This window comes from Arthrobacter sp. cf158 (genome assembly GCF_900106835.1).
GTDB lineage: Bacteria > Actinomycetota > Actinomycetes > Actinomycetales > Micrococcaceae > Arthrobacter.
The window spans coordinates 495,467-553,137 of sequence record NZ_FNNR01000001.1 but is presented as its reverse complement, the minus strand read 5'-3'; the positions used below and the strand labels follow the sequence as shown (position 1 = coordinate 553,137).

Sequence of the window (57,671 nt, the reverse complement as noted above, 5' to 3'; positions counted from 1 at the left end):
GTACCGTCGGCCACCAGGCACAGATCCAAAGCCGCCGAGCCCAGGCGCCGAACGTCAGCAAACCCGTCCATGAGCTCAGAGAGCCCGGCTGACTGATTGGCCCGGGTAGCGGGATCGTAGCTGAAGCCCGTGGCCAGAATGAGTCCTTTGCGCCCGGGAACCGGCCCGGCCAGCCGGGTTGTCTCTCCGGACGCCTCAAGCCACGCTCCATGTCCACGGGCCGCCGAATAGACGCGCCCCAGCGCCGGCGCGTGAACTACGCCGGCCAACCACACGCCGTCGGAATCCGCCACGGCCACCGAGGTGGCGTAATAGACGATGTTGCGGATGAAGTTGGTGGTCCCGTCCAGGGGATCAATGGACCAGCGGTATCCGGACGATTGTTCGGGACGGGTTGTCCCGTGTTCTTCCCCGGTGATGGCGTCGTGGGGGCGTTCGGCGATGATGGCTTCCCGGACGGCATTCTCCGCCGCGACATCGAAGGCCGTAACCCAGTCACCGGCCTCGCCCTTGTTGCTGGTTCCCAGGCCATCGCCTCCCGTGCCGTTGACGGACCGCTGCGCCAGGACGGCAGCACCCGCTGCGGCGGCCCGTTTGGCAACGGCAAGGAGCTCTTGGACGTCCGTCATTCGGAGGCTGCTTCCGCAGCTGCTTCTTCGGGCACCGCGTCAGATTCTGTGTCAGGCGTAGCCGGCCCATTGGCCAGGAGATCGCGGAATCCGTCCTCATCCAGAACGGGAACGCCCAGCTGCTCTGCCTTGTCCAGCTTGGTGCCTGCGCTCTCACCAGCCACCACGTAACTGGTGTTCTTGGAGACGGAGCCGGAGGCCTTGCCGCCACGGATGATGATGGCTTCCTTCGCTTCGTCACGGCTGAAGTTGGGCAGCGTACCGGTGACTACCACTGTGAGGCCTTCAAGGGTCCGTGGCACCGAGGTATCGCGTTCGTCCTCCATGCGCACGCCCGCCGCGGCCCAGCTGTCCACGATCTCGTTGTGCCAATCCACCGCGAACCATTCCTTCAGGGCCACCGCAATGGTGGGTCCCACGCCATCAACGTGGGCCATTTGCTCTTCCGTGGCGTTGCGGATGGCTTCCATGCTGCCAAACGCAGTGGCCAAGGCTCGCGAGGCAGTGGGGCCCACATGCCGGATGGAGAGAGCCACCAGCACGCGCCACAGCGGCTGCTTCTTGGCCTTCTCCAACTCCACGAAGAGTTTCTCCGTGGTTGCCGTGGGCTTGGACGGGGACTTGGCCGTTCCCTTGGTGTAGAAGTACGGAACAAGCTCGTACTCTCCCGTGCCCACACCCTTGGAACGCTTTTCCCGGCGGATCAGGACATCGGCCAGGTCCTCGCGCGTCAGGCTGAACAGGCGGGCCTCGCTGGTAAGTGGCGGCGTCTCCGGCTCTGCGGGCTGTGTGAGGGCAACAGCGGCTTCCCAGCCAAGGGCTTCGATATCGAAGGCGCCCCTGCTGGCCACATGGAAGACGCGCTCACGCAACTGCGACGGGCAGGACTTGGCGTTGGGGCAACGGATGTCTACGTCGCTTTCCTTCGCCGGTGCCAGCGGAGTGCCACAGGACGGGCATTCGGTGGGCATCACGAACTCGCGAACCGGCGGGTCCTGTTTGTCGCGCAGGGCCAGCACTGGGCCCACAATTTCCGGAATGACATCGCCGGCTTTACGGAGGATGACGATGTCGCCAATCATCACTCCCTTGGCCTTGACCACATCCTGGTTGTGGAGCGTAGCCATCCCCACCGTGGAACCGGCAACCTTCACGGGCTCCATCAATCCGAACGGCGTCACACGCCCGGTGCGGCCAACGTTGACAGCGATGTCCAGGAGCTTGGTGTGGACTTCCTCCGGCGGGTACTTGTAGGCGGCAGCCCACCTGGGCACGCGGGATGTGTACCCGAGCGCCCGCTGGGTAGCGAAGTCATCGATCTTGACCACGATGCCATCGATCTCGTGCAGGAGCTTATGGCGCCGCTCCCCGTAATCGGCTATGAACGCCAGGACGTCCTTGAACGAGTCCAGAACCTTGAGATACGGGCTGACAGGAAGCCCCCAGGCCTCAAGGAGCTTGTACGTTTCGGACTGGCTCTTGGCTTCCAGTCCCTCCCGGGCACCAATTCCGTGAACAAACATGCTGAGGGGCCGCTTTGCAGTTTCCGCGGGATCCTTCTGCCGCAGCGAACCGGCAGCAGCGTTGCGGGGATTCGCCAGCGGTGCTTTGCCGGCAGCCACCAGGGTTTCGTTGAACTCAAGGAAGGCCTTGGAAGGGATAAACACCTCGCCCCGGATCTCCACTTCGGAGGGGTAACCGGAGCCGCTGAGCTCCCGTGGGATCTCTTTGATGGTGAGGACGTTGTGGGTGATGTCTTCACCGGTGGTGCCGTCGCCGCGCGTCGCAGCACGGACCAGTTTGCCGTCACGGTAGAGCAGGTTCACGGCAAGGCCGTCAATCTTCAACTCGGTCAACCATGCGATGGGCGGAACGGAATCACCGAGCTTCGCCACCGAGGCTTCGGCCTTACGGACCCAGGCCTCGAGTTCATCCAGTGAGAAGACGTCGTCCAGGCTGTACATGCGCTGCAGGTGCTCCACTGCAGCAAACGCTGAGGAGACTTCCCCGCCGACTTCCTGCGTGGGTGAATCGTTGGAGACCAGTTCGGGGTGAAGTGCTTCCAGCTCCTCCAGGCGACGGTAAAGTTCATCGAACTCGGCGTCCGACACCGTGGGCGAGTCTTCCTGGTAATAGGCATACCGGTACTTACGGACGAGGTCGGCCAGCTGCTCGTATTCGTCCCGCAAAGACTCCGAGGGTGGGGTCCCCTCTGCCTCCACGATGGCGGCCGCCGTCTCTTCAGCCGTGGTTTCTACCGGATTCGCAGTTTCTGGTGTGCTCACAGGTCTATCTTGCCGCAAGCCACGGACATTAAAGGGTTGCTAGTGCGACGAGAGGCGGTTCTTGCTCCACAGTGCGAACGCCAGTCCGCCCAAGCCCACCAACAGCACGCCCCCCAGGATGCCGAACAAGCCGAGCATGTTGGGACCCGAAATGGAGTTGGACGCCAGCACGGCTGCCTGCGTTTCCTGTCCCTTGTCCACGGGAGTGTTCCAGTTGGAGGACTTGGAGGGACTTGGGCTGGCCGAGGTGGCGCTGGCGGTGGGAGAGGCCGACGGCGTTGCTGACGCCGATGTGGCTTCCGGGACAGGTTCGGACGGGCCCGACGTCGGAGCGGCGGGCTGGGGTGCCACGCTCACCGGGGCCTGGCTCACCACGGGTCGTGGCGCCTCGACCGTGGGCTGCGGCGCGGCCGGTGCCGGCGCTACCTGGGTCTCACGCGCCCGGGTTGGCTCCGGGTTGGGAGTTGGCTTCTTGTCCGCTTCAGGAGCAAGCGCAGGCTGCGTCGGCGTCGGGTCGTCGGCCCCCTCGCTGGGAGCACAGGAAAACTTGCCGTCGCACGGAGCAGCCTGGGCGGCGGCAGCCGGCGCCAGCAGTAAGCCGGCGGCCAACAGGACGGAGGGGACAACGGAGTGTCGCATGAAGGTAACCTCAGCTGGGCGTTGGGGCGTGCCCAGTAATCAGGAAGTTGGGGCGTTTCGTGAAATACTCCTACATCCCCCGCGCCGCCGCAAATCCTAGCTTCGGTTTTCCGGTGGCATCGCGATCTGCAGTTTGCGTACCTTTCCACGTCCCACGATGTATCCGCGGCCTGGGATGAAGTCCGTACTGATGCGGCCCAAGGAGGTGTTGAGCAGGCTGTCACCCTCCACGTCCCCGGGATTGAGCAACAGTCCACGGCGACCGGACTTGAAGGGCTGGGCAAGGGACCAGGCCTGGGACCACGTGGAGGTTTCAGACTCACCTACTACCCATTGATCTGCCTTGATGGCGGCCGTGACCAAGCGGCCCACGCCGGATTCAGCCAGTGTGTCGGTGAACTCGGTCAGTCCCTCGATGAAGATGGCCATGCTGCCGGGGTTGTCCGAGGCTTTGTCGATCAGGTCATCCACCACATCAGAGACTTCGTCCGGGCCCACCAGGGACCTGCTCCAGATATTCAGTGAGGCTACCGCTGAGCGCCTCGAACCGATGTAGATGAGGTCGGTCCGCGGGTTGGAGCGTCGCAAGGCATACGCCAAGGTGACCAGCGCCACCGTGCGGCCGGCACCCGGCGGACCTGCCAGGAGGAGGGAGCCTTTGGCAGCGATCGCCGCGGAACCCAGTGTCTCGTCGTCCACGCCAATCACGGGGTTGTCCGGAGCACCCGAGGGCAGGATGTCCAGGTCAACCAACTCCGGAAGGCGCTGGATCTGGGGTGCCTGCTCGAGCCCTTGCCGGACCATCGCCTGGCTGAGCTTGGCCACTTCGCGTGCTTGCAGGGCGAGGTTGGAGTTGCCACCCAGCACGGCGAGCTGCACTTCCAGCCCATCCAACAGCCCACGCCCGGGAGGCGACGCTGCGTTGAGCACATCCTTGGGAACGTCCAGGGTCATGTAGTCGTCCTCGGAGCTGAGTCGCAGGACCAGCCGCTTCTGGATGGAGGCCAGGAGCGACGCCGGAACGGAGTTGGTGCGGTCACCGCTCACTACCAGGTGGATGCCCAGGGGACGGCCGTCTGTGGCCAGCGTGAGGAAGATGTCCCACAACGCCGACAACTTGCTGTATTCGTAGCCCTCCCGGAACGAGGACATGCCGTCCACCAGGATGAAGATCCGCTTTTCGTCGGGCCTGTTGGCCAACTGGCGGTACTCGACGATGGTGGAGGCCCTGACCTCGGCAAACCGGGCGGCGCGATCGTCAGCCACTTCCTTGAGCCAGCGCAAAAGCCTGCCCACACGTTCGACGTCGTCGCCGTTAATGATCTCGCCAACGTGCGGAAGTCCGTCCAGCATCTTCAGCCCGGAGGAGCCGCAGTCGATGCCGTAAACATGCACGGGACCACCGCGGGGTGTGACAGCCGCGGCGATCGCGATGCTGCGCAACGCCGCCGACTTTCCTGATCCGCCCGTGCCATAGACGGCCATGTTGCCGTCCTTGTCCGGTTCGTAGAACACGGTGGGCTGGTCCTGGTGCGCGGGATCGTCCGCCACGCCCAGCAGGAGACGCTCATCCGTACGTGGGTTGGGGAGCTTGGAGAAGTCGTAGGTTGTGGCAAGTTCGTTGAGCCACGGCTTCCGGGGAGGGTCTATCGACAGAACGTCAGCGGCACGGATGATGTTTCCGGTCATCCTGGCAATGTCGTTGGGTCCGGCCGGTTCTTCCTCCACTTGGGCCACCAACGGCGGTTCCCATGTGGGACCGGAACCGAACGCCATCTCCACGATGTCGATCCGCGGACGCTGGGGCTTGTCCGTGGTCCAGCCGCCGGCATACCCGGTCTGGAAGCCCTGGATGCGTCCGGGGCCGGTTTTCGCGGCACCGCGTCCGGGGATTGACGGATCAAAGTAGGCAGCAGTGGGAACGCCAAGGATATCCACGGCGTCCACTTCATCAGCCATACGAAGGGCGACGCGCAGGTTCGTGTTGGCACGCAGGTTGTCCTTGATCACACCGGCGGGCCGCTGGGTGGCGAGGATCAGATGCAGGCCCAGCGAACGGCCACGGGCCGCCACATCCACCACGCCGTCGACGAACTCGGGAACCTCGGTAGCCAAGGCAGCGAACTCGTCCACGATGATGATGAGATAGGGCGGTGCTTCAGGATCGGCCTCGCGTTGCAGCGCCAACAGGTCCTTCGCTTTCTTGCGGTTCAGGAGCCGTTCCCGGTAGTGCAGTTCAGCGCGCAGGGAGGTCAGGGCCCTGCGGACCAGGTGCGGGGACAAGTCCGTCACCAGGCCCACGGTGTGGGGCAGGTGCAGGCAGTCCGCGAACGCAGCGCCGCCCTTGTAATCCACAAACAGGAAGCTGACCCGGTCCGGGCTGTAAGCCGCAGCCATACCCATGACCCAGGACTGCAGGAACTCAGACTTACCGGCTCCTGTTGTTCCCCCCACGAGTGCGTGCGGGCCTTCGTTCTTGAGGTCAAGGTAGAAGGGCTCCACGCCCTTGGAACCCACCAGGGCACGGAGGCTGCCGTTGTCCTTGCGGTTGGGCACCGCCGTTGCGTGGACAGAGTTGTTCTCCTGCCAGCGCTCGGCCACCGCTTGCGGGTTGTCCATGAGCTCCTTGCCAATCAACGTGGCATAGGAGACGGCCCGCGGGAGGTCGGAGTCGTCGTCGAGCGGGTTTCCGACGTCCACCAGCGGCGACATCATGCGCGCGAGTTGCGTCGCCAGATCCGCGTCCAGGCTTTCACAGCTCACCGGATAGGTGTGGCGGCCCAGGCGGACCTGACCTGTGGTGGTGCCGTGATCCCCGTCGACGGAAAGGAAATCGCGGCAGGCTGCCGGAAGGGACTGCACGTTGGCGGCCACCCACATGATGTGCACGCCGTAGTCGGGTCCGCGTTCCACCAAACGGGTGAGGCGTCCGCGGTCCACGGGAGCATCGTCCTCCACGATCACCAGGACAGCAGGCACTACCGGGCCGGGAAGTTCCTCATGCTCGTCCTTGAGCCCGGGCCGCGGCTGCGGACCCGGCTCCTTGGCCATTGATTCGCGTTCTTCCACCAGGCTTTCGAGGCGCGACAACAGTGCGGCCCCTGCTCCGGGTCCTGCTGCGAGGTGGTCACCGGACAGGGGGCTGTGGCCGGACCCAACGTGCGGGAGCCACTGGAGCCAGTCCCAGCGTTCACGGGATCGGGCCGAAGTCAGCGAGGTCAGGACAACCTCGGCGGGCGAATGGAGACCCACCAACTGGAGCACCATGCCCCGTGCCACGTCGTCCACCACAGCGCGGTCTCCCGCCACGCCGAACGAGCCCGAGGTACGCAGCTGCGACACAATCGGCACACCCTCGATGACACGGACCTGCTGAAGGCACTCCTGGATTTCCCTCATGTACTGGGGTTCGGTCTCGTTGGCGCCAGGCTCGTCGAAGGGAATTCGGGACGGCGCGGAACCCAGCCCAAAACGGACGCCCAGGAAGTGCTGGTGCTCGGGGCGGTTGGTCCACAAAAGCGGGCCCAGCTTGTAGATCGCGTCCACGGTATCGCTGACCGAGGGTGCTTCCTGGAGCCTGACTGCGCGCTCAATGTTCTGCTGCCGGTCGATGTCCTCACGGAAGGCCAGCATTGCGGCCTTGAACTGCTTGTGGCCTTCCTTCGCCGCCCGCTTGCTCTGCATTTTGTGGTCCACATAGTGGCCCACAATAAACAGCGGCATCATGGCCATAAACAGCACCGAGAGCAGGTTCTGGGTCACGGCAAAGAGCACGCCACCCATCAGCAGTGGCGCCACCAGCATGATGTACGGGAACGGCTGGTGTTCCGGACGCTTGGGACCGGCCGGCGGCACGCGCTTGGGCGACTCGAACCGCGGTAGCACGCGCGGCGAGCGGTTGAAGTCCACCAGCGGCGACGACGGACCACCGCTGTGGTTCCTGGACAGGGCAACAACGCCTACGGTGGTGTCACCCAGCGTGACAGTGTCCGACGATTCAAGCGTTGCCCTGGTGACTGGCAGACCATCCATGAGCAGGCCGTTGGCGGAGTTCGTGTCCACGATCTCCACGGTTTCGCCCACCGTGACGCGGGCGTGGCGCTTGGACGTCAACGGGTCCGAGAGGCGGATGTCGGCGTCCCGGTCCCGGCCGATGTAGCTGGTACCGAAAGGCAGCGAAAATTCGCGTCCGACGTCGGGCCCTGACATGACGCGCAACGTCGCCGCAGCCGGTCCCCTGTTGGAGCCGGAGGCGTGGCCATTCGACGCGAACTGCTCGCTCACCTGCGCGAGTGAAACTTTGGAACCGGGCCGCAGCCCGGACTCCAGCAGGTTCTCAGTGGGCCGCAGGACGTGGCCGGACAGACCGCCGCCAACGAACGCTTCATCCACGCTGATGGAAAGGTTCGACGGCGGTTCGGTCCCCTTGCGCGCGGGGTCGGCAACCCAGAGTTCGGTGGCAATGTCAGCCACGGTGGCGCGACCGTCTACGGTGACGGCGAGGTCCTTCGCGTCAGCGGGGTCACGCCGCAAGGTCAAGCGGAACTTCATGCGTCGTCGGCTCCAGTCATGGTGTCCAAAAGGTGCAGATCGGCCGGAGTCACCAGATGTGAGGTGACGGCGTGTTCCACCAGCCGCGCACGGCGGTTGGTGGCAAGTTTTCCGGCTCCGCCGCGCAGGCCAACGACGCCCACGCGATCAAGTTTGTCGCAGACGTTGTCCAGCTTGCGGTTGAAACGGGTCAGCGCCCACCCCAGCCGCTTGGCCGCCTCCGCCGATGATGGAATGGCGCTGAAGCCTGTTCCTTCGCGTCGCAGCATCGGCTCGGCCAAGGCAACGATCAGGGCCTTTTGCGAGTCCGTGAAGACTACGGGACCAATGGTGGTGTCCCCCGCTTGGTCCTCGTCGCGGGCCTCGTGACGGAACGACGGCGTCTTCAAATGAACAGCGAACTCATAAGTGGTGGGTCCGGCAGTGAAGATGACATTGGTGTGGCTGAACACCAGCGGGATCCTGGCCCCCGGCGCAAGCCAGGCCTGCATTCCGCCGGATCCATCCGCGATGGTGGCCGACAACATGGTGCCCACGTTGCTCAGCCACCACATTCCGTCGTAGCGGGCGATCTGAAGGAAACGCCGGTGCAGGTAGGGGTTGTCGTCCACCTCCAGATCACCTTCACGGCCAATGTCGAAGATGTCCTCGTCGGATGGTTCGTACCATTCCCCACAGAAATCTATTGCTAGATCCCCCATGATCTGTGCCTCCTCAGTCGGCGGTAAGAAACTGTCATATGCCGGCTACTCTTCCAGGCAGGCAATGGAATCCGGCCCGCCCGGTGAGGCGGAGCCGTCCGCGCGCACAATGATGACCTGCACGCAGACGGGCTTCTCCGTGGTGCTGGAAAGGAGCGCGAAGCTGGCAAGGGTCGACTCGTACGGCCCCTCGGACTTTGCAGACTTTGTTCGCCATTTGAAAGTGTCACCCGGCTTGAGCTCTACGTAGTCCCAGCGGAAAAAGATCAGGGGCGGACCAGTGCCCCCGGACTGTACCTCAGGGTGGAGCCCCTGCACGTCGGGGACGCTGCCGTCGCTCAGAGCGTCAGCGGGAGGCTTGCTGGCCGATTCGGTGGGAGCCACCTTCGGCTGTGCCTGGGCGCCCAGGACCACGCCCACCACGATGGCGACGACCAAAACTGCTGCGCCCGTTGCGGCGAGCCAGAGATTGCGCTTGCTGTGATCGGCAGGCGCGTCATCCTGAGTCCCGGTCGGCGCCCCCGCAGGAGAACTGCTTCGCCTGACGGTGGCGCTGGAGTCGTCCTGAGCCGTGGTGGATTGCCAACCGCGCAGGACGGTGGACTCCCCTGTTTCCTGTTCCGCCGGGGCTTGGCCAACGTGGCCCGGGTACAGTCCTTGCGCCGGTGCATGGAACAGTGGCGGGGCGGCCTGCGGTGGCTGGGTAGCCTGGGTGGCGTGCGTTGCCTGGGCAGGCGGCGCCGGTGTGGAGGCGCTGCCCGGCACGGTGGAAGGGAAAGTCCGGGCTGGAAACGTGGGCGCAGAACCCGTGGTGGCCGTACCCGACGCATCGGGGTCGATCGCCGCGATGCTCCGGACCCGGGTTTCCTCGAAGTTATCGTCCGGGTGCTGCTCGTCTCCGTGACCGGGTTCTTCGAGCACTTCGAAGGGCGTCACGGACAGGTTCAACTCGGTCTGGATCCGCTGCAAGGCCAGGGCAAAAGCGTGCGCGGACGAATAGCGCGAGTCCGGGGACTTCGCCATGGACGTGGCCAGCACCAGTTCCAGGGACTCCGGGACATCGGCCCGGCCAAGCCTGGGCAATGGGGAGTTGGTGATACGGGAAATCAGTTCCCGTTGCGAATTATCCTGCCCCGGCAGCACGAACGGTGACCGGCCGGCCAGCAGGGTATAAAGCGTAGCGCCCAGGGCCCAGATGTCCACAGGAACGCCGTCCACTGCACCGCCACGGAACTGTTCTGGCGGAGACCACGGGATGGACATTCCGGCGTCGTCCTCGGTATCCGCACCAATGGTGCCGGAGATGCCGAAGTCCGTCAGCGCGGGACGGTTGTAGTCGGTCACCAGAATGTTTGCCGGCTTGATATCACGGTGCACAATGCCGGCCCGGTGCGCGGTTTCGACGGCGGAAGCCACCTGGATGCCGACGGCCAGGACTTCGTCCACGCTGAACCGCTGACGGCGGTAGCGGACATCGAGGCTTGGCCTGGAGCAGTACTCCATGGCGAGATACGAGTGCCCGTTCTCGGTGATCTCGGCTTCGAAGATGGTCACGATGTACGGGTGCGAGGACAGCTGGGCCATCAGGTTGGCCTCGGACTCGAAGCGACGGCGGGCGCCCTCGGTCTTCAGGTCGGACAGCAGCACCTTGACCGCTACCTTTCGGCGCGGCCTGTCCTGTTCGTAAAGGTAAACATCCGAGAATCCACCCGAGCCGAGCAGACTGATGTACTTGAAACCCGGGATGGGTGGTGGCGGCGCGGGGGGCCTCTTGGAACTCAAAGAATCTCCTCGAAACGCAATGAAATATCGTCACCCAGTTCTGCGATATCGCCATCAAGCAAAATGGCCATTTCGTTTTGGGCGAGCCTGCGGGGTGCCTGGCCCTCCCGGATGAGCACGGTGCCGTTGGTTGCTTTCAGATCACACAGCATCACGTGCCACCCTTCCAGCCGGACTTCAACGTGGGAGCGGGAGATGTCTCCACCGGGACTCTCCACCTGGACCAGCCGTGGCATGGTGCCACCTTGGACCCGGGATACGGAGGGCTGCCGGCCGATGATGAGCGACTGATCGAGATCGATCAGCTCACCCGTGGAAAGCCGCATCCGGCCCAGCCGCGGACGCGGAACCTGCTCTGCATCGCCTGACAGGGCCGTGCCGCATACCGAGCACTGGGGGTAGGTGGGCGGGTTGGCGTGCCCTTGGGAACACACCCTCGCCAAAACGCTGGGTCCGTTGACTGCCGCAGATGGTGGCGCAGGAGTGTCGGCACCATGATCGTCCAAGGGAAGGACGCTTTTCATGATCGTCTGGCCGTCATGATCCGAATCCTCGTCCACAGCGTGGACCGGTGAAGGAGCCTGGGACAGTGATGGTGGCCAGGCGGAGGGCAGCTGGGGCGCCGGATCGGCTGCCGGCTTGAGCGGAGAACCAGCCGTGGAGTTCCCGGCTTCGGGTGCGGCTTGAGTGCTGCGCAGCCACGGAAGGGAGTCGATCAGGCCATCAGCCGGGGCCGACGCGGGAGCCGGTGCAGGAGGCGTCGCCGGGCTGGGTGCCGGTCCGGATTCCGGCACGGCATACGCCGGCGCCGACACAGGGGCGTCCGGCTCTTTGGATGGAGGGGCATCCGGCTCTTTGGGAGCGGGGCCCTCATGGTCCTCGGACTCGTCCTGCAGGCGGACGGCCGCATCTTCGATGGTGCGCATCACCGTTTTGTCCCACAAGTGGTCATAGTTGGTGGTGTTCTCCAGTGACGGAACCAGTGGATCGGTGGTGCTCGTGTGGACCGAAACCTCGGGCGTCTCCGATGTGTTTTCCACGACCGGCACCTCTAAAGCAGGAGGCTCAAGGGCGGCAAGATCCTCCGCGGCGCGTTCCCCCGCAGCGGATTCCACTGGAGCCTTCACCGCTGCACGTTCCCCGGGAGAATGCTCATCTGAGGCCGGCGCCTCCGGAGAGTACTCGCCTGAGGCAGGCTCCTCCGGAGAAGGCTCGTCTGAGGCGGGCTCCTCCGGGGCTGCTGACTCGTCGGCGGCGTAGCCCAGGTGGCCCGGCGCGATGGTCAGGCCCAGGTCTGCCTCCGCATAGCCGATCATGGTCTCGTCGGACACCCGCCCGGAAACCGGGCCGGGCACCGCCGGTTCCGGCTCCACGGTGGAAACACCCGCGGACTGGATGGCCGGAGTAGCGTCGTGGTGGTCGTGTCCGCGGGCGGCAGCGTCGAGCGATGCCAGCAAAACGACGCCTTCCACCAAGGGCAGGCTGTTCAACGGGAGTGTTTTCACAGGAGTCCCGGACGCAGTGGTGCCACCAATGCGGAGGCTGAACGATGCAGCACCGGCGAGCCGGCGTTCGGTCCACGTAGTGACGTCCCGACCCGTCAACTTTTCTTCGCCCGTCTCCGACTGGACCGCCAGGTCCAGATCGCCACGGAGGAATACCCGCAGTCCGTCCTTGGAATCGATGATGCCGAACGGAGGGATGCGGCTCAGCGAAACGCCGAAGGCATCCGTTACCTCGTGGAGAACCTCGTGCGCTTCAGGTGAGGATGCCAAAAGCTCCCAGACCGCATCGATCAGTGCATGTGGCGTGTCCGGGCCGAGGAGCACCACTGTTCCGTTGCGGATCACAGCAAACCACTCGCCCTGCTGGTAGCGGGTGCGCCACAGGGGGTTACTGCTTGCCATCGATGCCTTCCTCACGGCCGTTTTCCGACGCATCGTCCGTACCATTCACCCAGGCCCTGGGAAGCGTGTCCTCCTCAACCTCGGACCCAACTTCCGGGCGCGGCGCAGTGGTGGCGATACCGGCGTCGTTCAAGACGTTCTTGGCATCAACCACAATCACCGTGACGTTGTCGCGGCCGCCGCTGCGCAGGGCAGCCTGGATCAGCGCGTCCACGGCATCCTGGGGGTGAGCCACGGTGCTGAGGATCCGGAACATGTGGTCATCCCCCAGTTCGCCATTGAGGCCATCCGAGCAGACCATGATCCGGTCACCTTCCTGGATGGGAAGCAACCAGAAATCGGCTTCGGTCTCGTCGCCCGTGCCCAACGCACGGGTGACTACGTGGCGGCGGGGGTGGACGGCTGCTTGCTCGGCCGTGATGTCACCGGAATCAACCAGTTCCTGGACCTCGGAGTGGTCAACGCTGACTTGGGTGAACTCGCCCTGGCTGAGCCGGTACGTCCTGGAATCGCCAATATTCATGACCAGCCAGTACGGCAGGCCCATCTGCTCAACCACCACAACACCGGACAACGTGGTTCCCGCCCGTGCTCCCGTAGCCTTGCGGATACCCGCATCGGCCTTCAACAGGCATGCCTGCAAGTCCGCAGCGGATGCCGTCCGCACACCCGCCGAGAGTTCCGGGGCACTGCCCAAGGTCCGGACACACATCCCACTGGCAATCTCGCCGGCCTCGTGACCGCCCATGCCGTCAGCGACCGCAAAGACGGGGTCCGCGGCGATGAAGGAGTCTTCATTCAGTTCGCGTCGAAGGCCGCGGTCCGTCCCATACCCGTAACTGAGACGGAAGGAAGTTGCGCCCGCACCGGCTTCGGCGTTGGCAGGGCTGGCCGACTGTGAGTTCATGCTTGTCCTAGGTGGAAGGAACGGTCCCCAAAGTGAACGGTGGAACCGGGACGGACCAAAACAGCTTCGCCCGGATGGAGTCGCGTCTGGAGGCCGTCGGGCGTAGTGACGGCGCTGCCGTTGGTGGAGTTGCGGTCAGTGACCCAGACGCCGTCGCCCTCTACACGCAGGTGCAGGTGCGTTTTGGAGATGGACCTGCCCGGATCAGAGACGGGAAGTAACTGCTCTACTTGCTCCCCGGCCTGCGCTGAGGGGTTTCGGCCCAGAAGGACCGAGCCGCCCAATTGGACATCCTGGCCGTCGTCAATGCGGATTCGCAGGACAGCCTGGGCCCGTGCGGTGCCGGGACGCATCTGGGTGCGCTCAATATCGTCATCCGGGTGCGCCGGGATCACGGCAGCGGCCGGCGGTGGGATCACGGCAGCGGCCGGCGGGATCACAGGTGCCGGCTGTGGCGGGACCGACGCCCGGCGCGGTGCCGTTGGTGGGCGCCATTGGTTGGGGTCATGCGAAGGCTGCGGAGCCGGCGCGGCGGTGGCCACAGCTGCGGCCTGTGTGCGTATGGCCGGCGATGCGCCGTGTGCAGAAGCTGAGGGAACCGGAGAGGCGACGGGTTGCACCGGCGGGAGGTCCATCGGCGCAAAGCTGTAAGGACCTTGGATACCGCCGGTCGTCACGGGGTTGCGTCCGGCATTGACGTCAAACATCAGCGACTTGGCGGCTTTATCCTGCCAACCACGCAGTTTGCCGTTCTTGTCCCACGCGTTGGATACCACCACAAGGATGGCCCAGACGACTCCGAGGACCATCAGCGGCAGCCCGATGAACAACACCAGGCCAATCAAACCCAGCGCGGAAAGAATCACGGAAACAATCCCGCCGAGAAGCAGGAGGCCCCCGGTAACTATTCCGCGGACAAACACTGCCCCTGCTCCGGGCGCATAGCCATCGGCGTCTGAACTGCGGATCCCCATGAGCTTGTTGCCAACGGTAATTCCGGTCTTTGCTTCAAGTGCCAGGAGCACCACGGTGTACACCACTGTGACGCCAAGGCCGATGCTGCCCAAGAGGACCAACAGGCCTGTGTCGTAGACGATGAAGCCGTTCCGGCGGGTTTGCGTAATGCCGGCAATCCCAATGGCGAAGGTGGTGGCAAGGACGGCAACTGGACCCAGCCAGTCAAGGACGGCTGCGCCAAGGCGCTTCCCCGCAGTTGCGGGCACCAACTCGAGCTTGGTGGTCATAGTGGTCCCTCCCCCTGGCCCCTGCCTTCGGTCCGGCATTGTTGTTGTTCCCGGATGCGTCGGCTGTACCGGCGCCGACACTACCGCGATACTACCGGGATCGGGCAGTCCCTGCCGGGTTGCGAACTCCTGCGCGGCCCGCTGGGCGTGGTTGATATTGCCCTCCTTGCGGGCCCCGCGGTTGCTCAATGGAGACCCGCATTGGGTGCAGAACGCTGCCCCCGGACGGACCGCGTGCCGGCAGGCCGGGCAAAGTTCCGTCTCACTGTTCATCTGGTGTGTCCTTCTTGAACGGCAAGCGGAAGCCTCGTTTTCCAGGATCGGTGGGTGCCTGATCACGGCGGCGCAAGGCTGCCCTGCCGTCCGAAAGAAGTGATCGAGGAGAGAAGCGTGCTTGCTGCCGCTTCCAGAAACCAACGCTGCCAGTGATGTCTTCCAGCGAGGAGTCCACGATCTCCCAGTACTCCTTCACCTCGTCCTCGCTGGGCTGGCCAGCGCCGAATACTGCGGCGTCGGCCCGGTGCGCGAGCATCGTTGTGGTGGTGCCGGCAGTTGGGAAGGCATCGGCCAGGACCGTGGCGGATTCCCGCCGTGTGGACTTGGTGTCAATCGAGGCACCCATGTCGGTAGCGAGGCTGATCACTTCGTTCCAACCGCCGCCTACCCGCTGGGCGGGGTGTCCATCACGGAAACGCGACTTCCGGCGTCGTGCTTTCAACAGAATGATGAGCAGCAGCGGCAACGCCAGGATCCCCAACGGAATCAGCGCAACTCCAATGGCTGCCAGCAGCGGACCCCAGAAGAGCCAGGGGTTGTTCTTCTTCTCGTCAGCGTCCAAAGCGTCCGGTGTGGAGTCCGGCGGCAGGTCTGCGGGTTCCTGCGGCGGGGGCGGCGGCTGCAGGACCTGCGGCTTGGGCTTGGATTTGTTCTCCGGGTCCGGAGGAATGGGGACGTTGTCCTTGGGTGGGGTGGGATCGAAGGACACCCAGCCAACGCGGTCGAAAGCCACCTCGACCCAGGCGTGCACGTCCTTACCGGTGATCTTGATGTCCCCGGCACCGTTTTCAGGGCTCTTGGGATCCGGGTAGAAGCCCATAACCACACGGGACGGAATGCCCAAATGGCGCAGCATCAGGGACATGGACACGGCGTACTGCTCGTCGTCACCCAGCATCTGCTTGGCGGAGAGCATATTGCGGACGCGGGCCGCGCTGTGCCCGGGGAGGCTGGGAAGCTGCCCCTCGGTCACCAAGCCATTACTGAAAGCACCACTCTTCTGGAAATGCGCTTCAATCTGCCGTACACGGTCAATGGCCGTGGGTGCATCGGCCGAAAGCTCGTTGGCCTGCGAGGCGACGATCGGTGGCACTTCTTCTGCCTCCGGCAGCGTCAGCTTCGCGAAGTCGTACTGCGTCAGCTGGCCGTGTTCCAGCGTCCCGGGGTCGGAGACCTGGACCGTGTAATTGTCCCCCTTGGCCATGCCTTTGGTGGTGACTGCGGTGTCAGTTCCTGCGTTGAAATAGAGACCGGATGCCGCACCGGAGGTATCAGCGAAGCTCATCCCGGTGGTGTGCCGTCCGCCTGGGACAAAATAGCCCTGGTAGTCCTCGATGGTGATGTCCAGCGCGTAGTTGGTGCCCTTCAAGGGGCTCCCGGTGTCAGCCAACGTGTTCAGCGAGCGGGCATCGCCAACCTTGCTGAAGTTGCCGGAGCTGTTGGGGTCCATGGTGTAGTTCAGCCCGTTAAAGGCATCCAGCGCCGCCAGCCGGACACGGGCATCCTTGGGCAGGCCCTTGACCGTGAACAGCGTGCTGTCCTTCTCGTCCTTGACGAAGTTTCGGAAACTGGCCAGGGGCGTGATGTAGTCCCGCGGATCGAACGGCGGGACGATCGTGTTGCGCAGCACCTTCCGGTCGTCGCCGGCAGAGACCAGCGGAGATGCAATGGCGGTGACGCCGACTGCAACGGCGATCACGGCTGCAGCAGTCCCCAGGCGCCGGAGTTGGCCGCGGCGCGCAGCACCGGCGTCGGAATCCGGCCGGTTGGCAGAAACTGTCTTGGTGCTCCGTTGGCGGAGGACGTCCCGACGGAAGGTCGCCCAGACAATCGAGACGATGGTCAGTGAGACGCCGCGCTCTACGGTGAGGAAGCCTGCGTTGGTGCTGAACGCAATACCCGTCACGAAGAGAACCAGCACGGGAAGCAACGGCCAGTAAGGACTCTTCAGGCGCCATGTCAGCAGGCCGGCGGAAAGCGCCGTGAGCAATGAACTGAGGAACGGCACAATGAGCATGCCGTTGGCCGTGCCCACCGGCACCCCTACGGTCAGCATGTCCTTCCACGAGAACACCACACCCAGCAGAAGGGTCCGCAGCGAATCAAGGCTGGGCAGGAAGCCGAGGACGGCCGAGTCCGGCACCGCCAGGGCGGAACCGAACAGCATGTAGGCGCCGAAGGCCAGGGCGGCCGTGATCAGCAGTCCCAGGCGGAGGTGGGCGTTCAGGACGGCGATGCCCAGCCCCAGCAACACACCGCCCAGGCCGGCCACCAGATAGTGCGGGTCTCCCCCGAAACTCAGGCTGAAACCCAGAACACCCAGGAACAGCAGGACCACCAGCGCGCCGCAGTCGACGGCGAAGTGCCATAAGGGGCGTCCATCAGCGAACATTGATCCGCTGGTGGCGCGGCTGGCGGGCTTGGCGGCGCGGGGGCGTACGCGCAGGTTCGGCGCGGTACTCATGCTGCCGCCTTTCGAAGAACAATGGCAAGATCGTCCAGGTCACCAACCGTGAGGACCGTCAGGTCAGCGATGTTGGCCCTCGACGGCGCCGCTCCGGGTTGAACACGGACCGCGAGGCTCCGGACGCCGGGAGGGACGGACGCAGCCGCAGAGCGCAGCTGTGTGGCGGTCACGTGGCTGCCCACCACAAAGAACACCACGGAGGCGTTGGGGACGGTGTCCGACAACGTCCGGGCGAGGTCGACGGCGGTCTTCCGCATGGGTGCCCCGACAATCCTTGTGGTGTCGTCCAGGAGGTTACGGCCGGTTTCGCAGCGGAGCGGACCCTTCTGGGTCAGGACGTCCAACTCGCGCTGTTCGCGGATGGCTTGGCGGCCGATGGACGCGGCCACGGAGATTGCCATCTCGAATTCCGGCTCGGAGCTGTACTCGTCCGTATTGATGGACAGCGAAATGGCCAGGTGTGCCCGGCGGGTCTCTTCGAATTGGCGGACCATGAGCTTGTTGGTGCGTGCCGTCGTTTTCCAGTGGATGTGGCGCCGATCATCTCCGGGCACATAGTCCCGAAGGGCGTGGAAGGACACATCGGCGCTTGAAAGCTCTGTGGTGGGCATGCCTTCAAGGTCCCGGATGAAGCCTGCTGCCGAGCTACCCAACGACACCGTGCGGGGATGAACGTACAGGTCCACTGGCTCAGTCCACATCACGCGGCGGCGCAGCAGGTGGAGAGGATCTGCGCGAACGGAGCGGACCGGGCCCACCACGATCACGGCACGGCGTGCCGTCGGAATGGTGAAGAGGTCCTCATGCACCTGGGCCGGTTTCATGCGGGGCAGATGGAAAACGGCCGTATTGGCACCGACGGGGAGCTCCAGTGAAGCAGGAAGCAGCGGCCGGGTGGACACGTTGGAGACCGCAATGCTGCCCACGGCGTCATCACCCACCGCCACGCGGGTACGGGCGAGGTCCAGGACCACACCGTACGCCGAACGGCCCACGATGAATGCAATGGCCAGGACGAACAGAAGGAACGCCACCATGGCCGCCGACTTCGCCTCTTGCCAGCCCCAGGCCTGCCCTGCCCACCACAGCCCGATCGCCGCGGCAAGGACCACCCAGCCCAGCAGGCTCACCACGGACAGGACGGGCCAGACGAATTTCAGCCACGCGGCCCGGACTGTGCGCCATGCCGGCGAAAGGGCTTCCCGGGCTGTTCCAGCCGCTTCGGCCCAGACTGCGGCGGGGCGAAGGGTGCCGGATTTGCCTGGACTTCCGGGCTTTCCTGGGCGTGTGGAACGTTTGCCGGCGTCGCCGCCGGAGCCACGCAGGCTGCGCAGCGTGCCGCCAAGTGCGGACGCAGCGCGCTTGAGCGAATCAGCAGCCCTGTTCGGGGGTGTGCTGGAGGACATATGGGGACCTTTGTTAGGGCTGGGGTGCAGGTGCGGAGATGACGCGTTGCCGGGCTTGCCTAGGCGCTGGCGCGTTGCTGCGGGGCAGCGACGTCTGCCAGGACCCGGTTGAGGACAACGTCGGGGGTGGCTCCGGAGAATTCGGCTTCCGGATCCATCACCAAACGGTGCGTCCAGACCACCGGCGCCAGTTCCTTGATGTCGTCCGGGAGCACGAAGTTCCTGCCCTGACCCGCTGCCCACACCTTGGCGGCGCGAACCATGGCAAGTGCACCACGAACGGAGACACCAAGACGGGTTTCCGCCGCATTGCGGGTCTCCTCGCACAGGCGGGAAATGTACTCAAGCACGGCAGTGTCCACGTGGGTTGTGGCTGCGAGGTCCGCCATGTCCGCCACTGCCTGCGTGGTGATCAGCGGGGTGAGTTCCTTGGACCGGTCCTTGAGATTCGCTCCACCGAGCAGGCGAACTGTGGAGGCGTGGTCCGGGTAGCCAATGGACGTCTTGATCAGGAAGCGGTCCAGCTGCGCCTCGGGCAGGCGGTAGGTACCGGCTTGTTCGATCGGGTTCTGGGTTGCCAGCACCATGAACGGGCGGCCTGCCTCGTAGGTGGTCCCATCCACGGTCACCCTGGATTCCTCCATGACCTCCAACAAAGCTGACTGGGTCTTCGGGGAGGCACGGTTGATTTCATCGGCCAGGACGATGTTGTTGAACACCGGACCCTTGTGGAACTCAAACTTCTGGGTCTTTTGGTCGTAGATGGTGACACCCGTTACGTCGGACGGCAGGAGGTCAGGAGTGAACTGAATGCGGTTATGCGAACCCTGAACCGTTGCGGCCAACGCGCGGGCCAGCGAGGTCTTGCCCGTGCCCGGTGCATCCTCAAACAGGACGTGGCCCTCTGCCAGCATCGCGGTGAAGGTCAGCCGAATGACGTGTTCCTTGCCGAGGACAGCCTTGCCCACGTTGGCCACGAGCTTCTCGAACGTTTCTGCAAACCATACGGCTTGCTCGTTTGTCATGGTCATCGGTTGATCCTGTTCCTTGTGGTGGGGGTTTCGAATGAAGTTGTTGATGTCATGGCCTAGCAGCCGCCGGGACGGGCACCGTAAATGTCCACGGTGGTGGACTTGACGAACCAGCCCGGGTGGCTGCCCTCGGTGACGCGGTACCAGGGGGTGCCGTTGGTGTAGATGTCCTTGGTGCAGTCAATCTTCAACCTGCCCTCCGAACGGGACACCCAGCCAACGCCGCATGACGGGCCGCTCGGGTTGTATGTGTCCGGTTGTCCGGGCTTTCCAGGGCACGTGTTGTTGTGCGCCTGAATCTCGGTAGCCGGAGGTGGTGGCGGGGTGGGGTCAGCACCGCTGGTGGCAGCGACGTTTCCGCTTCCTGGCCCGGCCAGTACGGTCACAGCCCTGACCTTAAGCTGATGGGTCTTCTCCCAGCCGCCACCGGCCGCGTCAAAGCTGTTCGCCTTGCCCACGCCGGTCCAGCCACCGTTATCGAGGCTGACCTCGTAATGGTCCAAAGGACGTCCGTTCATGTTCGGGTTGTTCCACGTCCAGTGCACTTGGCCGTCGCCCTTGGCAGACTTCCCACCGCTCACGTTCGGGGCATTCGGCGGACCGTAAGGGTTCCCCGTACCGATCGCCTTGGCATCGCCGGCCATGCCGTTCTTCACAGAGGTTGCGATGATGTTGACCACCACGTTGGTGCCGTTCGGCTGGCCACCGATGTCGCCGCCGCCGCGGCCAATGGGACCCGAGCCGCTGGCGGTCTGCCAACGGTAAGTGATCTCGTTGTCCTGGGAGCCGTTCCGTTCTGCGGCCGTGAGCGGTGTGAAGGTGACCCTGAGTTGCCCGCTGGCCCCGGTGGCCACGACGGAGCCACTCCCCACGGTTCCGGGTTTGCCCGCTGCCCGGATGGCAGCGGACTGCTGGCTGACGCCACTGACGCCGGCCTTGTTGGTCGCCGAGACCGTAAACGTGTAGTCGGCTTCGGCATTCGCGACCGTGACGTTCTGCGAGGTTGCGGCCACCGATTGGGAAGCAACGACGGCGCCGCCCCGGTAGGTGGTCAAGGTGTAGGCAGAGACGGCATCACCGTTGTTGTTGGGCGCCTTCCAGCTGACCTGCAGCTGGCTTTGCGGGCCAACGGACCCGGCACCCGACACCGACGGTGCAGCCGGGGTGGCTGGCACTCCGGCAGGGGTTTCCGCAGCGGAATACGGGCTCCACTCGGAAGGTTCCTTGGCGTCGTTTCGGGCCAGAACCCGAACCTTGTACGCCACACCGTTGGTCAGTCCGGTCCAGACATGGCTGTTGCCCGTGAGGTTTTGGATCTGCGGATTTTGCCCTGCCGGTGCCGGGGAGATCTCGAGATCGTAGGACTTGATGGGCGAGCCCTTGCTGGCCGGGGGTACCCAGGCGACGGAGAGTTGCTTGTCGCCAAATTTCAGGGTCGGAGCAACCGGGGTGTCCGGCTTGACGTCGGGACGGACCTCCGCGGATACCGGAGAACGTTCGGATTCATTGATGGCGTTGGTGGCCGTGACTGCGAAGTGGTACTTCACGTTGTTGGTCAGGCCGGTCAACGTACACGTGTTGGCAGGGCAATCCTGCTTGAATCCGCCTTCGCCATACACGGTGTACTTGGTGATGGGTGATCCACGGTCGGCGGGGGCGTTCCAGGTCAGCAAGGCCGTCTGGTCCCCCACGCTCTGGGCGAGGGGCGTGGTGGGCGGTGCCGGCTTGTCTTTGACCGTCAGGCGTATTCGGGCTGTGGCGTAGCGCGAGAGCTCCCCGGTCTTGTCCTCTACTGTGTACGCAACAACCATGGTTCCGGTGAAGCCCGCTGATGGCGTGATGGTCACATTCCCACCGCTGGCCTCGGCCGTACCCTGGCCCGTTTCGGTGACCGCGGAGACTATCTTCAATGGCGTGTCAGGGAACGGATTGGAATCGTTGGCCAACGCGTTGACCGTGACAGGCTTCCCGGACTGGGCGTCCGGTTCGACATCATCATTGGCCACTGGCTTGGGCCTGTTGGAAGCCGACAGAGAAAGCTTGTACGTTGCCAGCGCTTCAAGCCCCCGCGGGTCCTTGGCTTTCACCTGGACCGTTCCGCCCTGGCCGATTTGCACCGAATCCTCGGCAGAGACCTTGAGGGTCTGGCCGTCGACGCTGACCCTGAAGCCACCGGGAGCAGCGCCCACCAGTTCATACTTCATGTTCTGGACGTCATCGGAGTCGGGATCGGACGTGAGCTTGCCCAAGTCCAGGCTGGCCGAGTCGCCCTTGGGCACCTCAACGTCACTGCCCAGGAGCACAGGCGGGTTGTTCTTGTTGGGGTCAGGCAGCACCTTGGTGCGGATGCTCAGTGTCGACTTCAATCCATTGGGATCGTCCGGACCAGTACCGTCCGTCACTTCAAAGCTGATGGAACCGGGCCCAACATACTCGGCCCCGGCGGTGTACTTGATGGAAGAACCGCCATTGGCCACGGGGTCGCTGCCGTCGGCACCGATGAGCTTGATGCGGTCGGTCTGGGTCAGGCGGGGTGAGCGGCCGTCACGGACCTTCACCCAATCCGCCAGATCCACGGTGACGGACTGGCCGGAGACGAGCTCCACCACCTCGTCCTTGGCGAGCGTCGGAACCTGCTGGCCGATGCCGGGGACCCAGATGATGGCCGTGGATTTCTGCCCATCCACGTCCTCCACGGTGTACGGAACAAGTTGCGGTTGTTCGGTGAGCTCAACAATGACGTTGCCTTCGGAACCCGGGCGGGCCGTTTCCGAGCCTGTGCTGACCTTGAGGTTCTCCCCCACGCCGTCAGGATCTTCGTCGTTCTTGAGGACTGGTACATCCACGGCGGTCTTGCCGAGCGTCTGTGCCGACGTCACTCGATCATCACGGGCAATGGGGGCCTGCAGGGGGATGTCGTTCTTGACGATCACGCGAATGCTGGCGTTGCCCACTGCGTCCCGGTCATCGGCTACGGAGTAGCGGACATTGACGGTCCCCTCGGCGGCAGGTGCCGTCACCAGGATGCGGCCGCTGGTCTTGCTGACTTGGGCATCCAGGCCGGCATCGGCTTCGATGCTGTCCGTCAGGATGCGGATGATGTCACCATCAGGATCGGTGTCGTTGGCTGTGGCGTCCACGGCGATCTGGCGCCCCGGGCGGACCTTGACCTCGTCATCCACGGGCGCAGGCTTCTGGTTGTCGTCGCCACGAGGAGCGACGCCCACCGTCACTGTTCCGGTGTTGACCGCACCTTGGCGATCGATCACCTTGTACCGGAACGTATCCGTACCGGCCCCGTCACCGGCGGCGACGAAGTCGATGAAGCTGCTGCCCGCCGTCGCAGTTCCCATGGTGGGTGTGCTGTCGATGCCGGTGAGTTGCACGGAATCGCCGTCGGGATCGATGCCGTCCAGCGGAACCGGAATCCGGACGCTGCCACCGGCCACCACGCGCGCCGTAAGGTTCTGCGGTTGCGGCCGGGAGTTTTGGGCACCTTCAAGCGGCAGGATGTGGATGGTCACCGCCGCGGCGCTCTTCTGGCCTTGCGGGTCCACCGCGTTGTAGATGGCACGCACGGTCTTGGGGGTGGGACCTGCAATGAACCGGAGGGTCTTCTCGGAAATAAACGCCTTGCCGTCTTCTTCCGGGATGCTCTGTGCCAGCACCGGATCGACGGACAGCTCTTCACCCTGCGGGTGCGAGTCATTGTCCAGGACCGGAATGGTCACGACGTCGTTGACGCGGACGTTGACCTCGTCGGGTTTTGGTTGGGGAGCTTCGACGACGGCGGGGGCCGGCACCGGGACGACGCCAACTGTTCCGGTGGCCGAGGCCCGGCCATTGGACATCGTGTAGCTGAACACGAACGGTTCCTTGGCGCCCAGCACGTCGGTGACGCGCAGGACGGAGTGGTCAATCACGCTGACCGAGGCTGACGAGCCATCCGGGACGGTGACGGACTGAAGCACCAGCACACCACCGGACGGATCGGAGTCGTTAGCCAGTGGATCAACGAGCACGCTGCCGCCGACCGGAAGGAGCGCCACGTCATGGACGGCGACAGGGGCTCCCGAGTCTTTGCCGGACTCCACGTCAACGCGGATCAGGCCTTGGCTGCTTTGGGGACCGTTGCTGGCGATGTAGGTGAGATACACAGGTCCGGGCGTGGTGCTGCGGAACGTGAAAGTGCCGCCGTCGGTCACGGGACCCAGCTCGGCTGGACCCGCGGCTTCAACGTGGGCCACACGCAAGGCACCGCCGTTGGGATCAACGTCGTTCTTCAAGGGTGCGATGACCAGGTCCTGGCCTACCACTGCAGTGACGTGATCGGCGTTAACCACCGGCGCCAGGGCGCCAGGTGGCTGGACGTTGACCACGACACGGCCTGTGGTGGTGGCCCGGCCGTCCCAGACGGTGATGGTGACGTTCTTCTTGCCCGGAGCTGCGCCGGAATCCTGATATGTGAGCAGGCCGTCGCGGCGAACCTTCACCTGGTCCTGGTCGTTGTCCGATTTCGCGTCGAGGAGGACGAGGTCGTCACCGTCGGGGTCCATCCAGTCGGTCAGGATGTTCTGGCTGACGGACTTGCCCTGTTCCACCAACATGGTGGTGGGCTCACCGCGTTTGAAGAAGGGAGGCTTGTTCTCCTCGGGAGCCACTACCCGCAGGGTCACCTTGCCGCCCGCTGACAAATTTCGACCATCAGCAGCGTTGTAGTCGAAGACTTCCGTGCCGGGCTTGGCATCTGCCGGAACCTTGATTTGGAACGCCGAGCCACCGTAGATGTTTTCCAGCGCTCCTGCCTTGGGTCCATTGGCTCCCACCGATGCGGTGAGGACATCGCCGTCGGGGTCTGAGTCATTGTCCAGGACGCTCAGGATGGAGGTCCGTCCGGGACGGACGCCGAACTCGTCAGGCTTGGTTTCCGGCGGACGGTTCGGCTTGGTCCGGTCAGGGAGGACGTTGATGGTGTTGTTGTCCGCAGACTCCTGGTCCTGGTCATCGGACTGGTTTTTGGGCGGGACAACGTCGTCCCAATTGTTGACGAGCTGCATGTTCTGGTTGACCAGCCATACGCTGCCCGAGTTCACGTCGTTCAGGACTACGAGGTCGCGGTTAACGCGGAACACGTAGCTTGGTGATGCACTGGCCTTGGGGACATCGTTCTTCTTGTCGTCGGCGTCGTTGTCGCAGTCGCGGACGTATTTGTTGGCTCCGGACCACGCGGAGTGGACACACTTGCTCACCTGCACGGGAGCGGCGGGAACGCCTTCGCCGTCTGCGTTGACTGTTGCTGCGGTGGAGCCATCCAAGGGCTGCTTCAGGAGTGCTTTACGCGTGGCGATGGCGACGTAGCTGCTGTCTTCGCTGCTCTGCTGGAGCTTGGCTTCGCGGGCGTCCTGCAACTGGAGCTTGCGTCCGCCGGGCAGGAACAGGTTTCCGGAAGCGGCGTCAAGGACAACGGGCTTGTCCCCTACGACTGCAATTTGGAGGTCGCCCGCACCCTTGAGGTCCTCCACTGACGTGACCTCGGAGTCGGTCCGCTCGCCGTTGGCATCAACGGTGGTGACCGTGATTTCGCCCTTGCCGGGATCGGCTGTGTAGATGCGGTTGTCCTGGCCCACTGCCGACACCAGGCCCTGGTTGCCCGTCAGGACGGGCTCGGTTCCTTCTTCGTCGAAGCCGTTCACGGTGGAGGGAGACAACGCCCACACCTTGCCGCGGGCGGGATCGGTCACCGAGAGGACTGTGGAACCGTAACTGACTTGGGACGACGACGGCAGTTGCTTATCGCCGCCCAGCTTCAGGTTCGCGGCCGATACCTGGTTGATGGTGGAGCCGGACTCGTCGTCAACGAACACGTTGCCGTCGTGCTGCAGGACGTCGAACGTTGTGGTGGCAGGAGTGACGGCACCGTCAAGCACGCGGGACGGGTAGTTCAACCGGCCCACGGCGTTCTTGGTTTTGCTCACTACCCACACACCGCCGTCGTTCAGGTCCACCTCGGTGGTCTTGAACCCCGGGTACAGCACAGCGCCTGCGACGAGGACGGCGCCTGCCGCAGTCACAGCTATGCCCGATACGAGTTTCTTGTTTTGACGCTTTTTCAGCCCCAGCTTGCCGAAGAAAGTTGTCACAGCCCCAGAATTCCCTTTGTGTTTAGCCGCCCCCCAGCGACTTCCGGGCCAACCGACATGTGCCGGCAGCCGTGCATTCCGCAGTACCCCCATACGGCGGCGGAATTTTCAGTCACTAAGAATATCCCACGCGCCCCACGGCCAGCCAAGGAAACCCGAGACCGGGCTATCCATTGGCTTTGACAGCCTACTTTCTTTGCAGGCGGATGCGCGATGGGGACAAGTGCCCGTTCGCATGGCGTCACGGTCAGCATGGGGGCGCTCCGATGCCAGCAGGATCCGGAAGATTGGTGTGACCTGCGATGATGTACCGGCCCACGTTGCGGTAGGACCCGGATTCGATGCGCCACCAGCGGAACATGCCAACGACATGATCTGACTGGTCGATGTAACACCGCACTACCAGCGGTCCCTGATCAGCGGAGTAGAACCACGGGGGCTGGTTACCGCCCTTGCCGTCACAGGTTCTGTCCGATTCCCGATAGCTCGCGCTGCCCAGAGCATAGCTGCAGGATCGAACCACCGCTCCGGGGTTCATGGTGGTGGTCCACTGGCCCTGCCGTCCGGAGGTGGCATTAGCAGTGGCAATGCCCCCGCCGGTGCCCAGGGAGTTGAAGGTCTGCACGCTGATGCTGTGCCCTTCTTCCCACCCGGCTGTGTTGATGGTTCGGCTGCCAGAAGCACCCACTGTCTCCCAACCACCGCCGTCGATCCGGATCTTCGTGGTCTTGACATCGTTGGTACCTGCACCGGGCGAGGACCAGTTGAAGGTCACCGATTTCTGATTCACAGCGCCATTGGAACCGGATGCCGACGGCGTACCCGGCGATCCGTAAGGCGTTGCCGTCGCGGGCGCGCTGGCGTCCGAGTTGGGTGCCACGGTGGAGTGCGCCGTCACGGTCACGTTGGTCGCCTGCCCGTTGGTGAAGCCACCCACTGTCTGTCCGGGCTGGATGGCACCGGAGCGTCCGCCTGCCGAGTAGGTGTAGCTAACTTCATTGGCTTTGGAGCCGTTGCGTTGAGCCGGGCCCAATGCGGTGAAGTTAATGGTGATCTGCCCGCCCGCAGCGCCTGTGTTGGCCGGCGTCGCGCTCACGTTGCCCACCGTGCCGAGCTTGCCGGTGGCCCGCCGGGGAGCTGACGCCGCACTGACTGCGCCCTTGCCGGCCTTGTTCTCAGCCTGCACCGTGAACGTGTAGGCGGCTTCTGAGTTGCCGGCGGTAAAGGTGGCCGTGCGGACGTTTCCGGGGATGGTCTGCGTTTGCGCCGCTCCGGTTCCACCGCTCATGGTGACGTAGTAATTCTTGATGGGGTCGCCGTTGATATCCGGCTCTGCCCAGTCCGCCCGGAGCTGGTTCTGAGAACCAACGGAGGATACGACGACGGTGCTCGGCGCCGCTGGGGCGCCGGGGATCCCGGCCGGGTGATCTTCGGCGGAATACAGACCCCAATCAGAGGGACCGAGTTCATTGACGGCCTGGGCACGGACCTTGTACTTCACGCCGTTACTCAGGCCCGGCCACGTGTAGCTCAGCCCGGTGACCTCATTCTTGACCGCGACGCCGTTGGCGGGTGGCGGCGAGATCTCCAGGTTGTAGTGCTTCACCGGGGAGCCCTCAGTCTTGGCGGGAGTCCAGGTAATAGCCATCTCCTTGTCGCCTGCCTTGACCGTGGGGACGCCCGGCGGTGACGGCTTCTCATCCGGAGTGATCTCGTTGGAGGCTACGGACGGCTGCGAATCGCCTACCTCATTGGTGGCAACCACGGTGAAAACGTACTTGACGTTGTTGGTCAGCCCGGTCAACGTGCAGGTAGTGGTGGGGCACTCCTGTTGGAAGCCGGCAGATTTCACCGTGTATTTAGTGATGGCTGCGCCATTGTCCGACGGCGGCGCCCACTTGAGCACGGCAGTCCGGCTGCGTACATCCGTAGCTGCCGGGGCAGAAGGAGCGTCAGGTTTGTCGCGGACCGTGATCCGTACGCGGCCAACGGACTGGCGGCTGGGATCGTCGGTTTTGTCCTTGATGGTGTACCTGGCCACCAGGACTCCCTTGAAGCCGTCAGCCGGTGTCACCGTGATCGAATCGCCGGAAATGGCCGGAGTGCCGGAGGCGCTTCCGGTCTCAACCACTGCGGACACGATCGTCAGAGGTTCGCTGAAGGGGTTGAAGTCGTTCCCCAGCACGTTGATGGTCTGGGTCTTGCCGGCGTCCGCTTTGTCCACAACGTCGTCGTTGGCTGCAGGCTTGGGCCGGTTGGAAGAAACCACTGTGACTGTGACAGCGGCTTTGACCGGCTCAGAGCGGCCGTCGGTCACCTGCAGGGGCAAAGTGCCGCGTGCCCCGGGGTTGAGCGAGCCACCGGGGGTGACTTTCAGCACGCTGCCTTCGATCCGAGCGTCGAATCCACCGGGCATTCCACCATCCAGGCTGAAGGTAAGTTTGCCTTGGTCTTTCTGATCGACGTCCGCAGCGAGGTTGGCAAGGTCCAACTCGACGGTGTCGCCCTTGGGGGCCTCGATGGCCGCGCCGCTAAACGTCGGCGGATGGTTGGCATCGGGGTCAGGGAGCACTTTGGTGAGAATGGTCAGCGTGGATTTCAGGCCTTCGGCGTCATCGGGCCCACTGCCGTCGGTCACTTCGAAAGTGATGGAGCCAGGACCCGCGTACTCGGCCTGGGCCGCATATCTCAGCGCTGTTCCATCGCCTGCGATGACGTTGGCTGAGTCGCCGCCCTGAACACGGATCTTGTCCGCGACTGTGATGCGCGGCTGGCGTCCTTCCCGGACCTTGACATAGTCCCGCAAGGCCAGGGTGATCTCCTCCCCCGCAGTGACCTCAACAACATCGGTCTTGGAGAGTGTCGGGTACTGGAGTCCTTGGCCTGGAATCCACATCACTGCGGTGGCGGTCTGGCCGTCAATGTCGGTCACCGTGTACGGAATCAACTGATCCTGAGGGACCAAAGTCACCACCACGTTGCCGGCGGCTCCCACCCTGGCATTCGGGTTTCCATCAGGCAAGGAGATCTTCAGGTCCTCTGCCACGCCGTCCGGGTCCGAGTCGTTTTTCAGCACCGGAACGTCCACCGCCGTTTTGCCCAGGGTTTCGGCGAGCGTGATCCTGTCATCCACGGCCACGGGGGCATGGAGCGGCGCTGTGGGACTGGCCTGGACGCGGATCACGGCCGAAGCCTCGGCCTTCTTGTCGTCCTGGATCCGATAGTTGATGCTTTCGGTGCCAGCTGCGCCGGGCGCGGTCAGCACCACTTTTCCGGCGGCCGCTTCCACGTGTAGCTCCGGCTTCGCCTCGAACGTCGGCACCAAACCGATGGGGTCGCCGTCGGGATCTGAGTCGTTCTTCAGTGCGTCTACGGCCACACGGCGTCCGGGACGGACGTCGATGACGTCATCCACGGCGATTGGTTTCTGGTTGTCGGCTTCGGCGGGCGCTATGCCCACGATCACCGTGCCCGTGTTCTCGGCACCTATGCGGTCCCGGACACGGTAGCTGAAAGTGTCCGTCCCTGCGGACTGGCCGCCGGCCGTGTATTCCAGGTAACCGTCGCGAAGGATGGCGGTTCCGAGTTCGGGAGCTTTGTCGATGCCGATGAGCTGGACGGAGTCGCCGTCGGCGTCAATGCCGTCCAAGGGGACCGGAACCTTCACGGTCATGCCCGCAACCACCCTGGCAGTCAGGTTGCGCGGCTCCGGCCTGGTGTTGGTTGCATCGTCGCGGCCACGGACGCGGATGGTGACTTGCTGGGAATCTGTCTGCCCGGAATCGTTGCTGACCTTGTAGATGGCATAGACAGTGGTGGGCTCCTCACCCGAAATGAACCGCAAGGTGTTCCCGGCAACGAACATTCGGCCCGCAGCCTCGTCCGGTTGCTGTGCCAACACTGGGTCCAGGGTGAGCTCTCCGCCATTGGGATCGGTATCGTTCTCCAACACTGGGATGGTCACGACGTCGCCGACGCGGACAGAGACTTCATCCGGTTTGGCTTGCGGGGCTTGAAGCTTGGTGGGCGCGGGGACCACCTGGACGGAGATATCCCCGGTGGCGGACGCTTTACCGTTGGAAATGGTGTATTTGAGCGAAAGCTGACCCTCGGCGCGAAGATCGGTGATCTTGATGACCGAGTGGTCCAGTACTGCCACGGAAACGGGAAGTCCGTCGGCGGCCGTCACGGACTGCACCACCAGGACGCCACCGCTTGGGTCTGAGTCATTGCCCAGCACGTCCACAACTACGCTTCCACCGCTGGGCAGGAGCGCAATATCGCGGACCGCCACGGGCGCGCCGTCGCTGTTCCCGGATACGACGTCCACCCTCACCAGTTGCTGCGCGCTGGCAGGTCCGTTGGTCACCATATAAGTGACGTAGTGGGCGCCCAACGCGGTGGAGTTGAAGGTAAACGTCTGCTGGTCCGGTCCTACCACTGCGGTCGATTGCTCGTCCGGTTGTGCCTGGGCAAGCCGAAGGGTTCCGCCCTGGGGGTCAGTGTCATTCTTGAGCGGTGCGATCACGGTGTCCTGGCCGGCGACAGCTACCACGTGGTCCGCGTTCGCAACGGGCGGGAGTGCCCCGGCACCACGGACGTCAACACTGATTTGTCCCTGCGTTGTCAGGGATCCGTCGGAGATGCTCACTGTCAGGGTTTTCCGGCCCGGGCCTGCGCCCGAGTCCTGGAACGTGAGCAAACCGTCGGGCCGGATCCGTACCTGGTCTGCAGGGTCGCTGCTGGAGACGGCGACGGCGAAGATGTCATCGCCGTCCGGGTCTATCCAATCCGTGAGGACATACTGGCTGGCGATCTTGCCGGATTGGACCACCAGCGCGTTATTCCGGTTGGGCTTTGGTTGAGGCGCGTTGTTTTCCTCGGAGGGAACTACGCGCAGGTCCACCTCGGCACTCGCGGTTCCGTCGCGGCCATCGTCAACGGTGTACTTGAAGCGCTCCGACCCCGTGGTTCCGGCGGGCACGGTGATCTGGAAGCCGGTGCCACCATAGACGGCGGACAGCGCACCCGATTTCAGTGGCTCGCTGTTGCTGACAGTCAGGACGTCGCCATCCGCGTCGGCATCGTTGTCCAGGACGGGCAGGATGGTGGTTTTGCCCGCCCGGACCCCAAAGGAATCGGGCTTGGCAACCGGCACCGTGTTCGGTTTGCTGCGGTCCGGGAGGACCGTCTGCTGGACTTCGTCCGCGGAGTCCTTCTCGGCGTCGTCAGACGTTTGCTGCGGAGGGATGACGTCGTCCCAGTTGTTGACCAACTGCATGTTCTGGTTAACCATCCAGACGTTGCCGGAGTTGACGTCGTTCAGCACCACCAGATCCCGGTTGACCCGGAAAACGTACGACGGCGATGCACTCGCCTTGGGGACGTCCGATCGCTTGTTGTCTGCTTCGTTGCCGCATTCCCGGACGTATTTGTTGGCTCCGGACCACGCGGCATAGGTGCAGGACCCCAAGTGGACAGGAGCGGCAGGAATTCCTTGACCGTCCGCCTGGATGGTTTTTGCCGTCCCGCCGTCCAAGGGCTGCAGGAGCAATGCCTTGGATGTGGCGATGGCAACAAAATCCGCGGCCGGTCCACTCTGCTGCAGCTTGGCTTCCCGGGCATCGTCCAAGTGCACCTTGCTGCCGCCGGGCAGGACAATGTCCCCTGTTTCTTCATTGAGGACCACTGCTTTGTCGCCCACAGCCGCCAGCTGGACCTTGCCACCGGCCTTCAACGCGTCGTCTTTCCGGACCTGGGAGTCCACAGCCTTGCCGTCGGCGTCCACTCTGGTGGCCGTCAACGCGCCCGTTGCCGGATCAAGGGTGTGGATGGTGTCGTTACTGCCAACCACCGATACCAGGCCCGGGGACTGTTCGAACAGTGGCTCGGATTCGTCACTGAAGCCGCCAAGGGAGCTCGGAGAAACAGCCCAGACTTTGCCCTTGGCCGGGTCGGTGACCGCCAAAACCTTGTTGCCAAAACTGACGTCTGCGGCACCGGGCAGCTTTTGGTCTCCCCCGAGGCGCATGTTGGCAGCACTGACGGGGTTGATAGTGCCGGCATCGGAGTCGTCAATGAAGATGTCGCCGGCCTGCTGGAGGATGTCGAAGTTGGTGCTCGCCGGGGTCACTGCCCCGTCCAGCGACTTGGAGGGGTAGTTGAGCCTGCCAGCGGCGTTCTTGGACTTGCTGACCACCCACACGCCGCCGTCATTGAGTTCAACGTCCGTGGTTTTGAAGCCAGGGTAGAGGATTGCGCCGGTCACCAGGACGGCTGCGGCCGCAGTGAACGCCGTAGCCGTGATGACCTTCCGTCGGCGGTTAACGGCACGGCGTTTGCCGGACCCGTTTGGCAGAGCCATCCCACATTCCCCCACAAATTGGCAGCTTAAAAGCGCCGATGCCCGCCCCCACGGCAATCACGACACAAACAACCCCAGACTACCGGGTTAATCCATCGATTTGCTAAGGCTGAGTCATGTGGACTATGTCACAGCGGGGTCCAGATCACGGCAGGGTCCAGGTCACGGCAGGGTCTAGTCGAGCACCAGGCCCTTGCCGCGGCCACGCGCAAGCATCACAGGGTGGATCTCGCCGAAGCCCCGGACATTCTCTGATTTTTGGGGAACCAGTACAAACCGGTCATCTTGTCCCAGGGCAGCTGCGGTCATCGCATCAACCAGCACGGTGCCGGGCTGGGCCAGTGTGGTGAGGCGGGCCGCCAAGTTCACAGTGGGACCATAAATGTCGCCAAGCCGCGAAAGGATCCGGCCCCACACCATGGATACACGGCATTGCGGCAGGATTTCATCCTCGGTGAAGGCTTGCGCCAGCGCCAATGAAATCTCTGCGCCGGCAGCAGGCGTCTCGGCGATATACAGGACTTCGTCGCCCACGGTCTTGACCAGGCGGCCGCCACCCACGGAAATAATCTCGGCACACTTGTTCTCGAAGCGCTGCACCAGCTGGGCCAACGTTTTCTCGTTCATGCGGCGCGAGAGGCTGGTGTAGGACACCAGGTCCGCGAAACCGACGGCGCGGGCCAAGGGCAGCGGTGAATCGTCCTCGTCGCCTTCGCGCCCCTCTTCGCTTGCCTGCAATCCGGCTTCGGCCCGAACTGCCAGCCGCTGGACGCCCGCATTGAGCTGGCGGCGGTAGGAGTAGACCAGGATTTCTTCCAGGGAATCCACCAAGGACGGCAGACGCCCCACAAGCTGCTTACGGGCCACGGCATCAGGAATCCCCTGCTCGGAGACCATGTCCTCCACCAAGGCTTCAATCTGCCAGACCACCATGCGGTCCGTCATCTGGCCAATGGAACGTGTCACTGAGATGGCCGCTTCTTCGGTCAGCAGGCCTGCCCGGACCAGGTCCAGAATGCTGGACAAGGCTGCTTGGTCGCGCTCGGTAAAAGCAACGTCCTCATCGCCGAAGTTGGGGAAGCCCAGCGCGCGCCAAATTTTCCGCGCGGACAGGATGGACACACCGGCGCCTGCGGCAACTTCGCGGCGACGCAGCTTGCGTTCGCCACCCAGAAGCTTTGACTCAAGCGCCTTGATAGCCAGACGTTCGGCGGACATCACGCCAGTGGGCGGCCCGGTGGGTACCGGTGCGGGCGCGGCTTCGGTGTCCTCATCCACGGAAGGCTCGGGTACGGCGTCGAACTCCTGGTCCAGGTCCTCGCCGGACTGCTGATCCTCAACGCTCATCTCTTCCACCTTCTCTCAGCTCCCACGGCAATTCTTCAAAATCCCTCAGTACTTCACCCTCAAAAACCTCACCCTGCGGGAGTTCGTCCATGGCGTCAAGAATGAAGCCCCTGAACTTCCCAACCTCGGGAACGTCGGCCAGGACGGCCGTTCCGGAGTGCCCGGTATCCAAGGATATATTCCCTGAGTGCAATGTCCGCTGGATGAAGCTCTGATGGACCTCCACATGGCGGACCGTCATCAGGGACACCTGCCAGTCGCGACGCCGAAACATTCCGTATTTGGCAAGTATCCGCCGGCTCGTCAGGATGTACCGGGCGGAACGCCACCGCACCACCCTCCTAACGCTGTAAGCAATGAGCAGCCACGCGGCGAGCACCACTGCAGTTCCCATCAGCCACGGCGTCCATTCCACTGTAATGAATGGCGCAAGCCGCTGCGCATTTCCCTTGACTACCCAGGCACAGGCGTAGGCCGCCACAGCCGGAACCACAATGAAGGCCAGCACCGGGAAAAAGAGTGAGCGGGCCTGTTGACGCGTGATGGTGATGACCTGCTCCCCCGGAAGCAGCTCTTTACGCATAACCGCTTTCCGTGGCGCGCAAGTGCACCACATCCCCGGCCGTTATGACGTGCTCCCTGCCGCCGTGGTCCACCACCAGCAACGAGCCGTGCTCATCAAGGCGCGAGGCGTGCCCCACCAGCTCGTTGTCACCGGGCAAGTGGGCGCGCACTTCGCGGCCCAACGTCACCATGGCAGATTCCACCCGCTTGTGCAGGGACGGCCCACCTGCCAAGCCCGCGGCCGGGTCCCCTTCGGAATTGCAAAAACTGCGGTAAAGCCGGGCAAAACGCGAAAGATAGCTCTTCAGCAGCGCGGTGCGGTCCGTCGTCGTGGCTCCTTCCAAGGCGAGAGATGTTGCCGTGGGGACGGGCAACTCATCCTCGGCCAGGCTGACGTTGAGGCCTACGCCAAGGATCACGGCGGGAACGGACCCATCGGCCAGGGGCGTCATCTGCGCCAGAATGCCCGCCACCTTGCGGCCCTTAACCAGGACATCATTGGGCCATTTGATCTCGGCTGTTACGCCGGCGGTTTCCTGCAAGGCCTCGCGCAGGGCCACGGCCGCAAGAAGGGAAAGCCACGAGTAGCTCTGCGTCGGCACCGGCATGCCTTCTGCGGTGACAGGCCGAAGCACCATGGACACGGACACCGCGGAACGCTCCGGCGATTCCCACTGCCTGTCCAGCCGTCCGCGGGCAGCAGTCTGGTGTTCGGCAGTCAATACCGCGAGGTCTCCCCAGTTTTTCGGCTCCACCGTAACGGCCCGCACCAGGTCCTGGTTGGTGGACCCTGTGGATTCGACGATGGTCAACTGCGAAATGCCGGTGGCTGACAGGAATTCCGGCTGCAGCAGCGACTCACGGTCCAAGGTGGGCCGATTGCTCCCGGCGGAGGGGACCTGCGGTTCGCTGCTGTCTGACTGTTCGGCATCCATAGCTGAATCCTATCCAGTTGCGGCGCGCCCGGAACGGCGCCGGCCCTGAAATGCGTCTGGGAATCCGCCCAGAGAAATCTGCCCGGAGATTCGCCTAGAGAAAGATGTCCGGCACCAGGCGGTCCTCGGGCGCGCCAAGGCTGTACGGGGTGAAGTCTGATACTCCGGCAGCGCGAAGCACTTCCTCGTCTGTAAAGAACTTCCCGGTGGCGCCCGAGCCGGTCAGCACTGCGTGTGCGGCGTCGGCCATGATTTCCGGTCCACGTGCTGCTTGCACGATCTGCTGCCCACCGGGCATGTTCCGGATGGCTGCTGTGTCAATGAGGGTGCATGGCCAGAGCGAGTTCACTGATACTCCGTCGCCCTTCAGCTCTTCAGCGAGTCCCAAGGTAGTGAGGCTCATCCCGTACTTGGCCATGGTGTATGCCAGGTGCATCCCGGCCCATTTGGGATCCAGGTTGAGGGGCGGCGACAGCGTGAGAATGTGGCCGTGCGCAGATTCCCGCAGGGCCGGCAGGGCCAGCTTGGAGAGCAGGAACGTGCCACGGACATTGATGTCCTGCATGAGGTCATAGCGCTTCATGTCCACGGCGTCAGTGCGCGAAAGATCAATTGCGGAGGCATTGTTGACGACGACGTCGATCCCACCGAAACGCTCGACGGCGGCGGCCACCGCGGCAGCGACGTCGTCGTCATTGCGGACGTCCCCCACGAGCGGCAGGGCCTGGCCCCCTGCTTCCACCAGTTGTTCCGCGGCGGTAAAGACAGTGCCCTCGAGTTTGGGATGAGGATCGCCGGTCTTCGCCATGATCACAATGTTGGCGCCGTCGCGGGCTGCGCGGGTGGCGATGGCCAGTCCGATGCCGCGGCTGCCACCGGACATCAGGATGGTCCTGCCCTTGAGCGAAGCGGTGGCCACGTAGGGAGTCTCTGCCTGCGAAAGTGCGCTGGAAGCGTCGTTGCTTGAAGTCATGGGGACACTCTAGCCCAACTATGTTACTGACGGGTAACATAGCATTGGCTTTGGCTTGGACGCTGAAAATTGTAGGGTTTCTACAGCGGTTCGCGGCAAAGGCGTCACTAGACTGGCCATCGGGGCCTGTTCTTTGTACGGAAGCTACTTAACCGTGAACGAACTGTGCCAGCGAAAATCAGCTACAGAGCCGGAGACACTTGATGAGCCACGATCTGACAACGACAGCGGGAAAGATTGCCGACTTCCGCGACCGCCAGGCCCGTGCAGAGCAACCTTCCGGCCCGGAAGCGATTGAGAAGCAGCACGCACGCGGCAAGAACACGGCCCGCGAACGCATCGACCTCCTGGTTGACCCGGGGTCCTTCGTGGAGTTCGACGCCCTGGCAGTCCACCGTTCCACGGCCTTCGGCATGGAGAAGAAGAAGCCGCTCGGCGACGGCGTTGTCTCCGGATACGGCACAGTGGATGGCCGCCTGATCGCCATTTACAGCCAGGACTTCAGCGTCTACGGCGGTTCGCTGAGCCAGGTCAACGGCGAGAAAATCGTCAAGGTCCAGGAATTCGCACTGCGCAACGGCTGCCCGGTTGTGGGCATCAACGACGGCGGCGGTGCACGTATCCAGGAAGGCGTCGCCTCTCTGGCCATGTTCGCGGACATCTTCCGCAACAACGTCCACGCTTCCGGCGTTGTCCCCCAGATCTCCCTCATCATGGGACCTTGCGCCGGCGGCGCCGCCTACTCCCCGGCCCTCACCGACTACGTGGTGATGGTGGACAAGACCTCGCACATGTTCATCACCGGACCTGACGTCATCAAGACCGTCACCGGCGAAGACGTGGACATGGAAACACTCGGCGGTGCCCGGCAGCACAACGCCACTACCGGTACCTCCACCTACCTTGCCTCCGATGAAGCCGACGCGATCGAATTCGTCCGCGAGCTCCTGGATTTCCTCCCGTCCAACAACCTGTCCGAGGCCCCCGTGGTGGAGCACGACCAGGAACTGGAACTCAACGACGACGACCTCGCCCTGGATGGCCTGATCCCGGATTCCGCGAACCAGCCGTATGACATGCGTAAGGTCATCGAGCAGATCGTTGATGACGCCCATTTCCTGGAGATGCAGTCCTTGTACGCCCCCAACGTCATGATCGGCTACGGCCGCGTTGAGGGACACACCGTGGGCATCGTGGCCAACCAGCCCATGCAGTTCGCTGGAACACTGGACATTTCAGCGTCGGAAAAGGCCGCCCGCTTTGTGCGCCACTGCGATGCGTTCAACATCCCCATCATCACGCTGGTGGATGTCCCCGGCTTCCTGCCCGGCAAGGACCAGGAGTTCCAGGGCATCATCCGCCGCGGAGCCAAACTGCTCTACGCCTACGCAGAAGCCACTGTCCCCAAGCTCACCGTCATCACCCGCAAGGCTTACGGTGGCGCGTACATCGTGATGGGCTCCAAGAAGCTCGGAGCCGACCTCAACCTGGCGTGGCCCACAGCCCAGATCGGCGTCATGGGGGCCCAGGGTGCAGTGAACATCCTCTACCGCCGTGACCTCGCAGCGGTTGCCGAGGCCGGCGGCGACGTAGAGGCAAAGCGCGCCGAGATCATCCAGGGCTACGAGGAAGAACTCCTCAACCCGTACCAGGCAGCGCAACTGGGCTACGTGGACGCGGTGATCGCGCCGTCGGATACACGTATGCAGATTATCCGCGGACTCCGCGCCCTGCGGGACAAGCGCGCGAGCCTGCCCACCAAGAAGCACGGAAACATCCCGCTGTGAGCACGCCGAAGCACCGGGCTGATTCCGCGCCTGATCAGGTACCCGCAGAAGCAGCCGCTGCGCCGCTGTTTTCGGTGGTCAAGGGCGAACCGACGGCCGAAGAGCTCGCGGCGATTGCCGCCGTCGTGGTGTCTCTCGGTGCGCCCCAGGAAGCGGCGGCGTCCAAGCCGAACGTCCGGCATTGGGTGCGTCGCCAGCAATTGCGTCTGGACCCGACCCCGGGTCCTGGCGCATGGAAGCGCAGCCGCGGCTGATTTTTCTCGTGCGTAGATAGTTCAACAACCCTTTCACGTAAGCGGTCTCGCGGCTAGGCTCTGTGGGTGACTACTGCAAACACTCCTGTACGCCCGAAGTCCGCCATCGATGCCGTCGCTGACGCGTACACAGAAAAGTTGATCGAACTCAATCCCAGTTTCGCCACCACGCTGGGCTTGCCGGGACATGAAACCGAATACCAGGACTACTCCCCTGCCGGTGCCGAGGCCCATGCGGAGGCCACAAAGTTAGCCTTGGATGCCCTGGCTGGCCTTGAGCCGTCCGATGATGTGGACGCTGTCACCCTCGACGCCATGCGCGAGCGGCTGGGCCTGGAACTGGAGATCCACGAGTCCGGTTGGGATGCGGCAGACCTCAACAACATCGCCTCCCCGGCGCAGGACATCCGCGCCATCTTCGACCTCATGCCCACGGACACGGTTGAACAGTGGGAGCACATTGCGGGCCGCGCCGCCAACGTTCCCGGGGCTGTTGAGGGGTACATCGCTTCCCTTCGCTCGGCTGCTGCCGAAGGAAAAGTGGCCGCAGCCCGGCAGGTCCGGATTGTGATCGAGCAGACCGGCCGCTACGCCGCAGAGGACGGCTTCTTCGCCAAGATGGCTTCATCGGCCGCCGTTGGTGGTTCGCCGCTGCCCGCCGAGGTTCAGGACAGGCTCGACGCTGGTACCGCAGCCGCGCGCTCAGCGTACAGCGCTTTGGGCGACTTCCTCCGGGACGAATTGTTGCCCGCAGCCCCCGAAAAAGACGCCGTGGGGCGCGAACGCTACGCGCTGGCATCCCGTTCATTTGTTGGCGCCGAAGTGGATCTCGAGGAAACCTACGCGTGGGGTGTCCAGGAGCTTGAACGGCTTATCGGTGAGCAGGAAAAGGTCGCGGCGCAGATCAAGCCCGGCGCATCCATTGAAGAAGCCAAGGCCATCCTCAACAACGACCCCGCACGCCAGATCAAGGGCACCGACGCCCTGAAAGCCTGGATGCAGGAACTCTCCGACCGTGCCGTCTCGGAGCTGGCCGATGTCCACTTCGATATCCCCGATGTCATGAAGACCCTTGAGTGCATGATCGCTCCCACCGACGAGGGCGGCATCTACTACACCGGCCCCTCTGACGACTTCTCCCGCCCCGGCCGCATGTGGTGGTCCGTACCGGCCGGTGAAGACACCTTCACCACCTGGTCCGAAACCACCACCGTGTTCCACGAAGGCGTCCCCGGCCACCACCTCCAGGTTGCCACCGCTACGTACCGGCGCGAACTTCTCAATAATTGGCGGCGGAACGTCTGCTGGGTCTCGGGCCATGGTGAAGGCTGGGCGCTCTACGCCGAGCAGCTCATGCTGGAACTGGGCTACCTCAAGGACCCGGGTGACCACATGGGCATGCTGGATGGCCAGCGAATGCGGGCAGCCCGCGTAGTGTTCGACATCGGCGTCCACCTGGAGCTCCCCGTCCCCGAACGCTGGGGCACCGGCGCTTGGACACCGGAGAAGGGCTTCGACTTCCTCAAGGCCAACCTCGACATCAGCGAAGGCCAGCTCCAGTTCGAATTCACCCGCTACCTGGGCTGGCCGGGACAGGCGCCGTCCTACAAGGTGGGGCAGCGTCTGTGGGAGCAGATCCGTGCCGAGCTTGAATCCCGTGAAGGTTTCGATCTCAAGTCCTTCCACAGCAGAGCGTTGAACATCGGCTCTGTGGGCTTGGACGTTCTCCGGCGGGCGTTGCTGGGCTAGAAAGTTGCTGCGCGCGACGGGCTCCAGTTCCCTCCGTGCGCACCCCTTCGGCGCTAGGGTCGCACCCGTTCCCGCGTTTCGCACCAGAGGTTACGGGTGCGATCCGCGGGAAAGGGTGCGCCAGCGGGGGAAAGGCTCGCAACGCACTCGAGATGATCGCCACACTGTTTCCGGGAATAACTTCACAAAAACCCGCGCGGGGCCCGCAATTTAGCGGCTCACAATCGAGAACAGCACAGGGGGCGACGTAACATTTCTCAACGTTCGTTCGCTATGTTATTTGCGATGCACCTAACGTGTTCCGGTGAGCACCTCAACCAACACTTCCCCAGCAGCTGGCAAGACCGGCTTCCGGCTCCCCAAGTGGGCCGGTTCCTTCGGCGTCCAGATCATCGCAGCCCTCATCATCGGCCTGGTCCTCGGCCTCATCGCCAAGTACACGGGCAGCACCAAGACGGCCCCCAACGGCCTCGGCGCTACTCTCCAGACCATTGGTTCCAGCTACGTCTCGTTGCTGCAGACCGCCGTCGTTCCTTTGATTTTCACCGCTGTGGTGAGCTCCATCGCGAACCTGCGTCAGGTCTCCAACGCCGCCCGATTGGCATGGAACACACTGCTCTGGTTCGCGATCACCTCACTGGTCTCGGTGCTGATCGGTATCGGCCTGGGCGTACTCCTGCAGCCCGGCGCAGCAACCGGCATCACCGAGGAAGCGAAGTACGCCGGTAAGACCGGCGACTGGTGGGCCTTCCTGATCGGCCTGTTCCCCAAGAACTTCCTGGGTCTTGGCGCCAGCTCCACCGTTACTGAGAGCGCCAATGCTGCCACCACCGTCAGCACTGCCGTCAACTTCAACGTGCTGCAGATTCTGGTGATCGCCATCGCCATCGGCGTTGCGGCCCTCAAAGTGGGCAAGCAGGCCGAAGCCTTCCTGACGTTCAACGCTTCCGCGCTTGCAGTCATCCAGAAGGTCCTGTGGTGGATCATCCGCATCGCCCCGCTGGGCACCATCGGCCTCATCGGTAACGCTGTTGCGATCTACGGTTGGGACACCATCGGATCCCTGGGCAAGTTCACGGCTGCCATCTACATCGGCCTGGCCTTGGTGCTCTTCGTCCTCTACCCGATCCTGGTCCGCGTCCACGGCCTGTCCGTCAAGCAGTACTTCTCCGGTGTTTGGCCGGCAGTGCAGCTTGCCTTCGTTTCCCGCTCCTCCATTGGCACGCTGCCGCTCACGCAGCGCGTCACTGAACGGAACCTGGGCGTCCCCTCCGGCTACGCTTCCTTCGCCGTGCCGCTGGGCGCTACCACCAAGATGGACGGCTGCGCAGCCATCTACCCGGCCATCGCAGCGATCTTCGTGGCCCAGTTCTTCGGCATCAACCTCGACTTCAGCCAGTACCTGCTGATCGTGCTGGTCTCCGTCCTCGGTTCCGCAGCCACGGCGGGCACCACCGGTGCCGTGGTCATGCTCACCCTGACGCTGTCCACGCTGGGACTTCCGCTTGCCGGCGTCGGGCTCCTGCTGGCGATCGACCCCATCCTGGACATGGGCCGCACGGCCGTTAACGTGGCAGGCCAGGCACTGGTCCCCGCCATTGTGGCGAAGCGCCAAGGCATCCTGGACGAGTCGTTGTACAACGCGCCCCGCAACGGTGCTGCGTTCGCTGACGAATACGCAGCCGACAAGGCAGCAGCAGAAAGCAACGAGCGCGAACTGGCTGATTCGAAGGCCTAAGCCTCGGCCTCTGGACACGGCGCAAATCCCCCGGGGAGTTCTCCCCGGGGGATTTCCCTGTTTAAGTGACTAAAGCTGGATAGGCTCAGACCATGCTGATCGTCACCTCCAATGAAATCCCAGGCCACCGCATTGACGCCGTCTTCGGCGAAGTCATGGGCCTCACTGTCCGCTCCCGTGATATTGGCTCGCAAATGCTGGCCGGTTTCCGATCCCTCGGCGGCGGAGAGCTGCCCGAGATGACCAAGGCACTCTACGAAAGCCGCCAGGAAGTCATGGCGCGCATGGTCAACGAAGCGCAGCAGCGCGGCGCCAACGCCATCGTCGCCATGCGTTTCGACACCTCAGAGATGGGCACCAACTGGACCGAAGTCTGCGCCTATGGAACCGCGGTGTACGTCCTGCCGCTGGGTGAGGGCGAACCGGGCGCCACAGGGCAATCCGTTTACTTGACCAAGACGGCCGCGGAGCAGAACTCCCGGCCGGCGCAGCCTGCTCCAACCCACCCCGCTCCCCCGGCACAACCGCAGCAGCCCACTCCGCCCGCGCCCCCGCAGCAGTTCTAAGCCCAGGCACACCCATCCGAGTCCCGTTCTTGTTCGTTTCGTCACCCTCTAGGCGGTGAGAGAAGCAAGCGAGGGCGGGATTTTTACTACCCAGAACAGCTCAAAATTGCGCACAGTGCAAACTTGCACTTAGTGTAAGTATGTGACCCAAACCAGTAGCCAGGATGCCACTGCGGAGTCGCTTACCCTTGCAGAGACCAGCGCCCCGTCACGGCGTGAGCTCAACAAGGCGGCCACCCGCAGCTCTATCGCGTCCGCAGCCTTGGACCTCCTGCGCAGCAACGGGCCCGGCAACTTCACCGTGGAGGACATCGCAGCCACCGCGGGTGTCTCGCGGCGAACTTTCTTCAATTACTTCCCTAGCCTCGAAGCAGCGCTGGCCTCCGTAGCCGATGGCTTCATGGACCACGCACTGGAGCAGTTCCGGCTGCGTCCCGCAGAGGAGTCGATCCTAGAATCCGCCCAGGCAGCCCTCATGGCGCTGGCCGATCCAATGTCCGTGGCACCCATGGCCGAGCTGTTCAGCCTGACGCAGGACAACCGCCAGCTTGCACGCTCCGAGCTTGAAGCCTGGGAGCACTGCACAGCGCAGATCATTGACGCCGCCCGCAGCAGGTTGGGCGAAGGCATCAGTGAGCTCTACCTCCATGCGTTGGCCGGCTCCGTCATCTCCTGCGGCAAAGCGGCAATGACCGTCTGGTTCATCGAACGCGGCCCCGACCTCTCCGCGGAATCCCTCGCGGTCCTTCGCCAGCACCTCATCGATGCGATGGGCCTTCTCGGCGCCGGCTTCGCGCCGCCGTCGAACGCTTTCTCCACAGCGACAACAGCCTCCCCCTCCGTTCCAACCACCAAAGATCGGTTCTGACATGGCCTCGTTCCTCTACCGTCTCGGCAAGTTTTCGTATCGCCGCCGCTGGCTCGTCATCTCCATATGGCTGGCCGTCATGGTGGCAGTAGGCGGCTCTGCCGCAGCATTCCACGGCACCATGTCCAACAACTTCACCATCCCTGGCACCGAAACCCAGCAGATGGCGGACAAGCTCAAGGAAGCCCTTCCTGATTCATCGGGCGGCTCGGCCAGCGTGGTTTTCGACGCCGGAGATGCCGGTTTCGATCAAGCCAAGAAGGACGCGGTTGCGGCCGCGCTCACTAAACTGGAAGCCATGCCTGACGTTCAGGGCACGGTGAACCCGTTCACCACGCAGGAGCAACTGGACACGTCCGCTGGCGAGATCGCGGCCGGCGAAGCGAAGGCCGCAGAAGGCAAGGCCCAGCTGGACGCCTCCCGGGCGCAGCTGGAAGCGGGCGAGGCACAACTCACCGGGGTTGAACAGCAGCTCGCCGCCTCAGGCCTCACCCCCGCCCAGATTGACGCCCAACTGGCACCGCAGCGCGCCGAACTTGCTGCCAATAAGGAAAAGCTCGACGCCGGAGCCAAGGAGGCCGCCGATGGCGCCGCCACGCTGGCTCTTGGCAAGCGACAGCTCGAAGCATCAGAGGGGCTCCGTTTCGTTTCCAGTGACAACAAAGCCGCTGTAGCGCAGGTCCAGTTCAAGACCTCTATCAACGCCGTTGATCCCGCTGTCCGCGAAGAAGTCCAAGAGATCGTCCACGGAGTCTCCTCCGCTGGCGTCACTGCCTACGCCAGTAAGGAAATCACCGAGGACGTCTCGGAGATCTTCGGCATCGCAGAAATTGTGGGTGTTGCTGTTGCGGCCTTGGTCCTGATCCTCATGCTTGGCACGCTCATCGCGGCAGGCTTGCCGCTCCTCATGGCTCTCATCGGCGTCGCCGTGGGCGTGGGCGGAACGTTCGCGCTCACCAGTGTGATCGACATGAGCTCCATCTCCCCCATGCTTGCCCTGATGCTGGGCCTCGCCGTGGGCATCGACTACTCGCTGTTCATCGTCAACCGCCACCGGACACAGCTCCTGGCCGGAATGGACGCCGAAGAATCCGCAGCCCTGGCCACCGGCACCTCCGGCAACGCCGTGCTGTTCGCGGGACTCACCGTTATCATCGCTTTGGCAGCATTGGTTGTTCCGGGATTGCCGTTCCTCGCGGTCATGGGTGTTGCTGCCGCAGCGACAGTTGCAGTGGCCGTCGTCGTGGCTTTGACCTTGACGCCGGCTGTCTTGGCGCTGATCGGCCGCAGGCTGATTTCCAAGCGCGCCTGGGCCAAGGCCGCCAAGCACAACGCCGAACCTGGCCATGAAGCCGCCGATCGCGAACTCGAAGAGAAGCGCAGCAGCGGCGGCTGGGGAGGCATGGTCACGCGTCACCCGTGGGTTGCCTTGATCCTCAGCGTGGTCCTTCTCGGGGCCGTTGCGCTACCGGCTTCCCAGCTGCGGTTGGCATTGCCCGACGGCGGATCCGAGCCTGTCGACTCGCAGGCCTTCAAGGCCTACGACCTCACCCGCAGCAGCTTTGGTGAAGGCGTTACCGGACCGATCGTCGTCGTCGGCGAATTCCCCGAAGGCCTCAGCGAGAATGACGCCAAGAACAAGCAGTTCGACGTCGCGGATCAGCTCCGCAGCGTAGAGAACGTCATCGCCGCAGTGCCCATTGCCCTGAGCGAAGATCGCCGCACGGCCGTCTTCCAGGTCATTCCGAAGGAAGGCCCCGCCAGTGCCGGCACTGTGCAGGTAGTGGCAGACCTCCGCGCCAAGGGCGCCACAATCGAGGACGACCTGGGCGTGACCATCGGCCTGACGGGCCAAACCGCAGGCAACATCGATGTCTCCAACAAGCTCGGCGCAGCACTGCCGCCGTATCTGGCGATCGTGGTGGGGCTCTCCCTGCTGCTGTTGCTGTTGGTGTTCCGTTCGATCGTGGTGCCGCTGTTGGCTACTGGTGGCTTCCTGCTCTCGCTGGCCGCAGCATTCGGCGCCGTCGTTGCCGTGTATCAGTGGGGCTGGCTGGGCGGCGTCTTCGATGTCGCCAACCCGGGCGCGGTGCTGAGCTTCCTGCCCATCATCCTGATCGGTGTGCTGTTCGGCCTCGCGATGGACTACCAGGTGTTCATTACGTCCGGCATGAGGGAGTCCTTCATGCACGGTGAGTCCGCCAAACATGCCGTCCGGTCCGGGTTCAGCCACGCCGCAGCAGTAGTCACCGCAGCCGCGATCATCATGGTCAGCGTGTTCTCCGGCTTCATCTTCAGCCACCTCACCATGGTCCGGCCGCTCGGCTTCGCGATGGCGTTCGGCGTCCTGATTGATGCCTTCGTGGTGCGCATGACCATTGTCCCCGCCGTCATGTACCTGCTGGGCGAGAAGGCCTGGTGGCTTCCCAAGTGGCTGGAACGCATCCTTCCGGATGTGGACGTCGAAGGCGCAAAGCTGAACCGTAGCGACCGTTCGAAGGCCGGAACCGAGGAACTGGTCCACTAACGCTCTCTCACCAAATCGCCCAAAAGCACCAACGCTCTCTCACTTGCCTCACGCAAGTGAGAGAGCGTCGGCGTTTAAGGGGCGATTGGTGAGAGAGCGTCGTATTAGGCTGGGAGGCGTGACCCGATTGATCCTCGCCTCCCAGTCCCCCGCCCGAACCAAACTCCTCACCGAGGCGGGCATCCACCATGACGTCCTGGTCTCGGATGTGGACGAGGATGCAGTGCAGGCCAAATACGGTGTAACCGATGCCCATGACACCGCCCTGCTGCTGGCCCGGGCCAAAGCCGAAGCAGTTGCCGCGCTCCCCGAGTCCGACGGCGCGCTGGTGATCGGTTGCGATTCCGTCTTCGAGTTCGACGGTGAGTCCCATGGCAAGCCCTACACTGCAGAGGTCGCCCGGGAGCGGATGCTGCGCATGAGCGGATCGCAGGGAGTGCTCCACACAGGACACTGGTTGGTGGACTGCCGGGACACCGCCGCTGACGCAGACGAGGACGCAGCGGAGGACGGCCAGACCCCGGAGGGCACCGGCGCCACCGTCGGAGCCGTTTCCTCCGCCGAAGTCCATTTCTCCCAGATGAGCTCACGGGAAATCGACGCCTACATCGCTACCGGAGAACCCTTGCACTGCGCGGGCTCCTTCACCATCGACGGCTTGGGTGGGGCCTTCATCCGCAAGGTCGACGGCGACCCGCACGCCGTCGTCGGGCTTTCCATCTCCACTCTCAGGGACCTGCTGGTCCACGCGAACGTGGGTATCACCGAGCTGTGGGACGCGGACGAGGAGTAGAAGCCTTTTGTAGCAACCCTACAAAGGAACATCGCCTCACACACGGAATCCCCCATCAATATGGGCGGAACCCTCACAATCACGCTAGGCTCCCTGAAGGACAGAAGGAGTCAACAACTTGTCAGCTAACCCGGCGCAGCCCATTTCCAGCCCTCTTACCAAGGTCTTGATTGCCAACCGCGGCGAAATCGCGGTCCGCATCATCCGAGCCGCCCGGGACGAAGGCATTGCCTCCGTAGCGGTCTATGCAGACCCTGACCGTGACGCACTCCATGTCCGCCTTGCCGATGAAGCCTACGCGTTGGGTGGCAACACCGCCGCTGAGTCGTACCTCGTGATGGACAAGATCATCGACGTCGCCAAGCAGTCCGGCGCTGACGGGATCCACCCCGGTTATGGCTTCCTGGCCGAGAATGCCGAATTCGCTGCAAAGGTCATTGAGGCCGGCATCACCTGGATCGGCCCCTCACCCGAGGCCATCTCCGCCTTGGGAGACAAGGTCCAGGCCCGCCACATTGCCGAGAAGGTAGGCGCTCCCCTGGTTCCGGGCACGGCTGACCCGGTCCAGAACGCGGACGAGATCCTGAAGTTTGCCGAGGAATTCGGGCTTCCTGTCGCCATCAAGGCTGCCTTCGGCGGCGGCGGACGCGGCATCAAGGTGGCCCGCACCATGGACGAAATCCCTGAGTTGTACGAATCGGCAGTTCGCGAAGCCGTAGCAGCCTTCGGCCGCGGCGAGTGCTTCATCGAGCGCTTCCTCGACGCTCCCCGCCACGTCGAGACCCAGTGCCTTGCCGACTCCTTCGGCAACGTGGTGGTCGTCTCCACCCGCGACTGCTCGCTGCAGCGCCGCAACCAGAAACTCGTGGAGGAAGCCCCGGCTCCTTACCTGAGTGAGGAGCAGGTAAAGCGCCTCTACGAGTCCTCCAAGGCCATCCTGAAGGAAGCCAATTACCTTGGCGCCGGCACGTGTGAGTTCCTGGTGGGCCAGGACGGCACCATCTCCTTCCTTGAGGTCAACACCCGCCTCCAGGTTGAGCACTGCGTTTCCGAGGAAGTCACAGGCATCGACCTGGTCCGCGAGCAGTTCCGCATCGCCCGCGGCGAAGCACTGGGCTACGACGACCCCGAGGTCCGCGGCCACTCCTTCGAGTTCCGCATCACGGGTGAAGATCCGGGCCGCAACTTCATGCCCGCTCCGGGCACCATCAGCACCTTGAAGAACCCGACGGGGCCCGGCATCCGGATCGACTCCGGCGTGGAGCAGGGCGACGTCATCAGCGGCAACTTCGACTCCATGCTCTCCAAGCTGATCGTTACCGGCGCTACCCGTGAGCAGGCACTCCAGCGTTCACGCCGAGCCCTGGAAGAGATGGTGGTTGAAGGCATCCCCACCGTCATCCCGTTCGACCTCGCAGTGGTTACCGACCCCGATTTCGCACCGGCCGAAGGACCGTTCAAGGTTCACACGCGCTGGATCGAGACCGAGTTCGTCAACAGCATCCCGGCGTGGTCGGCGGCAGGCACCGCTGAAACGCCCGACGCCGGTGAGCGCCAGCGCGTCGTCGTCGAGGTTGGCGGCAAGCGCCTTGAAGTCGTCCTGCCGTCAGGCCTGGGCGGCAGTGTCGCTGCTGTTTCCAGCGGTTCCGGCGCCAAGTCCGGCAAGTCCAAGAAGCGCTCCCGCTCGGCCGGCGCCACGGCTGCTGCAGCTGGCGGCAATGCGTTGACCTCCCCCATGCAGGGAACCATCGTCAAGGTGGCAGCCGCTGAAGGTGATGTTGTGGCTGAAGGCGACCTGATCGTGGTGCTCGAGGCCATGAAGATGGAGCAGCCCCTCACCGCCCACAAGGCCGGCACCGTGCGTGGCCTGGTTGCCGCTGCTGGTGAGACCGTTGCCGCCGGCGCGGTCATCGCCACCATCGAGGACTAACGCAAAGAACCTCTTAACGACGTCGGCCCCGCACCGTTTGGTGCGGGGCCGACGTCGTAGTTGAGCTACTTAGGCGACGTTGTTTTCGTAGTCCATGTCCTTGGTTTCGCGGGTCAACCAGAGAGCGATAAACGTCACCACAGCGGCGGCGGCCATGTAGGCGCCCACCAGCCAGGTGCTGCCGTTCGCCGCCGACCACAGGGCGATGGCAACGAAGGAGGCCGGTGCCGCTCCGATCATCGACGACAGGTTGTAGGCCACGGCAGACCCTGTGTACCGGACGTTCGCAGGGAACAGCTCCGGCAGGATGGCGGCCATGGGACCGAAGGTCAGGCCCATAAGCGTGAAGCCCACAATGAGGCCCACCATCGCCGCTGCCTGGCCTGGACCGAACATGGTGAACCAGAGCGCACCGAAGACGAAGATGCCGGCAGTGACGCCCAGCAGGAACTTCCGGCGGCCCCACTTCTCAGCCAGCGGCCCGGAGACCACGGTGAAGATACCGAAGAAGACGACGCCGATGATCAGCATCCAGAGGAAGTCGGACCGTGTGATGCCCAACCCGGGGACGAACGCCGCGATTTGGTCTGCCGTCATGGGCTTGCCGGCCTTTTCAGCAGCCGCCTGCGCACCGGCCAGGGTGGGCTTGGTGCCGTAGGACAGGGTGAACGTGGTCATGATGTAGAAGAGCACGTAGGTGGCAAACATGATGAAGGTACCTGCCACAACAGGGCGCCAGTGGCTCTTGAGGGTTGCCGCGAGGGGAACTTTCTGGACCTTTTCCTGCTCGATGACCTTGGTGAAGGATGCGCTCTCCACCAGCTTCAGGCGTACGTACAGTCCCACGATGACCAGTACGGCGCTGAGGATGAACGGAACGCGCCAGCCCCAGGCCAGGAATTCCTCGGCACTGAGGGCCACGTTCATCCAGATAAAGATCACGTTGGCGATGATGAAGCCGATGGGAGCACCCAACTGCGGGAAAGTTCCATAAATGGCGCGCTTGCCTTCCGGGGCGTTCTCCGTGGCCAGCAGGGCTGCACCGGACCATTCTCCGCCCAAGGCGAGGCCTTGGAAGAATCGCAGGATCACCAACATGATCGGGGCAAGGATGGCCCATCCTGCCATGGAGGCCGTGGGCAGGAGTCCAATGAGGAACGTCGCAATACCCATGGTCAGCAGCGAAGCAACCAGGGTGCCCTTGCGGCCGATCTTGTCACCGAAGTGGCCAAAGACCACGGCGCCGATGGGACGCGCGAAGAAGGCAACACCAAAGATGGCGAACGCACTGAGGAGAGCATTGATGTCAGTGGCGTCGGGGAAGAAAAGCTTTGGGAAGACGAGTACCGACGCGGTGGCATAGGCGTAGAAGTCGTAGAACTCGATCGTCGTGCCGATCAGGCTCGCGAAGATCACCTTGCCCCGCGAGTTCACCGGCTTGGTGGACTCGCCTTCCTTGGATGGTGCGGTGGAAGACATGTGTTTGCAGCTTTCGTTCACGCCGGCCGATGCCCCAGGAGCCTACCCGGCGAAGGAATATTCGAGAGTTCAATAATAGTTCCGGCTGTCCATTGACTGGACAACCAAGTCCAACATGCGGACGTACAGGAAAATCTCACCCTGTGGTCCGGGCCACATTACCTCACCAAGGCCTCACGCGCCGGTGACCCCTCCGATAGGGAAATGTCACAGGCCGTTTACAAACCGCGCCCGTCCTCGAAATGCGTGAAACCTACCTTGGAATAACAACGTCCCCCACCAAGGAGGCACTCCGTGACTGTTGACCGCACTGCAGATGAACTGGCCCCCGTCCAGTCCACTGCCACCGCCGCCCCCGCCCTTGAGCACCGCCCCGGCCGCTGGATTGCCAACTGGGATGCCGAAGACAAGGGCCAGTGGGAAGCCGAAGGCCGGTCCATCGCCAAACGCAATCTTTACTGGTCGATCTTCGCCGAATTCCTGGGCTTCGTCGTGTGGCAGCTATGGTCCATCGTGGTGGTCCAGCTCCCCGCCGCAGGCTTCAAGTTCGATACCAACCAGATCTTCTGGCTCATCTCCATCCCAAGTCTCGTGGGCGCAACGCTCCGTATCCCCTACACCTTCATGGTTCCCAAGTTCGGTGGCCGGAACTGGACCATCGTCTCGGCCCTTCTGCTGCTGATCCCCACCACCGGCCTGGCCCTCTGTGTCTCCAATCCGGAGACGCCGTTCGGTGTCATGCTCCTCATGGCCGCACTGGCCGGCTTTGGCGGCGGCAACTTCGCCAGCTCGATGGCCAACATCACCTTCTTCTACCCTGCCAGGGAAAAGGGGTGGGCGCTGGGCCTGAACGCCGCGGGCGGAAACCTGGGTGCCGCCGTCGCCCAGCTTGTTGTTCCCATTGCCATCACCCTCCTGGCTGCCGGCACCGTCAACCTTCCGATGGCGGGCGTCATCTGGATTCCGCTGATCATCATTGCGGCCTTCGGTGCCTACAAGTACATGAACAACCTCACCAGCGCCAAGGGCGATGTGGCCGGTTCCCTGGCCGCCCTCAAAGAACCGCACCTCTGGATCATGGCGTTCCTCTACATTGGAACGTTCGGTTCGTTCATCGGCTTCGCGGGTGTCTTCCCCAAGCTGATCAAGGACTACTTCCCGGACTTCTCCTCCATCCACGTCGGTGCTGTGGCGTTGTCCCTGGCCTTCCTTGGCCCGCTGGTTGGATCCCTGGCCCGTCCCTACGGTGGACGCATGGCCGACCGCATGGGCGGGGCACGCATGACCATTGCCTCGTTCGCCTCCATGGCGGTTATCACGCTGACCATGATCTGGACCCTGCCGCTGAAGAACTTCTGGCTCTTCCTTACCTTGTTCCTGCTGCTCTTCCTGGCCAGTGGCTTCGGAAACGGTGCCACGTACCGGATGATCCCGGTCATCTTCGCAACGTCCAGCCGGGCAGCCCGCTCCGGGGCGCCCAGCGCCACCACGGCAAGGCTCGCCTCCTCCTCACTGGGCCTGATCTCCGCGATCGGCGCCTACGGCGGATTCGTCATCCCGCAGGTACTCAACGCCTCCAACACGGCCAGCGGCTCCTACACCCCGGCGTTCTACGGCTTCGTGGGAGCCTATGTCCTGATGCTCACCGTCTGCTGGATCTTTTACATCCGCCCAGCCCGGCAGCGCAACACGATCGGACACATCTAGATGCCCAACGGCGCCGATACCCACTGCCCTTACTGCGCGCTCCAGTGCGCCATGACACTGACCCCTGCTTCCCCTGCAATTCAAGGGACAGCGGCAGCGCCGGCAACTGAGGCAGCACCCGCCGTACCCCTGGAAGTTTCGGGGCGCGAGTTCCCCACCAACCGGGGCGGGCTGTGCCGCAAGGGCTGGACATCGGCGTCGTTGTTGCGTCATAACGGCAGGGTCACCGAGCCAATGCTCAAAGGATCCGACGGCGTCCACCAGCCCATCTCCTGGGACCAGGCGCTCATGCTTATCACGGCCGCGGTCAAGGACACGCAGCAGCAGTACGGGGATGACGCCGTGGGAGTGTTTGGCGGCGGTGGCCTCACCAATGAGAAGGCGTACCTGCTGGGGAAGTTCGCCCGGCTGGCCCTTCGCACTTCGCGGATCGACTACAACGGCCGCTTCTGCATGTCATCCGCGGCAGCAGCCGGCAACCGCGCCTTCGGCGTGGACCGCGGCCTCCCCTTCCCCGTCACGGACCTGGACACCGCGTCCGTGATCCTCATGCTCGGCTCCAACGTTGCCGAGACCATGCCGCCGTTCGTCCAGCACCTGCAGGGCGCCCGCGACGCCGGCGGGCTGATCGTGGTGGACCCCCGCCGCTCGGCTACTGCTGCGTTCACGTCCGACGGCGGTGGCCTCCACTTGCAGCCCACGCCCGGCACCGATTTGGCGCTTCTTTTGGGGATCAGCCACGTGGTGGTCCACGAAGGACTCTCCGACGCCTCGTACATCGAGAAGAACACGTCCGGATACGCCGCCGTGGTCCGCAGCCTGTCGTCGTTCTGGCCGGAGCGCGTCCAGTCCATCACCGGCGTTCCGGCCACCCTCGTCCGCGAGACAGCCCGACGCTTGGCCGAAGGCGCCCGCGCAGGTGGCAGCTACATCCTTAGCGGCCGTGGGGTGGAGCAGCACGTGGACGGCACGGACACCGCCACTGCGGCGATCAACCTCAGCCTCCTCTTGGGCCTGCCCGGCTCGGCCCGCAGCGGCTACGGCACGCTCACTGGCCAAGGCAACGGACAAGGCGGGCGCGAGCACGGCCAGAAAGCCGACCAGCTCCCCGGCTACCGCAAGATCACCGACCCCGCCGCCCGCGCCCACGTCGCTGGAGTATGGGGAATCGACGAGTCGCTGATCCCCGGACCCGGCCTCCCCGCCGTCGAACTTCTCAAGTCTCTGGGACAGCCCGACGGCGTCCGTTGCCTTTTCGTCCACGGCGCCAATGTGGTGGTGTCGGCGCCGGACACCAACGCGGTCATCCAGGGTCTCCGCAGCCTGGACTTCCTGGTAGTTTGCGACTTCTTCATGTCCGAGACCGCCGCCGAAGCCGACCTGGTTCTGCCGGTCACCCAGTGGGCCGAGGAAGAGGGGACGCTGACCAACCTTGAGGGCCGCGTGATCCGTCGCCGGCGCGCGCTGACGCCACCCCCGGGGGTCCGCAGCGAGTTGTGGCTCATGGCCCGCTTGGCAGAGATGTTAGGGGCTCCTTCTACGTTCAGTGATGACCCCGAGACCGTGTTCGAGGAGCTCCGCCTGGCCTCTGCCGGCGGCCTGGCCGATTACTCAGGCATCGATTACGCCATGCTGGACCGGGGCGAAGCTGCTTACTGGCCCTACCCTGTGGGCAGCACCGGTACGCCCCGGCTCTTTTCCGACGGCTTCGCCCACGCTGACGGCCGCGCCGTGATGGTTCCAGTCACTCCGTCCAAACGGGCCGTACGTTCCTTCGCCGACGACTCCCTGGCCCTGGCCACTGGCCGGCTGCTGGAGCATTACCAATCCGGCGCTCAGACCCGACGGGTGAGCGAACTGCTGGCGTCCCAGCCGCAGGCCCGTCTCCTCATCCACCCCGGAACTGCGGCTTCGCGCGGCATTTCCGACGGCGACTACGCCATGGTCACCAACGAGCGCGGCGAGGTCCTGTGCCGTGCGGAGCTCAGCACCACAGTCCGCCCTGACACGGTCTTCCTGCCGTTCCACTTCCCTGGCCAGGAAAACGCCAACCGTCTCACGGAAGCGGCTACAGATCCCATTTCCGGCATGCCGGAGTTCAAGACCAGCCGGGTGTGGGTCCGGAAGGCCGCTGCGACACAGGGCGCGCCTTCCGTTCCCGAACGGTTCGGGATGCCAGTGCACGTCAAGGAGGCTTCATGAGCGAGCGAATTGTTGTTGTTGGATTCGGGCCGGTCGCTGCCCGCCTCGTGGACGAATTGCTCCCCGCTGTCCGCACCGGGCTGGTGCAGTTGCTGGTGGTCGGCCAGGAGGCCGAAGCTGCCTATAACCGCGTGATGGTGGCTGAATTGGCCGTCGGCCGCACCACCGCCGAGGCTTTGGCGATGGCTGACGCTTCCGAGTTGGAGTCCGACGGCGTGCAGCTGCGGTTGGGCGTCAAGGTCAAGAGGATCGACCGTGCCCGCCAGAACGTCGTCCTATCGGACGGCAGCACCGAACACTATGACCGTCTGGTGTTCGCCACCGGATCCCGACCCGTGATTCCCAACCTCACCGGGCTCAACCCTGATCCTTCCGGGCCCGTCCTTCCGCCTGGCGTGACGGCACTGCGCGATCTCAAGGATGCCGCCGTGCTCCGTTCCGCCGTCGCTGACGGCAAGCGCGTGGTGGTGTTGGGTGGCGGCGTTTTGGGATTGGAAACGGCACTGGCCGCCTCGGAAGAAGGCGCGCAGACCACCGTAGTTCACAATGGGCCCTTTCCGCTGGGCCGCAGCATCGACCGTGGCAGCGGCTCCGTCCTCACCAACAGCTTGCGCGCGGGTGGCGTCCGGATGGCCGGCAACGCCCGTTCCACCGGCGTGGAGACGGCCGGACCTGGCGGCAGTTTCTCCGCCTTGCTGCTGGATGACGGCTCTGCAATCGACGGCGACCTCCTGGTGTTGTCCTGTGGCGTGCGGCCCAGGATCGAATTGGCGGAGGGCTGTGGCCTGCCTGTCGCGACCGGCATCCTGGTGGACCACCACCTCCGGACCTATCACGAGCCCCACATGTTCGCGATCGGCGACTGTGCTGAAGTGCGCTGCCCTGACGCTGCGTGCGTTGACTGCCGGAATGCCGGCGGTCCTTCCGGTCTGGTCGGTCCGGGCTGGCGGCAGGCCGAATGGCTGGCCGAGTACCTCGTGGTCCTGGCTCGGAATGGCCAGGCCGCTGCAGATACCTTGGAAGCGTTGCCGATCGAAAAACCCGGTGTGGTGGTTCTTAAGGCACGGGGCATCAACCTGGCCGTAGCGGGCGACAACCAAGCCGATCCTTGGGATGAAGAGCTGCTGGAAGCCGGCGCCGTTTCCGGGCGGCCCCGCCGGCAGATCTCCCAATGGGCCGATCCCGAGCACGGCCGTTACGTCAAGATGACCACGCGCGGCGGAGTCCTTGAGGGCCTCGTGGCTGTGGGCATGCCCCGCACGGCTGCTGAGCTGGTTGTGCTCTTCGAACGCTCCTCCGAGCTGCCTGCGGACCGTTCGTTGCTGCTCCGGCTCGATGGGCCCGATCAACTGGACGCCGGCGGTGCCACCAGCAACGATCCCCAGCGGACCTTGTGCCGATGCGCCGGCGTGAGTGCGGCCAGCATTGGAGATTCCGTGGTTGAGGGCTGCAGCACCGTGGCTGAAGTCTCCAAGGCCACCCGCGCCGGGACGGGCTGCGGAGGGTGCCATGAGGACATCAAGGGGATCATTGAGAAGCACTTCCAAGCGGCCGCCGCCTGAGGCCAGGTGAGCCACCAGTGAGCAGTCCGGATCTAGACTGCTCAGGTGAATGTATCCGAACCCGTGCCCGGCGTCTTTTTTGTCGAAGGACCGGCTTCCAACTGGCTCATAGTCCGTGACGATTCAGGTTTCATCCTGATCGACGGCGGCTACCCTGCGGACCGCGACGTGGTCCTGGAATCCGTCCGTGGGCTCGGGCTGGATCCCGCTGCAGCCAGAGCCATGCTGATCACGCACGGCCACGTGGACCACACCGGCTCCGCGGCCTACTTCTCCCGCACCTTCGGCACACCCATACTGTGCTCCCCCGAGGAACTGGCCCACGTCCAAGGCAAGGAGAAGCACCAAGTCACCTTCGGGCAGGTTTTGATCCGTGCATGGCGGCCCAAGGTGTTCCGCTGGATGCTCCACGTGATCAAAGCCAAAGCCCTGCAGGCGGAGCCGGCTACGCGTGCGGAGGCCTGGACAGCTGAGACACTCCAGAGTCTTCCCGGCCAGCCCCGGGCGATCCTTCTGCCGGGGCATACCCCAGGCAACGCAGCAATTCTTCTCCCCGGCGCCGGGGTAGTCGCTGTTGGGGATTCCTTCGTCAGCGGGCATCCGATCAGCAGGCAGTCGGGTCCGCAGATGCTGCATGGGATGTACCACTCGGACCCAGAGGCAGCGTTGGAGGCCACCCATCGGCTGGACGAAGTTGAGGCTTCAGTGGTCCTCCCCGGACACGGCCCGGCGCTGGGGCTGCCCCTTGCTGAAGCGCTCTCAGCGCTGCGTAAGCAGAAGTGAGCCGATCAGATGTGAGCCGATCTACTCAGCCAATAGCTCGTCCGCCAAGGCCGAAGCGAACGCAGTGACCAGGGCCGACTTGCGGCGCCCGGCCATGGTCTGGATTTGCCCTTCGCGCTGAAGGAAGACCGTATTGTCCACGGGGATGAAGACGAGGCCTGCGTCTTCTCGTGCCGGCACCGTGAACCTGCTCATCAGAGCCACGCCCGCTCCGCTGCGGGCAAAGGCCAGGATTGGTCCTACTTGATCCGTTTCCAGGACGATCTCCGGACTGAGTCCTTCCCGCTGGACAGCGATGTCGAAGAGTTCACGCTGGGTAATCCCTCGTCCAGGGAGCGCGAGCCTCTCTTCGCACAGCTCCTGGAGAGAAACCGAATCCCGAACTGCCAGCCGATGGTCGCGAGTGACTGCGGCCAAGGCGGGAGCAGGCAAGGAGAACTCCACAGTGACATCGCGCTGGGGACCGAGGGCAAACACTGCGGCAATGTCAGCTTTGCCCTCGATCACCTGACGTGTGGCCTCTGCCGAGGGAACAACTACGAGGTTGAACACCACGTCGCTGTAGCTGGCAACCATCGTGGCAATGGCCGCCGGCACCCTGCAATGAGCCAACCCCTCCGCACTGGCAACCTTGATGACGCTGGTACGCCGGGACTCTGTATCACGCAGTTCCTGGAGCAGTGATTCCCCTTCGAGTTCGCTCCTGCGGGCATGGGCCAACAGCAGCCGTCCAGCCTCGGTGGGCAGCATGCCCCGCGGGTGCCTGAGGAAAAGCGGTGCCCCGGCCGAGGCTTCCAGCTTGCTCATCTGACGACTGATGGCTGATGGCGAGACGTGCAGGATTTCTGCAGCCTCCGTGATGGATCCAGTCTGCGCGACCTCGCGGAAATAAATCAGAGATGTTGGCAATAACTGCATGCCACTCCCTTCCTGGCGGTTTGCATCAAAGTCAAAGCTCGTTGAGAAAAGGATACTGGTTAGTGAGGCAGGCCACATCTAGAGTCGGAGGAAGCCACCACGATTTGAGGAAGCACCACCATGAACCTTCGCAATGAAATCCTTGCTGCTGCTGATGAGCACGTCACCTCTGGAGCCTTTCTCAACGGGCTGCGCACAGCGGTCTCTTACCCGAGCGAGAGCGGCAAGCCTGAAGGAAGAGATGCACTGAATGCATATCTGGAGGAAATTCTGACCCAGTCGCTGCAGGATATGGGGTGCAGGGTGGATCGCTGGGACCGGTGGGACGGGAGCGACAACTCGTTCCTGCTGGGCACCCGCGTGGAAGACCCCGGGCTCCCCACGGTCCTCTGCTACGGACACGCAGATGTTGTGGACGGCCATGAGGGGCGGTGGGCAGCTGGCCGCAGTCCGTGGGAAGTGTCCGTTGACGGCGGTCACTGGTACGGCCGGGGCACAGCCGACAACAAAGGCCAGCACCTGGTGAACCTGGCCGCCCTCCGGCTCCTGCTCGCCCACCAGGGCAAGCTTGGCTTCAATCTGAAATTCCTGTTCGAATGCGGCGAAGAAATTGGCTCACCCAAACTGGCCGAGTTTGCTGCTGCACAGCAGGGCCTCCTC

General features: G+C 63.8%; 34 protein-coding genes (2 of these 34 running past the window's edge). 14 read left to right on the top strand and 20 right to left on the bottom strand.

From position 1 onward, the window contains the following. The 18 genes from BLW08_RS02420 to BLW08_RS02335 form a co-directional block, all read right to left on the bottom strand. On the bottom strand, nucleotides 1–629 hold the 5' portion of the coding sequence (locus BLW08_RS02420; RefSeq protein ID WP_091323161.1) for an inositol monophosphatase family protein. It extends 196 nt beyond the left edge of the window; only the first 629 of its 825 coding nucleotides appear in the window; the start codon lies at nucleotides 627–629; the stop codon falls past the left edge of the window. Beyond that, complete coding sequence (gene ligA, locus BLW08_RS02415; RefSeq protein WP_091323158.1) at nucleotides 626–2,914, bottom strand: NAD-dependent DNA ligase LigA; 2,289 nt, start codon at nucleotides 2,912–2,914, stop codon at nucleotides 626–628. The genes BLW08_RS02420 and ligA overlap by 4 nt, the downstream gene beginning before the upstream one ends. Before the next feature lie 39 nt (nucleotides 2,915–2,953). Then, a complete protein-coding gene (locus BLW08_RS02410; protein ID WP_090819508.1) occupies nucleotides 2,954–3,553 on the bottom strand; it encodes a hypothetical protein in 600 nt (199 codons plus the stop codon). A 96-nt stretch (nucleotides 3,554–3,649) separates the two neighbouring features. Then, nucleotides 3,650–8,104: an FtsK/SpoIIIE domain-containing protein gene (locus BLW08_RS02405; protein WP_090819511.1), complete on the bottom strand. Its 4,455-nt coding sequence runs from the start codon at nucleotides 8,102–8,104 to the stop codon at nucleotides 3,650–3,652. Further along, entirely contained in the window at nucleotides 8,101–8,805 is a 705-nt protein-coding gene (locus BLW08_RS02400; protein ID WP_090819515.1) for a hypothetical protein, read from the bottom strand. The genes BLW08_RS02405 and BLW08_RS02400 overlap by 4 nt, the downstream gene beginning before the upstream one ends. Before the next feature lie 45 nt (nucleotides 8,806–8,850). Next, nucleotides 8,851–10,587: a serine/threonine-protein kinase gene (locus BLW08_RS02395; protein ID WP_091323157.1), complete on the bottom strand. Its 1,737-nt coding sequence runs from the start codon at nucleotides 10,585–10,587 to the stop codon at nucleotides 8,851–8,853. Beyond that, nucleotides 10,584–12,494 carry an FHA domain-containing protein gene (locus BLW08_RS02390; RefSeq protein WP_091323155.1) on the bottom strand — a complete coding sequence of 637 codons (1,911 nt, stop codon included), beginning with the start codon at nucleotides 12,492–12,494 and terminating at the stop codon, nucleotides 10,584–10,586. The genes BLW08_RS02395 and BLW08_RS02390 overlap by 4 nt, the downstream gene beginning before the upstream one ends. After that, complete coding sequence (locus tag BLW08_RS02385; protein WP_090819524.1) at nucleotides 12,481–13,401, bottom strand: PP2C family protein-serine/threonine phosphatase; 921 nt, start codon at nucleotides 13,399–13,401, stop codon at nucleotides 12,481–12,483. Before BLW08_RS02385 ends, BLW08_RS02390 begins: the two co-directional genes overlap by 14 nt. After that, nucleotides 13,398–14,918, bottom strand: coding sequence for an RDD family protein (locus tag BLW08_RS02380; protein WP_091323153.1), 1,521 nt, complete (start codon nucleotides 14,916–14,918; stop codon nucleotides 13,398–13,400). The genes BLW08_RS02385 and BLW08_RS02380 overlap by 4 nt, the downstream gene beginning before the upstream one ends. Further along, nucleotides 14,908–17,385 carry a transglutaminase TgpA family protein gene (locus tag BLW08_RS02375; RefSeq protein WP_091323152.1) on the bottom strand — a complete coding sequence of 826 codons (2,478 nt, stop codon included), beginning with the start codon at nucleotides 17,383–17,385 and terminating at the stop codon, nucleotides 14,908–14,910. Before BLW08_RS02375 ends, BLW08_RS02380 begins: the two co-directional genes overlap by 11 nt. After that, nucleotides 17,382–18,794, bottom strand: coding sequence for a DUF58 domain-containing protein (locus tag BLW08_RS02370; RefSeq protein ID WP_090819531.1), 1,413 nt, complete (start codon nucleotides 18,792–18,794; stop codon nucleotides 17,382–17,384). Before BLW08_RS02370 ends, BLW08_RS02375 begins: the two co-directional genes overlap by 4 nt. 59 nt (nucleotides 18,795–18,853) lie before the next feature. Further along, complete coding sequence (locus BLW08_RS02365; protein WP_091323150.1) at nucleotides 18,854–19,825, bottom strand: AAA family ATPase; 972 nt, start codon at nucleotides 19,823–19,825, stop codon at nucleotides 18,854–18,856. 56 nt (nucleotides 19,826–19,881) lie between these two features. Then, nucleotides 19,882–25,965 carry an Ig-like domain-containing protein gene (locus BLW08_RS02360; protein ID WP_175538548.1) on the bottom strand — a complete coding sequence of 2,028 codons (6,084 nt, stop codon included), beginning with the start codon at nucleotides 25,963–25,965 and terminating at the stop codon, nucleotides 19,882–19,884. Between the two features lie 247 nt (nucleotides 25,966–26,212). Beyond that, nucleotides 26,213–32,329, bottom strand: a complete 6,117-nt coding sequence (locus BLW08_RS02355; RefSeq protein WP_091323147.1) for an Ig-like domain-containing protein — start codon at nucleotides 32,327–32,329, stop codon at nucleotides 26,213–26,215. A gap of 174 nt (nucleotides 32,330–32,503) precedes the next feature. Next, entirely contained in the window at nucleotides 32,504–33,676 is a 1,173-nt protein-coding gene (locus BLW08_RS02350; protein WP_090819542.1) for an adenylate/guanylate cyclase domain-containing protein, read from the bottom strand. Further along, nucleotides 33,666–34,259 carry a PH domain-containing protein gene (locus BLW08_RS02345; protein WP_090819545.1) on the bottom strand — a complete coding sequence of 198 codons (594 nt, stop codon included), beginning with the start codon at nucleotides 34,257–34,259 and terminating at the stop codon, nucleotides 33,666–33,668. Before BLW08_RS02345 ends, BLW08_RS02350 begins: the two co-directional genes overlap by 11 nt. Beyond that, complete coding sequence (locus BLW08_RS02340; protein ID WP_090819548.1) at nucleotides 34,252–35,175, bottom strand: biotin--[acetyl-CoA-carboxylase] ligase; 924 nt, start codon at nucleotides 35,173–35,175, stop codon at nucleotides 34,252–34,254. Before BLW08_RS02340 ends, BLW08_RS02345 begins: the two co-directional genes overlap by 8 nt. A gap of 94 nt (nucleotides 35,176–35,269) precedes the next feature. Then, nucleotides 35,270–36,148: an SDR family oxidoreductase gene (locus BLW08_RS02335; RefSeq protein ID WP_090819550.1), complete on the bottom strand. Its 879-nt coding sequence runs from the start codon at nucleotides 36,146–36,148 to the stop codon at nucleotides 35,270–35,272. Between the two features lie 203 nt (nucleotides 36,149–36,351). Here BLW08_RS02335 and BLW08_RS02330 point away from each other — a divergent pair, with 203 nt between their 5' ends. The 9 genes from BLW08_RS02330 (at nucleotide 36,352) to BLW08_RS02290 (ending at nucleotide 48,360) form a co-directional block, all read left to right on the top strand. Continuing rightward, nucleotides 36,352–37,935 carry an acyl-CoA carboxylase subunit beta gene (locus tag BLW08_RS02330; protein ID WP_091323144.1) on the top strand — a complete coding sequence of 528 codons (1,584 nt, stop codon included), beginning with the start codon at nucleotides 36,352–36,354 and terminating at the stop codon, nucleotides 37,933–37,935. Continuing rightward, on the top strand, nucleotides 37,932–38,189 hold the full coding sequence (locus tag BLW08_RS02325) for an acyl-CoA carboxylase subunit epsilon (protein ID WP_091323143.1): 258 nt from the start codon (nucleotides 37,932–37,934) through the stop codon (nucleotides 38,187–38,189). The genes BLW08_RS02330 and BLW08_RS02325 overlap by 4 nt, the downstream gene beginning before the upstream one ends. Before the next feature lie 66 nt (nucleotides 38,190–38,255). Further along, a complete protein-coding gene (locus BLW08_RS02320) occupies nucleotides 38,256–39,938 on the top strand; it encodes a DUF885 domain-containing protein (RefSeq protein ID WP_091323141.1) in 1,683 nt (560 codons plus the stop codon). Nucleotides 39,939–40,242: 304 nt separating this feature from the next. Then, entirely contained in the window at nucleotides 40,243–41,676 is a 1,434-nt protein-coding gene (locus BLW08_RS02315; RefSeq protein WP_090819561.1) for a dicarboxylate/amino acid:cation symporter, read from the top strand. A gap of 92 nt (nucleotides 41,677–41,768) precedes the next feature. Continuing rightward, on the top strand, nucleotides 41,769–42,242 hold the full coding sequence (locus tag BLW08_RS02310) for a YbjQ family protein (RefSeq protein ID WP_090819564.1): 474 nt from the start codon (nucleotides 41,769–41,771) through the stop codon (nucleotides 42,240–42,242). A 142-nt stretch (nucleotides 42,243–42,384) separates the two neighbouring features. After that, a complete protein-coding gene (locus BLW08_RS02305) occupies nucleotides 42,385–43,110 on the top strand; it encodes a TetR/AcrR family transcriptional regulator (protein ID WP_091323138.1) in 726 nt (241 codons plus the stop codon). Between the two features lies 1 nt (nucleotide 43,111). Next, a complete protein-coding gene (locus BLW08_RS02300; RefSeq protein ID WP_091323137.1) occupies nucleotides 43,112–45,637 on the top strand; it encodes an MMPL family transporter in 2,526 nt (841 codons plus the stop codon). 118 nt (nucleotides 45,638–45,755) lie between these two features. Continuing rightward, on the top strand, nucleotides 45,756–46,430 hold the full coding sequence (locus BLW08_RS02295; RefSeq protein WP_091323135.1) for a Maf family protein: 675 nt from the start codon (nucleotides 45,756–45,758) through the stop codon (nucleotides 46,428–46,430). 118 nt (nucleotides 46,431–46,548) lie between these two features. Continuing rightward, complete coding sequence (locus BLW08_RS02290; RefSeq protein WP_091323133.1) at nucleotides 46,549–48,360, top strand: acetyl/propionyl/methylcrotonyl-CoA carboxylase subunit alpha; 1,812 nt, start codon at nucleotides 46,549–46,551, stop codon at nucleotides 48,358–48,360. A 69-nt stretch (nucleotides 48,361–48,429) separates the two neighbouring features. Here BLW08_RS02290 and BLW08_RS02285 read toward each other — a convergent pair whose 3' ends face one another. Next, the gene (locus tag BLW08_RS02285; protein ID WP_090819577.1) at nucleotides 48,430–49,839 is read right to left on the bottom strand and encodes an MFS transporter; all 1,410 of its coding nucleotides are present in this window, start codon (nucleotides 49,837–49,839) and stop codon (nucleotides 48,430–48,432) included. A 294-nt stretch (nucleotides 49,840–50,133) separates the two neighbouring features. Between BLW08_RS02285 and BLW08_RS02280 the strand changes: the two genes are divergently transcribed. From BLW08_RS02280 to BLW08_RS02265, 4 genes are read left to right on the top strand one after another with little or no spacing between them, the layout of a single operon-like run. Beyond that, complete coding sequence (locus tag BLW08_RS02280) at nucleotides 50,134–51,546, top strand: MFS transporter (protein WP_091323131.1); 1,413 nt, start codon at nucleotides 50,134–50,136, stop codon at nucleotides 51,544–51,546. Further along, complete coding sequence (locus BLW08_RS02275; protein ID WP_091323129.1) at nucleotides 51,547–53,748, top strand: molybdopterin oxidoreductase family protein; 2,202 nt, start codon at nucleotides 51,547–51,549, stop codon at nucleotides 53,746–53,748. Next, complete coding sequence (locus BLW08_RS02270; protein ID WP_091323127.1) at nucleotides 53,745–55,310, top strand: FAD-dependent oxidoreductase; 1,566 nt, start codon at nucleotides 53,745–53,747, stop codon at nucleotides 55,308–55,310. The genes BLW08_RS02275 and BLW08_RS02270 overlap by 4 nt, the downstream gene beginning before the upstream one ends. A 45-nt stretch (nucleotides 55,311–55,355) precedes the next feature. Further along, nucleotides 55,356–56,093: an MBL fold metallo-hydrolase gene (locus tag BLW08_RS02265; protein ID WP_091323125.1), complete on the top strand. Its 738-nt coding sequence runs from the start codon at nucleotides 55,356–55,358 to the stop codon at nucleotides 56,091–56,093. 21 nt (nucleotides 56,094–56,114) lie between these two features. Here the strand turns inward: BLW08_RS02265 and BLW08_RS02260 are convergent, their stop codons facing one another. Next, nucleotides 56,115–57,011 carry a LysR family transcriptional regulator gene (locus BLW08_RS02260; RefSeq protein WP_175538547.1) on the bottom strand — a complete coding sequence of 299 codons (897 nt, stop codon included), beginning with the start codon at nucleotides 57,009–57,011 and terminating at the stop codon, nucleotides 56,115–56,117. A 120-nt stretch (nucleotides 57,012–57,131) separates the two neighbouring features. Between BLW08_RS02260 and BLW08_RS02255 the strand changes: the two genes are divergently transcribed. Continuing rightward, nucleotides 57,132–57,671 carry the 5' portion of a M20 family metallopeptidase gene (locus tag BLW08_RS02255; protein ID WP_091323122.1) on the top strand. It continues 876 nt past the right edge of the window, so only the first 540 of its 1,416 coding nucleotides appear in the window; the start codon lies at nucleotides 57,132–57,134; the stop codon falls past the right edge of the window.

What these genes read in the sequence shown, in the direction of transcription:
- BLW08_RS02405 (WP_090819511.1), bottom strand. Translation starts at nt 8,104, where the DNA reads ATGAAGTTCCGCTTGACCTTGCGGCGTGACCCCGCTGACGCGAAGGAC.
- BLW08_RS02310 (WP_090819564.1), top strand. Translation starts at nt 41,769, where the DNA reads ATGCTGATCGTCACCTCCAATGAAATCCCAGGCCACCGCATTGACGCC.
- BLW08_RS02355 (WP_091323147.1), bottom strand. Translation starts at nt 32,329, where the DNA reads ATGGCTCTGCCAAACGGGTCCGGCAAACGCCGTGCCGTTAACCGCCGA.
- BLW08_RS02400 (WP_090819515.1), bottom strand. Translation starts at nt 8,805, where the DNA reads ATGGGGGATCTAGCAATAGATTTCTGTGGGGAATGGTACGAACCATCC.
- BLW08_RS02370 (WP_090819531.1), bottom strand. Translation starts at nt 18,794, where the DNA reads ATGTCCTCCAGCACACCCCCGAACAGGGCTGCTGATTCGCTCAAGCGC.
- BLW08_RS02345 (WP_090819545.1), bottom strand. Translation starts at nt 34,259, where the DNA reads ATGCGTAAAGAGCTGCTTCCGGGGGAGCAGGTCATCACCATCACGCGT.
- BLW08_RS02270 (WP_091323127.1), top strand. Translation starts at nt 53,745, where the DNA reads ATGAGCGAGCGAATTGTTGTTGTTGGATTCGGGCCGGTCGCTGCCCGC.
- BLW08_RS02375 (WP_091323152.1), bottom strand. Translation starts at nt 17,385, where the DNA reads ATGAGTACCGCGCCGAACCTGCGCGTACGCCCCCGCGCCGCCAAGCCC.
- BLW08_RS02350 (WP_090819542.1), bottom strand. Translation starts at nt 33,676, where the DNA reads ATGAGCGTTGAGGATCAGCAGTCCGGCGAGGACCTGGACCAGGAGTTC.
- BLW08_RS02285 (WP_090819577.1), bottom strand. Translation starts at nt 49,839, where the DNA reads ATGTCTTCCACCGCACCATCCAAGGAAGGCGAGTCCACCAAGCCGGTG.
- BLW08_RS02390 (WP_091323155.1), bottom strand. Translation starts at nt 12,494, where the DNA reads ATGGCAAGCAGTAACCCCCTGTGGCGCACCCGCTACCAGCAGGGCGAG.
- BLW08_RS02275 (WP_091323129.1), top strand. Translation starts at nt 51,547, where the DNA reads ATGCCCAACGGCGCCGATACCCACTGCCCTTACTGCGCGCTCCAGTGC.
- BLW08_RS02260 (WP_175538547.1), bottom strand. Translation starts at nt 57,011, where the DNA reads ATGCAGTTATTGCCAACATCTCTGATTTATTTCCGCGAGGTCGCGCAG.
- BLW08_RS02365 (WP_091323150.1), bottom strand. Translation starts at nt 19,825, where the DNA reads ATGACCATGACAAACGAGCAAGCCGTATGGTTTGCAGAAACGTTCGAG.
- BLW08_RS02380 (WP_091323153.1), bottom strand. Translation starts at nt 14,918, where the DNA reads ATGAACAGTGAGACGGAACTTTGCCCGGCCTGCCGGCACGCGGTCCGT.
- BLW08_RS02335 (WP_090819550.1), bottom strand. Translation starts at nt 36,148, where the DNA reads ATGACTTCAAGCAACGACGCTTCCAGCGCACTTTCGCAGGCAGAGACT.
- BLW08_RS02300 (WP_091323137.1), top strand. Translation starts at nt 43,112, where the DNA reads ATGGCCTCGTTCCTCTACCGTCTCGGCAAGTTTTCGTATCGCCGCCGC.
- BLW08_RS02340 (WP_090819548.1), bottom strand. Translation starts at nt 35,175, where the DNA reads ATGGATGCCGAACAGTCAGACAGCAGCGAACCGCAGGTCCCCTCCGCC.
- BLW08_RS02385 (WP_090819524.1), bottom strand. Translation starts at nt 13,401, where the DNA reads ATGAACTCACAGTCGGCCAGCCCTGCCAACGCCGAAGCCGGTGCGGGC.
- BLW08_RS02410 (WP_090819508.1), bottom strand. Translation starts at nt 3,553, where the DNA reads ATGCGACACTCCGTTGTCCCCTCCGTCCTGTTGGCCGCCGGCTTACTG.
- BLW08_RS02330 (WP_091323144.1), top strand. Translation starts at nt 36,352, where the DNA reads ATGAGCCACGATCTGACAACGACAGCGGGAAAGATTGCCGACTTCCGC.